This is a genomic window from Mesobacillus sp. MER 48 (genome assembly GCF_023714225.1).
Classification (GTDB): Bacteria; Bacillota; Bacilli; order Bacillales; family Cytobacillaceae; genus Mesobacillus; species Mesobacillus oceanisediminis_A.
Genome location: NZ_JAMAUR010000002.1, coordinates 230,686 through 288,356, shown reverse-complemented (window position 1 = coordinate 288,356; position 57,671 = coordinate 230,686). Strand labels below are relative to the sequence as shown.

The following is a 57,671-nucleotide window of genomic DNA, read 5'->3' as shown; positions in this document are numbered from 1 at the left end:
CTTCCCTCCCATCGTTTTTCGTTCTGTCTTAACATTCCCCATCTTGTAGAAATCTTTTCCTTACAACTTTAATGAATTATTTGGTACAATAAATTTTGTTTCTGGAAAGGGGTTTATCGAGAATGAAGAAATGGATGGCGGATCCCAGACTGATGCTGGGCATTTTAATCGCGCATCTTCTTATGTTTTTTACCTTCGAGGATCAAAACGTTTTCTGGTATATTTTCACAGCTTCAATGCTTGTTCTTATAAGCTTTTCTATCATCCATGAAGAAATCGAGGACAATGCATCCACACTCTCTTATTTAACATTAGGAATTGTTTCAGGAGCAGGTTTATTTGGTCTCTTTTGGTTCGGAAGTTTATTGATCGAATTGCTGAACCTGCCTTTTTCAGGTCAAATCACCCGCCTGTACAGTAGATTTTCTCCTGAATTATTCTGGCATTATATTGTACTTGTCTTGATTATTGCTCCTGGAGAGGAAATTTTTTGGCGCGGATTCATTCAAAAACGACTTAGTCAATACTTTGGAATGAAAATGACGATTGGTTTATCTGTACTTCTATATTCTTCTGTCCATTTCTATTCCGGTCAGTTCATTCTGATACTGGCTGCAGTGATCGCCGGCCTTGCATGGAGCATTTTATATGCGTGGAAACGGAGCATGCCGCTCGTGATTGTATCCCATATTGTTTTTGATTTATTATTATTTGTTTTTCTTCCTCTCAGGTAGCAATGAAAATAATGAATAATGAAAATGACCCACGCTGGCTCGTGGGTCATTTTCATTATTGTCGGAAGAGACATGTCCATGTTATTTTGATAAGGGATTGTAACATTCTTTCTTTTTTTTCGTCTAAAATTGTAGAAAACATCAAATGAAATAACAGGGGGCAATTCGACATGAACAAATTAGTAAAACCAATCGCACTCATTGGCTTGTCGGCATTTATCATTTCAGGCTGCGGATCCGCAGAAGAGTCTGAAAAAGCAGTGAAAAAGACACCTGAATCACAGCAGGCATCTGCACCGGAAGCTGCGAATGAAGAGCAGCAAGCGGCGGAACAGGAAAAGACCAATGAAGAAGGCCTGATCCGAATCATGGAACAGAATCTAGATTATACATTGAATGGAGAACAGAAGCAGCAAACCGGTTTTCTAAAGTATAACGATAATCAAAATTATTCAATGTATGTCTTGCCTGATTATGAATTGACAGCAGAAGAACCAAACAAAGATGTTCTGATGTTGACCGAGGATGACAGTATCTTCATGAGGATAGAACTGCTTCCAGCAGATGCAGAATGGGAAATGGTTGAAGAAAACGCAAAGGCGCAGCTGGCCGCAGTCGGGCCTGAGGTAAATGAAACTGAAATTCCTGAGGATCCATTTTTCAGCAATGCCTGGGGTATGGAAACAAAAAACGGAGCAGACAATGTTACCACCTACCTTATTAAAAATGAAGAACAGCCTTTGAAGCTTACTCTATTCACAAAAGAAGGTTCTGATCATCGTGATGCCTTCATCCAAATGGCGAAGACAATCATGAAAGAAGAGAAATAAATAAAAAAAGAAGGGCACCCCCCTTCTTTTTTTTAGGCTCTTTTCTCAAACTTTGTTGCTATTGACTACTAAATTGGATTGAATGACCTAGTTTTCTTTATAAAATTCAAGCTTATTATGAGAAAAGAGCTTGCACACTTAAAAACGAACTGCAAAATTGCTTATAGCACGTTAAAATCGGCTTTAAGATTTTAACAACAATCTTTACGAAAACAGCCTTTTTTTATGATCGATTTGTTAAATTGACAGGCTTCATCCACAGTAAGACTATGAATACTAAACTGATATAGCCGAATACCGGATACAGGAACGAAAGAAGTGTTCCATAATCAATCAAGCTGATGAAATAACAGATCAGGAAGAGAAAAGAGACAATCAGCATGCTTGGCACTTTGATATGTTTTTGTATCTGTCTTTCCAGACCATAGATATTGCCGATTACAGATGTGAAAATTTCACCATAAACAATTAAGACAAATATCCAATAAAGGCTGGCTGCCAGCTGTTTCATGATAACCGCCATCGGAATCTCGAATGTATCGAATCCTGGGAGCATAATCAAAGTCAAGTGACTTGAGAGCAAAATCAATGTCAGTGCAATTCCCCCAAGAATCCCCCCCCACTTAACTGTCTGATCGTCCTTTATCTCTGCCGCGACAGGTACAAGCACCGCCTGGGCAAGAGACAGGTTCAGTGCCGTATAGGAAAACGGACCGATTACGGCTTTCCAGCCATCCTCGGCATATGGAATAAACACAACCTGTTCAAAAAAACCAGGCAATTTGACTGACAGGGAAAATAGAATCAGGCTGAATAAGATCATCATCGGAACCACAAAAGTATTAACTGCAAAAACGCCCTTTAGGCCGACTACCATTACTGCAAGTGACAAAGCAATCGTAACAATGATTCCAAGTGATTTCGATAATCCAAGCTGTTCCTCAAATACAGCCCCGGCTCCGGAAAGCATAACAGCACAAACGCCAAGAAGCATGAACAGCATCAATATATTAATGATCCTTCCAAAAAACCGCCCGAATAAATGCACATTCATTTCCTCGTATGAACGGGCACCGATGGCCGCAGCAATACGCATTAATTTAGCACCCATATATGTAAGAATGTATCCAGCCATGAACACTCCAATCAGTCCAAATATGCCAAAACGGGAAAAGAATTCAACGATTTCCCTTCCGGTCGCAAAACCAGCCCCCACCACAGTTCCGACATAAACAGCTGCAATTTGAAAGGCAGCACCCCAATTTGTTTTCAAAGCGTTCCCCTCCCTCTTCTCAATATATGTATGGAAAGACAAACCATGACGAGCTTTTTATTAAGCTCATTTCATGAACTCCGTTGCTTTCACATCATCAGTAAAAACAGCCTGCTCGGTTTTCGAATATTCCTTTCCATCCATCTCGGTGCACAGTCGAAAAGAGCCTCGAAGCCATATAGGGAGTTGAAAATGGAATTAGCCCGGAAAGCAATACTTTAGGCGAAAATAGCGTTTTATCATGAGGAGAGTATGCCCGCAATGTTATATTGAATTACCAATAATTTCTACAGACAAATATCTTGAAAGTCAAAGTTGGTCAAAGTATAATCAAGTTAAATTGATCAAAGATAGTCAAAGTCAAAGACTTTTTTGATTAAATATAGGAAAAATTTGAAGGAGGAATTTAAATGCTCTGCCAAAATTGCCAGGAAAAACAGGCGAATATTCAATTGAAGGTAAGCTTAAATGGTAACCAGAAGCATTTAATGCTCTGTGAAGACTGCTACCAAAAAGAGAGAGAAAAATTAGGTGCTTCACTCGGCAGCCCAATGTCCGGTTTTAACGGATTCGGAGGTTCGCCGTTTAATGATATGTTCAAACAATTCTCTGGGAATATGAATGATGAACCCCAGAATTCAAAACCTGCTTCTGTAACTAAAACAGCCGGCGGTGGGAATGGCTTTATTGACCAATATGGAAGAAACCTGACTCAAATTGCCAAGACAGGTTTGATTGACCCTGTTATTGGCCGGGACGAAGAAGTTAAACGTGTGATTGAAATATTAAATAGAAGAAATAAAAATAACCCTGTACTGATCGGTGAACCTGGTGTAGGTAAAACAGCTATTGCAGAAGGCCTTGCCTTAAAGATTGTCGAAGGTGATGTGCCAGAGAAGCTGAAGAATAAAGAAGTCTACCTTTTAGACGTCGCTTCAATGGTATCGAACACCGGAATCCGTGGTCAATTCGAAGAAAGAATGAAGCAATTGATTTCTGAATTACAGGCACGCAAAAACATCATTCTTTTCATTGACGAAATCCACCAGCTTGTAGGTGCAGGTTCTGCTGAAGGTTCCATGGATGCAGGCAATATCCTGAAGCCAGCACTTGCCCGTGGTGAACTTCAGGTAGTAGGTGCGACAACCCTGAAGGAATACCGCAAAATTGAAAAAGATGCAGCTTTAGAAAGACGATTCCAGCCCGTCCATGTACTGGAACCAACTGTGGACGAGGCCATCGAAATCCTGGCAGGAATTCAGTCCAAGTATGAGGATTTCCATCAGGTGACTTTTGCGGATGAGGCCATCAAGGCATGTGTCCAGCTTTCTCAACGCTATATCCAGGATCGTTTCCTTCCAGACAAAGCGATTGATCTAATGGACGAAGCAGGATCCAAGCTAAACCTGGTTTCTGACTATACAAATAAAAATGATGCTGAAAGCCGCCTTGCTGAAATTGCGAAGGAAAAGGAAGAAGCATTGAAGCAGGAAGACTATGAAACTGCTGCCAGGCTCCGTGATGAAGAAGCGAAGCTTGAGAAAGCAATAAACGAAAATGGCAATGCTGAACGACCTGTTGTAACAGTCAAGCATATCCAGGAAATCATCGAGAAGAAAACTGGCATTCCCGTCGGCAAGCTTCAGGAAGATGAACAGGAAAAGATGAAAAATCTTGTTGCCAACCTGAATGGCAAAGTCATTGGACAGGAAGATGCCGTGCAGAAAGTAGCCAAAGCGATCCGCCGCAGCCGTGCGGGTCTGAAATCAAAGAACCGTCCAATCGGCTCGTTCCTGTTCGTCGGCCCTACTGGTGTCGGTAAGACAGAGCTGACCAAGACTTTGGCTGAGGAACTCTTTGGTTCAAAGGAGGCAATGGTCCGTCTCGACATGAGTGAGTATATGGAGAAGCACAGTGTTTCCAAGCTGATTGGTTCTCCTCCAGGCTATGTAGGCCATGATGAAGCTGGCCAGTTGACGGAAAAAGTCCGCCGCAACCCATACAGCATCATTTTACTGGACGAGATTGAAAAAGCTCATCCAGATGTACAGCATATGTTCTTGCAGATTCTCGAAGACGGCCGCCTGACTGACAGCCAAGGCCGTACAGTAAGCTTTAAGGACACAGTCATCATTATGACAAGCAACGCAGGTGTTGGACATAAAACCATCAAGGTAGGATTTGACCAGAATACTGCTGTCAATGAATCAAGCATTCTCGATTCACTCGGAGGATTCTTCAAGCCAGAATTCCTGAACCGTTTCGACAGTATCATAGAGTTCAAGTCTCTTGAGAAGGAACACCTTCTTCAGATTGTGGATTTGATGCTTGCAGAGTTGAAAGAAACACTTGCAGAGCAGAATATCAGCCTTGAAGTGACAGTGGAAGTGAAGGCAAAACTGGCTGAGCTTGGATACCATCCAGCATTCGGTGCACGCCCGCTGCGTCGTTCCATCCAGGAACAACTGGAGGATTCCATTGCCGATTTCATTCTTGAAGCTCCGGAAGCAAACCAGTTGGAAGCGGTCATTGAAACTGACCAGATTATCATCAAGCAGAAATAATATTTATTTGATGCCCGAAGTTTTGAAACTTCGGGTTATTTTTATTTTTTACAGTTTAAAAATGAAAACTACATAGAAGGCATATAGAATAGAGTCATAGCTTTTTTATAGAAAAGAGGTATTCTAATGGGATTTTTGACAAGATTCAGTCTTAAAAATGCATTCGCTGTATTCATCATTTCATTTTTACTGATACTTGGCGGCCTGTACTCATTCACCAGGCTAAAGGTTGATTTGCTGCCAAATATCGAATTTCCCCAGCTCTCTGTGGAAGTCATATACCCGGGGGCTTCTCCGCAGGATATCAATGAACAAGTAACCGAGAAGCTTGAAACAAAATTCAAAGGGATCGATGGCATCAAGAAAATGCAAAGTTCTTCATTTGAGAGCATCGCCATCATCAATCTGGAATTCCCGTTTGATACTAAGCTTGATGATGCTGAGCAACAGGTCAACACCTTCATCAAGGAAGCTGGACTGCCTGAGAACGTGCAGACGAATATAAACAGATTCTCTTTTGGTACATTCCCGATTTTCAATATCTCCCTGTTTGCAAAAGGTGATGAAGATCTAGAGACTCTTGTAAACGAAGAAATCCTTCCGGAACTGAATAAAATCCAGGGAATAAACAGTGTTTCTGTTGGCGGCATGACCGATGACATCCTCCAGATCACCGTGGACCAGGAAAGAGCAGCACAGTTGGGGCTCAGTTTGAATGATATTAAAGAAACAATTGATTCCAGAAAATTAAGCTTCCCGGCAGGCAACCTGAACGAAAACGAAATCCAGGTTCCGGTACGGGTGCAGGAAAAAATAGAAAAAATTGAAGAGCTTGAAAACCTGGTGATTCAATCTAAATTTGTGCCTGATGCTCCCCAGGTAAAGTTAAGCGAGCTTGCCTCAATCAAAGTAGTAACTGAAAAACCGGAAATCACGCGATATAACGAAAAAGAATCATTGTCAATGGCCATCACGAAAAAGCAGGACGCGAATACAGTCGAAGTTGCTGAAAAGGTTTTAGCTGTCATCAATAGTTATGACGACCGCCTGGAATACGCAATTGGATTCGATTCAGCTGAAGGAATTGAAAAATCGGTCAACACTCTCGTCAAGGAAGGGTTGCTCGGTGCCCTGTTTGCTTCTATTGCGGTATTGATTTTCCTGAGGAATTTCAGGGCAACGATTATCGCGATTGTCTCCATTCCGCTGTCACTATTGATTTCGTCGATCTTTTTAAACCAGCTTGATATTTCATTGAATATCATGACCCTCGGCGGGATGGCAGTGGCAGTAGGACGTGTCGTCGATGACAGCATTGTCGTCATCGAGAATATCTTCCGGAGGGTCCGGAAAACCAATCAGGGAATGACGGATGATCTGATTCAGGATTCAACTAAGGAAATCCTGAAAGCCATCACCTCATCAACGATTACGACAGTTGTAGTCTTCTTGCCGCTTGGCCTTGTCGGTGGAATTACTGGAGAATTCTTTTTGCCTTTCGCACTGACAATCGTCTTTTCACTGCTTGCATCCTTGATTGTTGCCGTCACGATCGTACCAATCCTGGCAAAGTTCTCTTTCAAGAGAGTGCCAAAGGAAGAAAAAGAAGGTGCAATGCAAAGAGCATATGCCTCTTCCATTAGATGGTCACTGAACCATAAGGCTCTAGTGATCTTCCTGTCGATTGTCCTGCTTGCAGGTTCGGGCTTCCTGGTTAAAGGACTTGGTTTCACATTTATACCAAACGAGGAGCAAAAGCTGCTTGTTGCTACATTCCAGCTGCCCTCTTCTACTTCACTGGAAAAAACAAATGAAGTTTCACTGAAAGTCGAGAATATGTTCGCAGAACAAAAAGAAATCAATGATGTAACCGTCGGAATCGGAAGCCGTGATTTTCAGACTGGTTTAAAACGCCAGAACCAGGCAAACTATTTTATCAGCCTTGGAGAAGGAGCGAGTGTTTCTGAGTTCATTCCGAAACTCGAGAAAGAAATGGAAGATACCGTCCTTTCCCTCGAGCCGGATGCGAAAATCGGCATCCAGGAGCAGTCAACAGGTGGACCTCCTTCCAATAACAATGTCAATATCGACTTATATTCTACTGACCTAGCCGCCTTACAGGATGCAGCAGCAAAAGTCGAAGATTACATGAATAAGCAGAATGACTTAAAATATGTTTCTAACAACTTTTCTGAAAAACAAAAACAGGTACTGGTCGATATCGACCCAGAAAAAACAGCGCAGCTTGGTCTTTCGGGCTTCCAGATCCTCGGCACCATCACGGATAAAACAAAACCAGTCGATGCCGGTACCATGCAGCTCGATGGCGATGATCGAAAAGTTTTGATTATCTATGATGAGCAGTCCGAGACAATCGAAGATTTAAAAAATACCATGATTTTCACCCAGCAAGGACCTATTCCAATTACAGAAATCGCGAGAATAACCGAGACAGAAGCATTTACCTCCATACAGAAACTGGATGGCAAAATTTTCGCCCGGGTTTCTGCGCAGATCGATTCCAATGATATCAGGGCCGTTTCGACTGCTGTCATTGAAGGGGTCAAAAATGATATCGACCTTCCAGATGGAGTTTCACTTGAAGGCGGCGGCGGAAGCGATGAAACGGTTGAAACCTTCACTCAACTGGGAATCGCAATGGTTGTGGCCATCGGGCTGGTCTACTTGACGATGTTGATTACCTTCGGGCAGGCAAGGATTCCGTTCATTATCCTATCCTCCCTGATATTTGTCCCAATCGGTTCCCTCCTGGGATTGTGGATTGCCGATGAACCCATGTCAGTCAGTGTCATGATAGGCTTGCTGATGCTAATTGGAATCGTTACGACCAATGCCATTGTCATGGTAGACCGTATTGGCCAGAATCGAACCGAAAAAGGAATGCCTGTACGTGAAGCTTTAATTGAGGCAGGAATTACAAGGCTCCGTCCCATCCTGATGACCGCTTTTGCAACAATCGCTGCATTGATTCCATTGGCACTCACCACCTCATCAGGCACCCTGATCTCAAAAGGGCTGGCAGTAACCGTAATCGGCGGACTTACCTCCTCCACCCTGTTGACATTAATCCTGATCCCAGTGATTTATGAAGTCTTCTTCTTCAAACAAGTGAAAAAAGAACGCAGTATGTAAGACTGAAGCCCGCATTTAGGTGCGGGCTTTTCCTATTGAATCAGCAATGGGGAAAGTGTAATCACCGAATAAGAAGGAGTTGTTATCTCAATGCCTTGAAGCCTCTAAACTCAATCATTCATCAGAAGTGGCATTGGTGACCTGTTTTCTTCAGATTCCTAAAAAACGGACACCAATAATGGCTATTGGTGAACTGATTTCTTACGATTCATAAAAAGCGGGCACCAAAAGCGGTTAAATGCCACTAATAATACCAACAAATTCAGCTATTATCCATTTCCAGGTATACACTCTGCAGTGACTATCAACGAAAATCTATTCAATCCCAGATAACGCTTAGATGTCGGGAACCATAAATTGCATAACAGAAACAAAAAACTGCAGACAAACTGGATTTCCATCAAGTTCGTCTGCAGTCTATAGTGTTGCCCGCAGGCTCCACTTTTCTTTTTACAATTTACTGTCTTCGACTGATTCCAGCCAGCTGTCGATTTCGCCTATCACTGACTCGACACAGCCTTCTTCAAATGGTGATATCAGGTTTGCTTCCTTCACAAGTTCGGTGAATGCCATGCTTCCGCCGAGTTTGCAGAGGTTAGCATAGTCATTCCAGGCTTCTTCCTTGTTTTCCCTTGAACGCTTCCAGAATTGGAATGCACAAATTTGTGCAAGCGTGTAATCAATATAATAGAATGGCGAGTTGTAAATATGGCCCTGACGCTGCCAGAATCCGCCTTCTTCCAGATAGGTGTTGCCATCATAATCTTTGTGCGGCAGATATTTTTTTTCGATTTCACGCCATTGCTGTTTTCTCTCTGCAGGTGTTGCCTCGGGATTCTCATATACCCAGTGCTGGAATTCATCAACAGAGACTCCATATGGCAGGAACAGCAGGCCGCTGCTCAGGTGAGAGAATTTGTACTTATCGGTATCTTCTTTGAAAAATAGATCCATCCATGGCCATGTGAAAAATTCCATGCTCATGGAGTGTATTTCACATGCCTCATATGTTGGCCAGTTATACTCTGGAATCTCAAAATGGCGGCTTGAGTATACCTGGAAGGCATGCCCTGCTTCATGTGTCAGGACATCTATATCCCCTGAAGTTCCGTTGAAATTCGAGAATATGAACGGCGATTTATAGTTTTCAATATATGTGCAGTAACCCCCACCGGCTTTCCCTTTCTTGGCAACCAAATCCATCAGGTTGTTATCGTTCATATATTTGAAGAACTCACCTGTTTCAGCCGAGAGTTCATCATACATCTTCTGGCCGTTTTCAATGATCCACTCCGGACTTCCCTTCGGTGCAGCATTACCCGTCTTGAAATCGAATGGTTCATCATAATATTTCAACTCATTGACACCAATTCGATTTTTCTGGCGTTCCTTCAACTTCGTCGCTACAGGTACGATGTATTTATGCACCTGGTCACGGAATGCCGCTACCATGCTGCTGTCATAATCCGTTCGGGACATACGGTAATAAGCCAGCTCGACAAAGTTGCTGTAGCCGAGTTTATGTGCCATTTCCGTCCTTACTTTTACCAGTTCATCATAAATGCGGTCAAACTCTTCTCCATGCTCTGAGAAAAATGCGAATTTCGCTTCACTGGCTTTTTTCCTCGTTTCACGGTCCTTTGACTCTGTAAATGGATCAAGCTGAGCAAGCGTCCTTTCTTCTCCTTCGAACATAATTTTTGCTGATGCTACAAGCTTTGTATATTGGGTAGAAAGTTTATTTTCCTTTTGCATCAAAGGAACAATTTCCGGAGAAAATTGCTTCAATTGTGCATCAGCAAGTGCGAACAGCTGCTTTCCCCATTTCGCTTCAAGCTCGGCACGGAATGGAGATGACATAAGTGCTTCATAATATTTTGTCACTAGACCTTCTACCTCTGGTGCCAGTTCATCAAGAAAATCTTGCTCTTGCTTATAAAATTCATCTTCAGTATCAATCGAATGACGGATATAGCAAAGATTGAACATGGTTCCGACATCATTTCGCAGGCCATTGATTCCATCCATAGCAACACTTTGTTCCTCAACCGTTCCGGCATTCTTGAATTGTTCAAGAAGCTGATCGAATTTAGCCGTCACTTCGTCCAAATTCGGCCGTGTATATGTATATTCCTCAAACCTCATCGTATTGCCCCCTTTATCTATATAAGGGTGAAAATTCACCCCATCTCCATCCTATTCTACGGATGGTCCCTTTTTTCCTGTTTAATGCCTTGTCTTTTCGAAAAATTTTATTGCCAGGATAACAAAAAAAACGGCAATCGCCGTTTTTAATATTTGCTTACAGATAGACCCAGCTTTTTTAACAGCTCGATCGCCGTACCTTTTTCATCATCTGACAGGCTGTCCATCAATTCGTGAATTAAGGCGCTGTGTTCTGGAAAAATTTCTTCTATTAATTTTTTTCCGTCTTCTGAAATTTTTGCGTATGTCACTCTTCGGTCTTTTGGACATGCCACCCGATTTAAGTAGCCCTTTTCTTCAAGCTTGTCCACTACATAGGTGATACTGCCGCTTGCAAGCAGGATCTTCCCGCCGATTTGCTGGAGTGGCTGCTCCCCTTTATGGTAGAGAAGCTCAAGCACGGCAAACTCCGTTGGGTTTAGTCCATTCTTTTGGATAACCTTATTCACTTTTTCATTAACTGCCCGATAGGCACGGGACAATACAATAAATAATTTTAAAGATTTTTCTGTCTCATTGTTCATGCGTATTCATTCCTTTACCTTTAACGACTAATCCATAACTAGAGTATATCTGAATTTGTTGTTTTTATCAGTATTTCCCTTAATTTTATCATGAAAAACTATTTCGATTCATTATCCAGGTGAACATCGGGAAAGATTAACCCATGCAAAAAGTTTAAAAACATGTCTAATGAGGGAAAAATACGGTCATCTGCAGAAACATCAAGGCTTTCGTTTAACCATTTTAGCGAAAGCCTTCAACAAAGAATTGGGAGTGTCTTGGATGAAAAAAGGTTTAGGAATTGTTATTGGTTTATTGGTGATACTGGGAATTTTCATCATGATGGGTGTTGGCAGCTACAATAAATTTGTCGCTGAAGAAGAGAATGTCGACCAGGCTTATGCCCAGATAGAGAACCAGCTGCAAAGAAGGCTGGACCTGATTCCTAATCTGGTGAATTCAGTAAAAGGATATGCCTCACATGAAAAAGAAGTGATCCAATCGATTTCAGATGCCCGCGCAAGGCTGGCTGGCGCAAATACACCAGAAGAGCAGGCAAACGCAAATGCTGAATTGTCAGGTGCATTAAGCAGATTGTTAGTGGTGGTCGAGAATTACCCAAACCTGAAAGCGGATAAGCAATTCACACAATTGATGGACGAGCTTGCCGGCACAGAAAACAGACTGGCTGTGGCCAGGAAGGATTACAATGACCAGGTGTCCATATACAACAAAATGGTTAAACAGTTTCCAGGTGCCCTTATCGCAAACATAACAGGATTTGATGAGAAGGAATATTTCAAAGCAGACCCTCGGGCACAGGAAGCTCCTGAGGTTGACTTTGGAGGCTGATGATGACTCCAAAAAGATTCCCCGGATTGGCAGCACTGCTTGGCATCCTGCTCTTGCTGCTTCCATCCGGTGCAATCGCGGCACCAAGTGAGATACCGGCACCTGTTGGAGATATCTATGTCCAGGATTTCGCGGACGTTTTAAGTGAAAATGAAGAAATCCAATTACGAACCATCGGCCGGTCGATTGATGGCCAGACAACCTCACAGATTGCTGTTCTGACCGTAGATTCGATCGGGGAGAGAAGCATCGAGGAATATTCCGTTGAGGCATACCGCAAATTTGGCCTGGGAACCAAAGAAAATGATAATGGTGTATTGCTTGTTATTGCCATGCAGGAAAAGAAAATCAGGATTGAGGTCGGTTATGGACTTGAGGGCGTCATTCCTGATGGCAAGGCAGGGAGAATCCTTGACGAATACGCTATTCCCCACTTGAAAAATGGCCAGTCAGACCTGGCAGTAATGAATACGTACCAGGCACTAGCTAATGAGGTGTCAGGTACGAAAGAATATGGGAGCGCCCCGAATGATGTTCAGCAGCAGCAGGATTTCCCCATCCCTTCCTGGCTGCTTATCATTATCGTAGTCGGTGTGATCATCCTCGATTTCATGTTCTTTGGCGGTACCCTCACCTATATGCTTCTATCGATCATTTCAAGAGGCGGCGGAGGGGGTGGAGGGCCCCGGGGAGGAGGAGGCGGTTCCTCGGGTGGCGGCGGATCAAGCCGCGGCTGGTAAGTGGCGCTAATTTCTCTCTTTCAAGTGCCATCTCACATTTGGCATAGGGATCCAATTAACAACAGAAAACACCAGCAGCGGTTGCTCTGGTGTTTTTTTGTGTAGACATCTTCATCAGCCGATTTTCACAATTGGAACTTTACATTTAATTCTTTCGGCGATCTCATCCATCATAGCCAGCAATTTATCATCTCTGTCTTCGGGAGCGATTTTCTTATGCAAGACCGCATACAGGACAACATCCCTAAGCATCAGGAACAATGGAACATGTTCTTTCCATCCTTCGGGGAGTTGATTCCCTTTCTGGTACCCATTGATGAATGAGTCCAGAAACAATTGCCCAAAGCGCTGGCGTTCCTCTTTTTCACTGGCTGGAATTCGATAAAGCAAGGAATAATACAAAGGAATTGCGATATCCGATGCAAACCAGTGGTAACTGGCATCATCAAAATCAAAAACATGGACCTCTTCCCCATCATAAAAGAAATTGCCAGAATGAATATCCGTGTGGATGATTCCAAAATTATCGATTTTTTTCGGGAGAGATGAAATAACCGATATCACTTCTTTTGCATTCTCGACCAGCTCCTGCTCTTCAGCAGGATAATACTTTTCAATCTGGAGGAGGTCATCTTCATCCCAGCTGCTGCGTTTTTTGATGCCTTCGGATGGCTGGTAGTTCTTTGTTGCTCTGTGCATCCTTCCAGTTACCTCTCCCCACTTTTCAAATAGTTTATCACTGAATTGCTCTGATCGGACAGAGACAGCCTTTCCTCTTGCTTTTGCGAATAAGCATCCGTAAAAAATGCTGCCATCCTCCGCTGCTGCTTCTTCAACCAGACTTCCGCCTAACGAAGGAAAAACTTCTGGAACAGACAGGCCTTCACAGTATAAATGTTTCATCCAGTCGAGCTCGGATAAAATCTCATCCTTACAGCGATGGGTACTATGAGTGATTCGCATGATATATGGATGGCCAGCCCTATACGTTTCAAATACATAATTCTCGAAATCCCCAAGCTTCTTTACTTCAGGCTCTAAACCAAAACGCTCCAGAAAATCATTCAACACTTCCCCTGTCATCTGTAAATTCACTGTCTGTTCCATGAATCGGTCTCTCCTTTGAATAATCTGTATTTTCTCAAATTATATTAGACCATATTTTTTAATAGAAAAGCTATTCTTATCTGGTGACTTTTTTTGTAAAATGATATGTAGGAAACCGAAATAAATTTTAAAGGAGAAAAACATGAGCCAAACAGCAGCTGCTGTCAGAGCAAAAACGCAAGATCAAAATGTGACAGCCTATAAAATACTCTTTATCATCGGATTAGTACATTTATTGAACGATTCTATCCAGTCCGTCATTCCGGCGATGTTCCCTATACTCGAAAAATCGATGGGCCTTTCTTTTACCCAGCTAGGGATGATCGCCTTTTCCTTGAATATCGTTTCTTCCATTCTTCAGCCTTTGATTGGGATGGCAACCGATAAAAAGCCGATGCCGTTTGCCCTTCCGCTCGGCCTTACCTCTACAATGTTCGGTGTTCTCGGCCTGGCTTTCGCATCAAGTTTCGAGTTAGTCATTCTCTCTGTTTTATTCATCGGACTTGGTTCAGCTGTCTTCCATCCTGAAGGCTCGAGGGTTGCCTATATGGCAGCAGGACCGCGCAGGGGGCTGGCACAGTCCATTTATCAGGTTGGCGGAAATTCCGGGCAGGCACTAGCTCCGCTAATAACTGCACTGATACTAGTTCCGCTAGGCCAGGTTGGAGCTGTTTGGTTTACGCTTGTCGCTGCCATAGCCGTAGGTTTGCTTATCTATATTGCGACATGGTACAACCGTAAATTGAACTTTGAAAAGATTGCAGCCAAAACCAGACAAGCCACCACTAAAATCAATAAAGGCATTTCTAGAAATATCAAGATGGCTCTAGTCCTGATTTTATTTTTAATCTTTGCAAGGTCCTGGTATATTTCTGGCATGACGAATTTCTATGCTTTTTATGCGATTGACAAATATGGACTTTCGATTAAGGAGGCACAACTATTCCTGTTCGCTTTTCTGGTTGCAGGTGCGTTTGGAACATTCTTTGGCGGCCCGCTCGCTGATCGTTTTGGAAAGAAGAAAATCATTTTCCTTTCCATGATCGCGACTGCTCCTATGTCGGCAATCATCCCATATATGCCACTTTCTGTTGCAGTCATCCTCTTGACCATCAGCGGCTTTATCCTGATGTCGAGCTTTTCCGTTACGGTCGTATATGCCCAGGAACTGGTTCCTGGCAAAATTGGTACGATGGCCGGACTGACAGTAGGATTGGCATTCGGTATGGGTGCTATTGGGTCTGTCGGCCTTGGATATCTCGCTGACATGATCGGGCTTCCAATGATGATTATCTGCGTCGGCTTCCTTCCCCTGCTGGGAATCCTGACGATGTTCCTTCCGACAGATCAACAATTGGCAGAATGGAACCAGTAAATCGCCACACCGGTCTGATCGGCAATTAAAATTTTCCAACTGCATTTTTTACGTTTAGGCATGCCCCTGTTAAGGAAAAAAAGGTAGTAAGGATATATTGAAGGGAGATTATCATGTCTAAGTTTAAGATTAATTATTTTTTTGAAAAAGATTTTGCCGTTTCACGACCAATCGAAGTGGAAAACATTTCTGAAGCCATCCAGGATGCCAAAGACCAGGAAGGCATGATTGAATACACCGGTGAAGATGATGTTTTTTATAAATTCGATACAAAAGACATTAAGCTGGTGACAATCACAAAGGCTTAATTGTAAAGGTAAAGGGTGAAGCAATCGCAGCTTCACCCTTTTTATTTTTATTTGATTAACTTAATGCGCTGAGCCAATTCTTGCTTTTCTTCTTCGCTGAACATATTTTCTGCCATAGGGAACAGGATGCTCTCTTCCTTTGAGAAATGGCTCACCAAAGTGTAGTTTGCATTTTTGATCAGTTGCGCATTGTCGATCATCTGCTCTGCTGTTAGTCCCATTCCATCCTTTGTGTTATGAAGGAAAGTTCCGATAAACCGTTTTGCCTGATCATGTTCATATTCCATCACCGCTATTGGTCCCATTTCCCTGCCGATATAAGCAGCCATCATCTCAAACAAAACGCCCTCTTCCCGCTCTGAATGAGGCTCCAGTTCAGCGAGGAATTCGACGACCAGCTCCTTCAGCTTTAAAAAGTTCTCCTCTATTTCCATACCTTCCTCAACTTTTCGTGAAAGATCCAAAAGGTCCGCAAGCTTTTCCAATAATGGCGGGTGTTCACTTTTTAACTGTTGAAGACCTTCACTTAATGTAAAACTAGAATCCTGGTTTAAACCGCTCATACAGCCAGTCATGTTAACCTGCCTCCTATACATTTTATACCTTCATTATAAAAACCAGTGATCTCACAAGTTGTGATAGGAATCACAATTAGCATTATACGAGTGTAAATGTGAAGGAAATATGACACTTCGTTAAAATTTCTAAAAATTTTAACAATTAGCCTTCAAATATCTAGATACCTTACATATAATGAAGTTATAGCTAATGTAAAAGGAGTGAATGTAGATTGCAGAACTCTTTATATCGCGATTTTTATGGTAAATCACTTGTCCCCGCGGGGCTTAGTGACCAGAAATCCTTCCTTGGCATCCAGCCTGACCTGTTTCATACACATTTAATGATCGGATTGCAGGGTCATCAGGAAGAAGAAAAAGATTTTTTCCATTGGAGTGTTGCCATTTATAAATCAGACTCTTCCGGAATCTATGATGCCAGCAAACCCGTATATGCTTCGGAAAAGTTTGATCGGTTTGATGATGCCATGTTTGAAGCGCGGAAATTAGAAAAAGAAATCCGCAACGATGAACTTCACTTGATGCGTCATCAAGAAAAAATCAGCTGATCTCCCCTCTAAATCTTTACCTCCTTTAGCTTCACTCTTTTTTGTACCCACTTGTGAATTAACTTACATATGATGAATATAGAACATTTCTATAAGATTAATTTTGTAAACTGGTATCCCTCCCCCTATTGAATGACAATACCAATACTTTGATTACCAATATTCCTTTCTCTTCTTCAAAGTTCCCTAAGTACCCAAGCCAAATAAAAAAGCAAAAAGCTGGCGACCATGAAAGTTCAATCGCCAGCTTTTACTTATTCTATATCACGCGAGCCTGAATACGATTCCGTGGCCGCCTTTTGGATATTCCCATTTGATGTTCTGGTACGGGCAGCCGATCCGGCAGCTGCCGCATTCATGGCAGCCTTCATAGCCTACCTGCATCCTTTTTCCTTCCCATTTATAAACCTCAGCCGGGCAGAATACGGTGCAAAGTTTATCAGGGCACTGTGTCATGCAGACGTCATGGTCAAGTACGGTAAGATGCGATTTCGTGTCACACTTAAACCTTAAAAGAAATTGTTTTTCCTCGATGTTTGTTGTTGACATTATTTCACCGCCTTCCAGGCACGATAGATATCTTGCATTACCTTAAAGGTTCCTTTTTCGGCCGTTACACTTCGCATGATTTCTTTTTGCTTCTCTCTCTTTGGTGTCCCATCCACTGTAAAGAATTTGCTCATCGCTTTGTTCATCATTGGCAGATATTCCTTGAAATATTGCGGGTATGTCTCGAAGGTATGTGCCGCATCCTTATACTTTTCAAGGTCTTTAATGATGAAACTTCCAAATAATGCTTCCTTATAGCGATTCAGGCTGCGCTCACTGAAGTCGCCATCTTTCTTGGCCTCAACGATCGCTTCTGCAGCCATTTGTCCCGAAGCCATCGCCATATTGGAACCCTCACGGTGAATTGCATTGACAAGCTGGGCAGCATCCCCTACGACAAGCACCCCGTTTCCGGCAACTCTCGGAACAGAATGGAATCCACCCTCAGGAATCAAGTGGGCGAGATATTCCGCCGATTCTCCTCCCTCCAGATATGGACGGACCATTGGATGCTTTTTCAGATAATCCAGCAGCTCATATGGCTTAAGCTTTGCTTTGATCATACTTGAAAGTGTCGTTCCTACCCCGATATTCAAGCTTTCTTTGTTCGTATAAAGGAAGGCAGTGCCCAGATTGCCTTGTGTAGAATCCCCGAAAATCTCAATAGTCGTTCCATGATTTCCTTCAAGATTGAAGCGTTCATTGATTTTGTCCTTCGGAAGATTGATGACTTCCATCACCGTCAGGGCCACCTCGTCAGGCCGGAATTCCCTATGGAAGCCCAGCTGCTTGGAAAGCAGGGAATTAACCCCGTCTGCCAGCACGACAACATCTGCAAACACTTCTCCATCTGGACGATCGGTCCTTACGCCTATCACTTTACCGTTTTCAACGATACATTCCGTAACAACTGTTTCATTTATCAATAATACCCCTTGTTCGACAGCTTTCTGTGCGAACCATTGGTCAAAATGTGCCCGCAGTACTGTAAAGTTATTATATGGTTCGACCGCCCATTCGAGACCTTTGTAACCAAACTGGACAACTGATTCTTTATCCATCATCCAGAACCGCTGTTCAACGACTGGTCTTTCCAGCGGTGCTTCCTTCCAGAACTCGGGAATGATGTCTTCCATCTGTTTACGGTAAAGAACTCCTCCCATAACGTTCTTTGAGCCTGGATATTCCCCACGTTCAATCAACAATGTTTTCAATCCGTTTTTTGCACAGTTGTAGGCACATGATGTTCCAGCAGGGCCGGCTCCTACGACGATTACATCAAATTTTTCAGACATAGCTCATTTCCCCGCCCTTCTCTTTGCTGAGCTCTTTGAACTGTTTGATCAGCTTTGGAATAATTTCCAATGCATCACCCACTATGCCGTATGTGGCGACATCGAAAATCGGTGCATTCGGGTCTTTGTTGATTGCGATGATCAATTCGGAGTTTTTCATGCCCTCCACATGCTGGATCGCTCCAGATATCCCGATTGCAAAGTAAATTTTTGGTGTGACGGTCTCTCCCGTCTGCCCGACCTGCTGTTCATGCTTAAGCCAGCCTGCTTCAACAACATCCCTTGTTCCTCCGACGCTTGCGCCGATGACTTCGGCCAGTTCATGAATCAGCTGGAATCCCTGGATATCGCCCATTCCTTTTCCACCTGCCACGATGACATGAGCTTCCGCCAGGCTTGCCTTTTTTGTTACGTCCTTCACAATTTTAAGCACTTTTGTGCGCATATCCTCTTCCCTAAGCTCCAGCTCTTCCTCAATGATGACTCCCTTTCGGCCTGTATCAGCTTCCAGGGCCTTCATGACTTTCGGTCTTACGGTCGCCATTTGCGGCCGGTGTTTTTTGCAAAGGATCGTGGCCATGATATTTCCGCCAAATGCCGGACGGCTTGCCTCGAGCAGCCTTTTCTCCACATCAACGTCAAGCATTGTCGTATCTGCAGTCAACCCTGTGCTTAAATCAGTTGCAACTGCACTGGCCAGGTCCTTTCCATTTGGTGTCGCACCATAAAGGAAAATCTCGGGTTTATATTTTTCTGCGAGTATACAAACACCTTTCATAAACGACTCAGTCCGGTAATCTTTCAGGACTGGATGATCGACCACATATACCTGGTCTGCCCCAGCATAAATCACTTCGTTTGCCAAAGGCATAACACCCTCGCCGAGCATCACACCAGCAAGCGGAACCTCCAGCTTGTCTGCAAGCTTTCTGCCGGCACCCAGTAATTCCAGCGAAACACCTTCGATTTTTCCGTCATTTACTTCAATGAATACCCAGACTCCCTGGTTTTCTTGCATCCTTTTATTCCCCCTTCAAATTCGGAATCAAGAGTTGGCTGTATTTAATTTCAATAAATCTTTTCGTTCCAGCAAGACTCCCATCAGCTGTTCTACTTGAGAATCCGGGTTTCCTTCCAGTCTTTTTCCGCCTTCCAGTTTAGGAGGGCTGAACATCTTGCCTACGATGGTTGGAGATCCCTTTAAGCCAAGCTGTGTTTTATCCACATCCTCGAGGTCATTCACTGACCATATTACAGGTTCATAGCGTGCAGCCTTGATCATGTTAGGCATCGGTGCATATTCGATGTCATTAATCTCTTTTTCAACTGTCAGCAAACAAGGAAGCTGCGATTGAAGTACCTCATAACCATCGATTTGCTTCCGTTTGATATGAACATATTTTTCATCCTTATTAACCTCTGAAACTTCTATAACATTTGTGATTGGCGGTATATCAAGACGACGGGCGATACCCGGTCCTACTTGTCCTGTGTCGCCATCAATTGCGTGCTTTCCGCAGATGACAAGGTCAATCGGGTTATTCTTTGAAATTTTTTCGAGCGCTTTGGAAAGAGCATAGCTTGTAGCAAGTGTATCCGCACCCGCGAACGCTCTGTCAGAGATCAAGTAACCCTGGTCCGCGCCAATTTCAACGCTTTTCTTGATGACGGCAACTGCCTGTGGCGGTCCCATGGACAAAACAGAAATCGTTCCACCTGTTTTATCCCTGATTTTGACCGCTTCCTGTACAGCATGGGCATCATAAGGATTCAATATCGCAGGTGCACTCCTTCTGTCCAGAGTATTCGTCTTGGGATTGATTTTAATGATCTTAGTATCGGGCACTTGCTTGACACATACGACAATGTGCATACTCTCTTTTCCCCTCCTTGGATTGAAAAACTATTAAATTGTAAGCGGTTACTTTTAGCTGTTTTCCTATATAGGCCGTTCTTCTTGAAAGAGAGGGACAATATTAGGTCCTTCACTCTTCTGTATCGTCAATCGTGATTAGAAAGAACGAGTACTTCAGAAAACAACTATTTATAAAACGGCCATGTTGACAGATTTCTTCTCTCTATGAGGAAACATCCTTTCAAGGCCTTATAAAAATAAAATGCTTTGTAGTACGATATATGAATCGCATTACAAGCATAGTACCAACAATTAAAAAAGTGAAAAACAAAGATGATATTGATAGTAAAATTTGAGGTTGAAAAAACTTGGATGAGCATCGATCATTGAACCAAATCGATAAAATGGTAATCCGCTGAAATCAACATGATGTTGGGGTAAATTGAATTTGATGATATAAACCTTTCTATGTTAAAAATATATAAAATAAGCTTATAAAAATATGATAAAAATCACACAAAGTCATATTATCGTGAAATTTTGAGCAAATTGTTACATATTTTTGGTTCTGTCAATGTTATTAGTGGATTTCCTTGAACGGAGATATACTTAGATGCTTATAAGGGGGGGAATTGCCTAAATATAATAGCCACCGCCATGGGCCAGCAGTGGCTTTTAATCTGAACATTTAAGCATGTGACAAAATATATTGTTTCTTGGTAAGCAAGATTATCTGTCTGAAGAGGATTTTTGTTTTTTGCCGTTGCACTTCTGTCTCCTTGCACAATGCCTGATATTCATAAATCAAGGTGTCAAGTTCCTGGCTGTGTCGCACTGTTTCATTACTTGTATATCCAGTTTCCAGTGCAGCAGTGATCATCAATTCCCGGACGCGATCAATTTCTTTCAATAAAGCATTTTGCGTTTGATACACTTCTAAAATCTCCTCTACTACTTTAATTGCTTAATAAAATAAATAGATTACTTGAAGAATTATTGCAAATGCTTTGATGAATGTAAATAGAATCGCAAAATAAGACAATTTTCATTCCCGAAATTTTTTTCTTCGACAAAGTTTGCGACTTCTTATTGTGACTGGCTTACTTTATCATTTTCGTAAATCGGCACCCAGCCCTCAGTGGTAACGAAAATCCTGACTGCTACCACCTGGCGGTCTTCCTGAAGCGTAAAGTAGTGGCGGATATTTTCAGGAACAGAGATTAAATCCCCCGGATTCAGGAATACTTCAAAGAATTCACCGTCTTTTCCCTGTATAACGAATACACCATGCCCGCTGACAATGAACCTTACTTCATCATCTGTATGGTGGTGCTCCTGCTTGAAATTCGCAAGCAGCTGGTCAAGATTTGGTGTATGATCTGACAGCGAAATGACATCCTGTGCTTTATAACCGCGACGCGCTGAAATATCATCGATTTCAGCCTTGAATACATCAAGGATCTGCTGCTTTTGTTCATCAGATAACAGGAATTTTTCCTGAAGGCTAGCTGGCAGCTTATTGATCTCCCATTTTTCATAAATGACTTCCTGTGAATTCAGGAATGCTTCTACCTGTTGTTCCTCAATGATTCTTTCCTGTGTGTTCTGCTTAACAATGTATGCCATCTGAATCTCTCCTTTATTTAAGTCGCTTTGTAAATAATTTTAATAATTCATTTAAACTACTTTGAACAGCTGGAATGGTTTATGCTCGAGCAGTCTCAATTGATAACGGAACAAAAACTCCGTCGCTTCGAGGATTTTCTTGGCTTCGAAGGCACTTCTGCCCCAGACGGTAACACCATGATTGCGAATCAGAACGGCTCCAGTATCCCCTTTTACGTGTTCGGAAAATGCCTTAGCAAGCGTTGGGATATGAGCATAATTTGGAATAATGGGAATTTTGAGAACAGCATCTTCCTCCCAAAGATCAAATGCCTTAATCAATTCTTGTCCTTTGAATTGAACCTCCCCCCTGTCACCATACACCTCGGAAATCACATTATTGTCAATGGTATGGACATGCAGGCTGCAGCCTGCATTGGTCTTCTTATAGACCTCCACATGAAGGAGGGTTTCAGCAGAAGGCTTTAAGTGTGTTTCCTCTGCCGGCCGACCATATTGGTCAACAAGTAAGAAGTCCTCATCCGTCCGCTTCCGCTTATCTTTCCCGCTTGCTGTCACAAGGAATTGCACCGGGTCGCTCTCCACTTTAATCGCCAGGTTCCCGCTTGTTCCCATGAACCAATCCCGCTCTGCTAATTCGGCTTTCACATCAGCCAGCTCTTCCCATTTTGATTCTAAAATGCTCATCCTCTCACCCCTGTCTGAATTTTAAGAGCTTCAATACAATCATGGAATGTCTCAAAAGGTGTATATGGAATCTTCCATTCTTCGCATTTATCTTTTAAATAATCTCTCGCAAACACATAATCTGCCTGTTTGGCTGCTTCGAGGTCGGTCACGGAATCACCGATGACGATTTTATAGATTCCGTCCTGATCCAGATTCCTCATGATGGTTGGCTTGCAACAACCGCAATCATTTGAACATTGATCATCACAGCTGTTTGGCCATTCAATTTTTATTGATTCACCTGAGAAATCTGAGCCATTGCAAAAAATGCCTTCAATCGGCCCGAATGATTTGATGATCGGTTCAATGAAAAAGTCAATCCCGCCGCTGACAATATAGACAGGAATCCCCTCCTCTCTCGCAAAATCAAGGAAATCCTGGAACCCGGGACGAATTCTCGCATTTTTCAAGGCAAACTCTATTATTTCCTCCTTCAGGCTGACTGGAAGGAGGGAGAACATTTTCCCGACTCCTTCCCTGATGGAAATCGTACGATTCAGCACTCCTTCCTTCAGTTCTTCCCACCCATCTGGAGCAAACCGGTTCATGATGGCTATAATGTTATCCTTTTCGGTCACTGTACCATCAAAGTCACAGAAAATGACTGGGTGGCTCATTTTGCCACCGCCTTAGCCAAACCCCAAAGTTCGATTGCTGCCCTCAACTCATTGAATTCATGAGCACCTTCCTCGAGCGTTTTACCTTTAAGCACTGTGTCGATCGCCTGCCTGAAAGCTTTTCCGCCTCCCTGTGCTCCCCCGGGATGTCCATGAACACCGCCGCCAGCATTGATGATCGAATCCAGTCCGAAATCCTCGATAAGAAGGGGAACCATTCCCGGATGGATACCAGCGGATGGGACAGGGAATGTTCTCTTGAATTGGTCCTCGGCAGTCAATGCCTCAGCGATCGAAAGAGCCTGCTGTTTTTCAAGGGCGACACTGCCATAAGGAGATGGAAACAGGGAGAAATCTGCACCAGCATAGCGTAGAAGCTTCCCGAGCAGCAAAGAATGGGAAAAACCATATTCATCCGCTGCTGTAAACGCACCGCTTACCGCGGGATGCGCCATGATCGGAATGCCAATCTCATCATCTTCCCTTAGCTCCTGCAGTACATCAAGTCCGTAGGCAAAAACATTGAACAGCAATGCGTCCGCTCCCAACTCAGCTGCTTTTCTCGCCTTGTCTTTCAGCTGGGTCGTTCTGCCCGTCAGATTGGCAGCATAAAGCGTTCTGTGACCGGTAGTTTGATAGACTTCTTCAAGGACCTGTTTTCCTGACATGATTCGTTTTTCAAAAGGAGCAAGCTCATTTTCAAACAAGATTTCGTCATCCTTGATCAGGTCGACTCCGCCAAGACTTTGTTCTTTCAATTGTTTTAACAGGAATGGAAGGTCGCGGCCGATCACTCCTTTGAAGATACTCATAAGCAATGGCCTGTCATAAACACCCAGCTTATTGCGGATTCCTTCAATCCCGAATCGGGGACCTGGAAAAGTTTTTTTCAATTGATCTCCGAATTCGAGATCGACCAGCTTTATTTTTCCGTCGAGCGATAGCTTGCCAAAAACCGTTGTAAGAATTGCCGGCAAGTCTGGAGAAAAATTGATAGCCGGATAAGCGATCTTAATGGTCGCCACGGTATCAGAATTTGCGTCCAGGCCACTGCCTTCGACCGAAACCACTCTTCCCTTATGCTTTTTTAATTGTTTTTGGTCCAATTCCGGCAAATCTGTCCAGGATCCTACTGTCAAACCAAGTGCTATTCCCTCTGCTTTTTTCTCTGGGTTATGCTTAGCGTCATGGACTATGTAAGTTGCTGTAATTTCACTCATGAAAATCAATTCCTTTCAGTTAGAAAATCGATAGCGCCTTATCCAGCTCCGACAAGCGCTGGAGGGCCAGGCAGTGAAGCCGTTCTTTGAATTCATTGCCCAGTATCGAAATCGAAAAGTATAGCTGACTGCCCAGAAACGCAGAAACTGGAGACTCCGATAAAGAAGCGCTTTTTGCTTCTGCCGGCGGAGTTGAAGTTTCGGAGTTTCCAGGAGGCGACACTAGATAATTCGAAAAGCGAAGGCGACTGCCCAACTCCGACAAGCGTTGGAGGGCCTGACAGTGAAGTCGTTCTTTGACTTCATTGGCAGGACCGAAACGTCTCGAGGAGTTAGGAGCCGCAGCTAGCCAAGCGTCTCGAGGGCTGGGCACTGGAGCCAATCAAATTGTAAAAAGCATTAAAAAAACCTCTTCACAAAGAAGAGGTTAGGACGTTCACTAAACTCTTCTTATCTTTCAGCTTTCGCTGCAAGAATTAGCACCGTGCCCAGCATTATGCTGGATCGGTTGCCGGGCTTCATCGGGCTCGTCCCTCCGCCTGCTCTTGATAAGAAAATAATTTAATTAAGTTATTTAATTGGTTAAAGTGAATTTATTAATTAGGATTATGTCAGGTTCACAAATCATTGTCAATATCTTTTTTGAAAATTCCTAAGCTTTCGATTCTGCTGACTGCTTCCTTCAATCTCTTTTCAGAAGTGAGCAAGCCTACCCGAACATAGCCTTCACCATACTCGCCAAACCCAATTCCAGGTGCAACGGCAATATGGGCTTTTTCCAGAAGAAAGTCAGCAAAATCAACGGATGAGGTGAATCCTTCGGGTATCTTAAGCCAGGCAAAAAAAGACCCTTTGGGTGCAGTGACCTTCCAGCCAATACCTGTCAAACCGTCAATGAGTATGTTTCTTCTTGATTCATACAAGTCATTCAATTCTGCTACACATTCCTGTGATCCAAGCAACGCTTCGGCAGCAGCCTCCTGGATCGCACCAAACAAACTGACGTACATATGGTCCTGGAGTAAATTAATTGCAGCAATCACACTCTTGTTGCCAGCTGCAAAACCCACTCGCCATCCGGCCATATTATACGTCTTCGATAAAGTATAAATCTCGATGCCTATATCCTTGGAACCCTTTGACTGCAGAAAGCTATATGGGCGTTTTCCGTCAAAGCCAACCGCCCCATAAGCAAAATCGTGGACAACACATATATTATGTTTTTGTGCAAGATCGATTGTCTGGTCAAAGAATGCTTGATCCGCAATCGCTCCAGTGGGATTATTAGGATAATTCAAGAACATCAATTTCGCCTGGGCGAGTTCTTCGGAGCCTAACTCGGTGTAGTCAGGAAGGAAGCCATTTTCTTCTCTCAGCGGCATTTTTATCATTTCTGCCCTTGCCAGCTCGACTCCTGACCAGTAGTCAGGATAGCCAGGATCTGGAACAAGGATCGAGTCTCCAGGGTTCAACAAGCATTGAGGAATTTCGACCAGTCCAGCCTTGCCGCCAAACAAGATGGCAATTTCCTCTTCAGGATCAAGATCGACGCCATATTCCCTTTTATAAAACTCAGCTGCCGCTTCTTTTAAATACCGAAATCCACGGAATGGTGAATACTTATGGTTCAGAGGATTTTCGGCAGCTGTTTTTAATGTGTCCACAATATGTTCCGGGGTAGGCTGGTCAGGATTCCCCTGTCCGAGATTGATGACATCAGCCCCTTTTTCGGTATATGTGCCCACCTTTTGCACGAGCGAAGCAAAAAATTGTCTGGGCAGGCTTTTCAATAACTCAGATTGTTCGAACTCCATTCTCTCACCTGCTTAATTATTTATTAATTTTAAATTTTTTAATTTGAAATTCTAGTCACAAATGATATAACGTAAATAGTAACTTGTAAAGATATAATTTTCAGAAACTATGGCGGTGACTTTATATGAAATTCAAGATTGCATGCTTGCAGATGGATATAGCATTCGGAAACCCTGAAAAAAACTACGCTGCTGCATCCCTTATGATTGACCGGGCAAGTTCTCATAATCCAGATATCATGGTCCTTCCTGAACTATGGACAACCGGATACGATCTGGCCAATTTGGATGGCACAGCCGAAGAAGAAGCACAGAAGGCCAGAGTTTTTTTCCATGAAGCAGCTGTGAAGCACCAAACCCATTTTATTGGCGGTTCCGTTGCCAACAAAACAGAAGCTGGCATTGAAAATACAATGCTCATTTATAACAAGAATGGTAATTTTGCCGGAAAATACAGTAAGCTTCACCTGTTCCAGCTTATGGATGAGCACTTATACCTCGCTGCTGGGAAAGAAAAAGGCTTGTTCTCTTTGGACGGACATAGTTTCGCCGGGCTGATTTGCTATGACATCCGCTTCCCGGAATGGGTGCGTGCCCATGCCCTTCAAGATGTTGAAGCACTCTTCATTGTCGCAGAATGGCCTATCCAGCGGCTTGAACACTGGCGCGCTTTGCTTATTGCCCGTGCCATTGAAAACCAATGTTTTGTCATTGCCTGCAACCGCGCCGGAGCGGATCCTAACAATACATTTGCGGGCCATTCAATGATCATCGGTCCCTGGGGTGACGTGATCGCTGAAGGCGGGGAAGGCGAGGAGATCCTGTTCGCAGAAATCGATCTTGATCAGGTTAAAGAGGCGAGGAGCAAAATCCCTATTTTTGCAGACAGGCGGCCTGAACTGTATTAATGCATATATCCAGCAAAAAAACCGCCTGGGAAAAGCCCTAAACCGTTCCGTTTTAGGGTGCATATATTTTAAATGACAATGAAAATGGCGTGTAAACTGACATCAGTTTTGACACGCCTTTTTTCTGATTAATTGTATTTTCACAGCCGAAAAATTAACATTCTTATTCAACAATTCAACCTTTTTGTTTAAGGGTGTCTTTTCAAAAAAATGGTTGAATTGTTGCTTGTATTTATAACCAATCAATATAGAGATGTAAAATAAAGCTAACAATCACAATAATTGATACAACATTTACCCAAATAGGTTCTTTTTTTTCGTCCATTTTTTTGCTAACTTCCCTATGGTAATCCTTTTGGATTTTTTTCTTTTTGTAATCTAAATTCAAAAAGGATCGACCCCTTTCTTACTCAAATGAGTCCAAAAAGTTTGTTTATACTAAACCGTTCGTTCATAAAGAAATTATGAAAATGTAACGTCTATTACTTAGCACACTTCAACCCTTCTTTAATTATATTTTTCGGTTAGCATCTTCAATCTTGTTCACAAGTGATTTAATCAAAATCAAGAAAAATACTGATATTAACAGCGGACCAAAGAAGGTCCAGGGTGCAGTCAAGAATTCATCCTTTCCTTGACCTATCATGCCTGCCCATTCACCTGATTCAGACAAATACTTTGGAACTACTTCTTCTGCTGCTGCAATGTTTCCTGGCTTGGATCCACCGATAAAGTATTGAAAAACCCCTAATTGAATAAGCAACAACAAGTTGATAGATAATTGCTGAAGAAATGTAACGATAAGCCTGTCTTTTAAAACCGGGATAATGTGCTTAGTATAAATACGCCAACTGCTTGCCCCTAATTGATTGGAAGCTTCAATGTATTCATTTTTCAATACATTACGAGATTCTTTTGTCAGTACAGCAGAGAGTATTGGGATCCCAATGAAAACAAACAGGAAAAACTGATACAGGATGACTTTCCAGAAACCCATTTGAACAATTGCTTCTTTTAAATCAGGAGATAAGAGCAGCACTAAGATAAGGCCAGGTATATATTTAAAAGGAATGAAGACCGTTTCAACCCATTCACTTATTCTTTTAAATGGAAAAACGAGAAAATAAGCTATTATCAAGCTGACTAAAATTCTTAAGAATGAAACTCCGGTAATAAAAAGGATTGTATATTTGGCACCTTCTATCATTCTAACAGCAAGGTCGTTTCCAACTTTATCAGTTCCTAATGGATGAGTTAAAGAAGGTGGGAATGGAGCCTTCCCAATAACCTCACCGCTTTCGTTATAACGGATACGTTCGGGTTCGGCATCCGTTTTAAAAATAGATGAATATACAACGCTAACAAACAACACCAATAGCAATAGTCCTATGATTAACAACAATGGTTTTTTAAAATTATTCATGCTGTGGTACCCCGATTTTTCTTCTTATGAGTTTAATTAACAGCATTATTAAGCCATAAGGAAGTAGAATCAAACCGACGGCAAGGATAAAGATTTCAGGTGAAACAAACCTATAAAGCAATAATGTGAAGCCATCAATCAAAAATAGGTATTCTACTAAAATTAAGCTCGTAATCATCATCCAGTATATGAGCGATAAATATTGTGAAAAAGAATATATAATATTTCTAATTACATGTTTTGTGAATACTTCCAGCTGACTAAGCCCCTTAGCCCTTGCAAAGTTTACATACAGTTTTTCGTATTCTTCTTCGAACAAAGTAATCATGATTCTGATCAGCATAAAAAGAGGTACCAGCATGAGACAAATAATGGGCATGATGTACACTTCCGTGTTCAAACTATATATTTGTAAAAATTTAAGCCCCGTCTTTTTATACAAATAAATTACTCCGAACTGAAAGCTCATGATAATAAATACATCCGGCAAAGTTTCGAGGATAGAAATAATCTTTCTAACTAACCTTTTAGCTTTCAAAGGGAGCCAAAGGTACATATAAACAAAAGTAAATGCTAAAATAACACCAAGTAATAATGCGCTAAACAACACTGTCATGGAGTAGCTATACGCCTTTGGTAAATAATCATAAATGGAAATTGTTTTAACCATGTGAGGGATTAGTATCAACCCATCTTTTAATGAGCGTAAATTTCCGAAAGTAGTTTTAACTGTATTCAAAAATTCGAGTGGGTAAAACCCCAAAATGTTTTGGTTGTAAATTAGAGAATTCATAGAAGCTAACATAAGTACGGTAAGAAAAAGTAATAACACTTTCAAGAAGAGTTTAATTCCTTTTGACAATATGTACAAATTAAGAAACTGTAAGTAATTCTTCATTTAGTCTCCTTTCTCATAAAATTCCACTAATATTCAATACGAATAATACGTAATAAAGTTCCAAAATCAGTAAAAATTTGTACGAGTAACATTTTTTAATTAATAATATAGAACAATATTTCGAAATCTTTCCATAATTTTACCATGAATAACTTTATTTTATCTAGGAAGGATATTTATTTAAAACCTGGTCTAATGGAATAAAGCACCTTATCTGAGTTAGATAGATAAGATGCTTTGAATTTATCTGAAGTAAATTATGTCTGTCCAATCATAAACTTTATCAACGATTCCAATTCTTTGGGCAGGTGTTTGTAATGAATCCTGTTTAAAAGCTTTATAAGGCTTACAGAAATTGTAGTATGTTCTCAAAATAGTTGTTGCATATTGAGCATATTTAGGATTGAAATTAGAGTAAATATAACTCTTTCCATCTCCTCTGGAACTCACTAAAGGCCTTTCTAATATTGTAATTCCTCTTCGGATTTGATTGATAAAAGTATCTGTGGCTTTGTTGTTGACCTTTTGAATTAATCTTGCAAGCTCTTCTGGCTCCAATGAACTGACATCAGTTGTGACATCCACAGTAGCATACCCAGTATCCTTATAAGGGAGTGGATGTATTATTGGGTTTTGGGCCCATTTTCGCGTTATTGTACTATCTTTTTTGACTTCTTCGAAAAAAAGATGCCTCTTTAAGTCTTGTTCAAGCTTTAATCTAGCTATTTGATATGTGCTTTTATTATCAATACCTATTTCCAAAGCCCATTTTCTTAATTCGGAATGTGCCTCTCTATGATCCTTCATATTGTCAGACAAAGACTTACTCTTATCCACTATTTTATAAATGAAATGATGTAAATCACTCAACCTTACCTCTTTAGAAAATGCTCTCATTAATGCAGATATTATGGAGGTATCATGGTCTGTAACAAAACGCCATTCTTTTGCATTCAAAAGCTGTTTCATATGCCAAAAGTGGGCAAGGGTCGTATAGGTGGAATTAACATGCAAACCGTCTATGTAATCAGCTCTTTTAATAAAACCTGTATATTCCATAGCGTATTCATTTTCCGACTGTGAATCGAACATAGATGGCGGCTGTGGCGCAAATGAATATTTTAAATGTCCATATTTCCGTGCGAACCGATGAAGGTGGTCATCTTTAAGCCTTTGGGTTTGTTCGGCTATATCCTCTAATGTTACATTCCAATCATAAGCTACATCAGCCCTAAATACATATCTATTTAAAACATCACTACTGACAACGATATGAGTTGGAAAGGTCTTTTCTTCTTCGTTACTAAAGTATTTAGCTCCAGTGTTTTTCTTCTTAACATTATTGAGAAAATAAACCATCTTATCGGTATTGATAAATAACTCATCAAATTGAACAGAACTTAGTTTTGTTTCGTGTCTTTCCAAAAACTCGAGACATCTTCGATATAACCATTCCAACTTATGATAATAAGTCTGGGAGCCGATACCTAAAATTTTTATTACTCTCTTAACGGGTACATGATTGATTATTAAATCCGCGAAGAGGGGAAGAATATCATTTCTTTTCTGGTGATAGGTTGTGCTTTCTCGAGTAGTTGGGAGTACATTTGTTATTTTAGAGCAAAATTTACACTGATATTTTTGGGAATTGCTTGTACTTACACCTCGGCTTCTAAAAGCTTCCCTCTTGTTAAAAGGAGTTAGTTCCTGGTGCTTACAATCCTCTTTATGAAATTGATATTTAGTTTCCATAGGTACGACAGAATTTATTTCTTCTATCCGTTTGATTTCTTCTGCTACGGCCCAATTCGAGACGGTTACATTGACACAACCCAAAATATTCGTAACCTTTGATTCTGTTGGAGCAGGATTGCAATATAACCTTGACTGCCGGCTATCAGAATCCAATTTATATCTTTGAGGTTTTCCTTTAACGTTATATTTCATTTGAGGTAAGCCTAAGTTTGAACAGTAGGGATTTATGCAACTATTCATTTGAATAACGAAAACTTTCCCTTTTAAACGGACATTAACTGGTCGAAAAAGTGTATCTCTAAATTTTGTGGCAAAACGGTTAGGTGGTAACTTTTCATATAGCTCTTTACGTTCAAGCAATTCATCCTCAGTTACAGGCACTTCAATCTCCACAAAATGATCCGTTCTATTGACTAACCTCTTTATTTTAGCCATTGTTCTCTTCCTCTTTAATCAATAATTGTTGAATCATTCTCCTGTTTCGACGTTTTCGGTGGATCCAATCGAGAAAATTCTCGTCCTCTAAAATATTTTTTAAAAAACGATCAACAATTTCATCTTCATTTAAACGGGTGTATTCCGCATAGTATTTCACAATTGCTCTTGTGTGGTCTGATAATTTCCAATCAACTTTTTTCCCTAGTTCTTCTTTTGGTTCAATGAATTTCATTATATTGACCTCCAAAATGACAATAGAATTGACAGTCAAATTGACAAACATATTTACTAGTACAACAAGTATTGTCATTAGTAGACAATACTAAACATATGGGTGTCAATTGTAAGGGATAAATTCATAAGAAAGCTGGCACATTAATAAAATGGCGTGGACAGTTTCCACGCCATTTCCTATGTCATTTTCTATGTCATTTTGGTCCTATGCACCTCAAAACGGAACGGTTTAGAAAAGCCCTGTGGCGGTTTTTTTGAATGAGATAATAGAACCATCACTCTGGTTGTGCCCACATCTCTTCCGGATTCAGTTCGTAAATCCCATTTTCGCGATACATATAGTGATTGATGATGAATTCACGCCTGATTGTAGCATAGTCCTCGTAAAACTTTTTAATATATTCGTTCAACTCTTTTTCCGGGTATTTTTTACCCGCTTTTAAACCACGGATCATGTATTCAAAAATCATCAGCCTTTTCTTCCGCTGGGCCGGAATATTTTTTAATTTACCGTCTTTTGTCATGAAATTCTCAATGACCTTCTGCCTTTCGATATTCTGATCGAGCAATGCTTCCACCTCCTCTTCCTTTTTCATGATTAACTTGCCAAGCGACTTGGTCTGCTGCTTGATGACCGACTCGTTCAAATGGAAATAGATTGTGTTCTTATCCCGGCGCTCAATGATGACATTGACATCACGCAGTTTTTTTATATGATGTGTGATTGTGGGCGGCGTGAGGCCTAATTTGCCAGCGATCGCCTGGCCATGAAGCGGCCCGCGGGCCAGCAGCGCAACAATTCTTATCCTTGTAGGGTCGCCCATTGCTTTATGAAAAGCGACAATTCTATCCAGCTGAATGATAATCCCTCCATTATTTCATGATCATCTAATTAGGTATACATCTAATATATAGCATCTTCCGTTATTTGAAAAGCTCTTTTCATTTTCACTTATTTCACATTGCTCATTATGGTTTAAACAGAGTGATTTTCTTCCAAAACTGGCGAAGCCCTATCTTGATAAAATTCTGAGAGACTGTCGCTCAACAAGATCAAAAAAACGCCTGATTATCATTCAATCAGGCGTTCCTTCAGTGATTGGCAAATACAGATGGAAAGTAGTTCCGTGTCCCAGTTCGCTTTCTACTTCAATCGTTCCTCCATGTTCTTCAATAATTTTGAAACTAACCATTAGTCCCAGGCCAGTTCCTCTTTCTTTTGTTGTGTAAAATGGTTCCCCAAGCTTCTCAATTTTATCAGCAGGGATTCCCTCTCCCTCATCCTTGATTGAAATATGTATCTTGTTCCCTGGTGCCTTGCTGATTTCAATATATACGAATCCGCCTTTTGGCATGACTTCAATGGCATTTTTTATGATATTGATAAATACTTTTTTCAACTGATTCGGTTCACAAAAGAGATTGGGTAAACTGTCGTCATAAATCGTCCTGAATTGAACGTCATGGAGGACTGCCTGTGCTGTCAGAAGGTCAACGGTCTCCTTCATTATTTTCGAAATATCTTCTTTGACATACTTAATGGCCTGCGGCTTGGCAAGGATGAGGAACTCATTTATGATCGAGTCTATCCTCTGGAGTTCTGATTTGATCACCTGGAAATAAAGGGAATACTTATCACCCGAGCTGTTCTCAAGAAGCTGGATGAATCCTTTGAGCGCAGTCATTGGATTCCGGATTTCATGAGCTATCCCAGCTGCCAGCTCCCCTAATATATTCAAAGTGTCGGATTTTCGGAGCTGTGCTTCCATTTCGACTTTTTCAGTGATATTCCTGAAGATAATCAAATTCAGGGTGTCGACCAGATGCCGTTTGACCGTGTATTCAAAATGCTTCAACCTGCCATCTTCATATGGGATGGTAATCCTTCCATCCAGCCTTCCTTTTCGCATCAGTTCTTCAATCTTGTCATCAATCAGGGCTTCGGATAATCCAAGGCTAAGGAAAAGCTTCCTGAAATTTTCTTCTTCCAGGTCTTCTGGCTTCAATCCAAGCTTCGCCATGCCGGAAGGGTTGATTTCATAGTGTTTGCAATTTTCATCCCAGAGAATCATGCCCTCGATTGACCCCTCAAAGATTTTCCTGAACCTCTCTTCGCTCTTGCGTATTTCCTGTTCCATTCGGAATCGATCACTTGCATCCCGCACAATCGTCATATGGTACCCGTCACCAGCATTTAGCTTGACGGTAAATTCAAGAAGCCGTTTCTCCCCGCTTGGCAGCAAGAAGAACGCTTCCTCACGCAGCGCGCCTTTTTCTTTGATGATTTTTTTCATTTCGCTATATTTCTCATCTTTTTGATAAATAAAATCCGAGATTTTATGTTTCACTAATTCATCCAGAGTAAGGCCAAAAATTTTGCAGGTCGCTTGATTTGCTGCAATGATCTGTCCAGATGTCCCCCAAAACACAATGCCGTCAAGCGCTTCGCGGAATAAGCTTTTTAATAAGCCTCCGTCATCGAGAAATCTTTCATCTAAATTTGTTTGGCTGGCATCTGGTTCCACATCGAATGAACAATCAGCGGCTGCTTGCTGGTCTTTTACCATCTCTTTTAAAAAGGAATTTTCTTTTTCTAAAGCGGCTATTTTTCCCTTCAGTGCCTTAATATCATCCCGTCCATTAGCACTACTCACCAGAAAGCCTCCTTGTCGGATTCCCATTTTTCTAGTAAATTCTACATTGATGTTGAAAATCCCTTTAATTTCGTGATTATTTCCTGCTTATTTACAAGACTTTTTGGCAGACACTGTTGAAAAAAAAAGCCGGGAATCCCCGGCTTCTTAAATTCTTATAAATATTCGTTTTCGTGCTTTGCCTTAAGGCGCTGCCATCTTTTTTCAACTTCTTCTTCGAATTCAACAAGCATGTCTTTGTTTTCTTCTTTTAACAAATGCTTTGTTTTTCCCATATATTTTAGCCAGTCTGACAGATGGATTTTCTTGTTTTTCGCTTCAGGGTCATATGTTATATTCGTGATTCCCTGCTCCACTTCATAAAGCGGGAAGAAGTTGGAATTGACTGCTGCTTCAACGATCGTCTGTCCATAGCGATCTTCGGACTTCCAGTTAAGCGGACAAGTGATCAGAAGCTTGCCATACACAGTTCCAACATTCTGGGCATACCATTGTGCCTTCGCTGCCTTTTTCAAAAGATCCTGAGGGAATGCCTCTGTACCCGTGAAGACATAAGGTATATTGGTTGAAGCCATGATTTGTGCAGTATCCTTATGGTGGAACGCCTTTCCTTTTTGGGCCTTTCCTACATTCGATGTGCTGGTCATATGGCCAAATGGAGTGGAATATGAAAGCTGCGAACCTGTATTCATATATCCCTCGTTATCATATTCAAGCATGATCAGTTTATGGCCGCGCAGCGCTGTTCCGATTGCCGATCCCATACCGATGTCCATGCCGCCATCTCCGGTTACCATAACAAATGTGGCATCTGCTGACACTTCGATTTCACCGCGGCGCTTCAATTCAAGGAATGCCTCCAGTGTCCCTGACAGTGTTGCTGCCCCGTTCTGGAACAGATTATGGATCGTCGTCTGTTTATGGGATGTGTGAGGATATGCTGTTGTAACAACATACGCACAGCCCGTCTGGAACAGGATGACAAGATCTCCTTCTATGCCTTTGAAGAACATTTCAAGTCCGCCAAAAATACCGCAGCCAGGACATGCACCATGGCCTGAGGCAATCCGTTTTGGCTTTGAAGTCAGCGCCCTTAATGGCGGAATTTTAACATTCAGTTTGTTTTTCTCTTCATCCCTAGTTACCTGGATGAGTCCTGATTTATACACATCACCATGCTGAGGTTCAATGACAGTCTTCAATGTTTTATCGGGTTCGCCAGGAATATGTCCGTAGTAGTCGAAAGGTTTTTCGGCGTAGCCTTTTTCCATAGCATCCATCGCCAGAGCAAAAAATGCTTCAGCATCATCTGCATAAAAGTCCTTGCCGCCCAAGCCGAACACCCTGCTCTGGACGATGGTTCCATTGTTCCTGTCTTCCTGAAGCGCGGACTTGATTTCGTGCGTCAGGTTCGGGCCATGTCCGCCGTAAGAATCTGCTCTTTCCCCAACAAGAAGGGATTTCACATTCTTTAAAGCTTCCCTGATTTCCTGAGCAGGGAATGGACGGATAATGTTAGGGCTAATGACGCCTGCCTTGATTCCTTGCTCCCTCAGTCTGTCTACAACATCCTTGGCAGATTCTGCAGCTGAGTTCAAAAGAAACAGCGCTACTTCCGCATCCTCCATTTTATAGAGATCGAGAATGTCATAATTGCGGCCTGACAGTTTTGCATACTCTGCAGCCACTTCCTTATAAACATCTTTCGCTCTGTATATTGCTTCTGATTGCTGGAAGTGGTTGTTGATCAAGTCGTCGCCATTCATGTGCGCACCAATCGTCAACGGCTTCTTAGGATCTCGCGCGAAATTGTATTCAGTCGGTGCCTCTCCAACAAATTTTTGGACGACTGCACGATCCTTGAAATAATTCACTTTCCGCTTTTGATGTGATGTGAAGAAGCCATCATAGGCAACCATCACCGGCAGGCGGACATCGGAATGCTCAGCTATTTTCAGCGCCATGATATTCATATCATAAACCGCCTGAGGCGTTCTCGCTGTCAGGATCACCCACCCGGTATTCAAGGCAAAATACAAATCTGAATGGTCGCCGCGAATATCAAGCGGACCGCTGATTGAGCGTGTGACCAGGTTCAGTACCATCGGATACCGTGTGCCGGATTGGACCGGAAGCTGTTCAAGCATGTACATCAATCCATTCGCGCTTGTTGCGTTGAACACGCGCGCTCCCGTTGCAGCAGCTCCATAGCAGATTCCCGCGGAACCATGCTCGCCATCAGCAGGGATCAACTTGATATCATGCTCTCCCCTTGCTTTCATCATGTCCAGATACTGGGCGACTTCTGTTGAAGGGGTGATTGGAAAATAGCCCATGATATGATAATTGATCTGAGCTGCAGCCATTGCCGCCATTTCATTTCCCGATTCAAAAGTGGCCACCTGCTCTGCTGTGCTCATTGCTTTTATATTCTCTTCAAGAATGGACATTAAGAAACCCCTCCAGTCACATAAGGATAGTTTTGTTTTACTTGATTTTCCTCAGCATAGCCGATCATTTCCCTCAGTTCGCTTAATGCTGATGTAGGACATGCCTCGACACATTTCAGGCATCCTTTGCAATATTGGTAGTCGATTCCCTTCAGGAACATTTGCTTTCTTCCGCGCTTATCTTCGCCTTCTTCCCAGACAAAGCAATAATCAGGACATGCAGTGTCACATGCCGCGCAGTTGATACAGTCTGCCTGGTTGAATTGCGGCACGAATCCCTGTCTGGAACCGCTTAAATCTTTGAGAATGCTGTTTGCCTGGGCAGTAATGACTCCGCCAAGACCCTGTGTTTCATAGCCTAGCAGCGGTATTGGACGCTTGAAATCTTTGCCCTGTGCTCCTTCTTCAAGTTCGTATGTCTTGAATTGGACCTCATTATAGCCCCTTTCGAATGTTCGAATGTTTGGTTCTACCAAATGAGGATATTTCTTTTCGAAAGTTTTACGGATTACATGTTTCATTGCTTCAGGATCAAGAAAGTCAATAATGCGGTACAAAGCTCCAAGCATCGCAGTATTCACCTTCGTTTTTTCCTCGACGGCAATCGAAAGTGCATCGACAATCGCGAGTGTTCCATATTCGAGCTGAAGGTCTTGTTTGATATCATCAAAATCCCTTGTTGAGTTAACGAGCAGGATTCCATCCGGGCGCAAGCCGCTGACAACGTCAACCGTTTTGTAAAGCGCTTCATGGAAGACACCAACAACATGCGGCTCTTCTATCGGACTATGGACCCTGATTTCAGTATCTGGATCACAGAACCGGACAAAACTTTTTACCGGCGAGCCTTTTTTCTCGGAACCATATGAAGAAAAGTTGGAACCATTCAGCCCAAGACCAAGAACTCCTGCTTCGGCAAGCATCTTTCCGGCAAGGTTGGCGCCAAGCCCCCCAATCGATTCAAGCCTTATCTCATAAAACCCTAATTCATTCTTCTTCGGTAAGATAGACATAATCTCCCTCCCCAATTTTGTTGTTAAGGTAATTGAATGTGAACATTCCCCACTTTTAATTTTATAGATAACAAGATCATTAAGCTGTGACATATATCAAACATTTGAATTTTTTTATTAGAACACACCCAAAAATTATTCACTTAATCCGTATGCTATAATGGATTCCTTTTATATAACAGAGATGAAATTGTATTAATACAGCACTTAACCCTGATTCAGGAAACGATTCCTGAACCAGGAACCAGTTCCTTAATTTTGAGCAAATAGCCTGGTTTGTCTTTGTCCTGAAAAGGGTAAATATAGGTGAGTATTTTTTGGGGGTCTCTAATTAAGGGAGGAAATATGAAGAAGCGAGATTACTACTTTGACAATGCCAAGTTCATCTTGATTTTTTTCGTCGTATTTGGCCATCTTTTGCGCTCGTTCATTGAAGACAATGAAATGATCTACAATATTTATAAAGTCATATATACATTCCATATGCCAGCCTTCATCCTGGTTTCAGGCTTTTTTGCAAGAGGCTTCAACAAAAAGGGTTATGTAATGAAAATAGCCAAGAAATTGATTCTGCCATATTTCATTTTCCAGCTCATCTATTCAATTTTTTACTATTTTCTATACAGCAAATCGACCTTTACGATCGATCCGCTGAATCCGCACTGGTCATTATGGTTCTTGATCAGCCTGTTCTGCTGGAACCTTATGTTGATTGGTTTTGCAAAGCTTAGCGCACCTACAGGTCTTTTGATTGCTTTTGGCTTGGGGCTCGGTGTAGGCTATGTTGACTGGATATCCAATTATTTGAGTCTATCCAGGACATTCGTATACTTTCCATTGTTCCTGCTGGGATACCATTTAACGAAGGACCATATTAAAACATTGACAAGGCCTTCGTTTAAAATTGGCGCGCTCATTTCATTCACAGTCGTTTTTTTAGGATTCTACTTCAATCCGGATATTGACTATAAATGGCTTCTTGGATCAAAGCCCTATTCTATGATGGAAGCTGCAACGATTTCAAGCATGTTTACTCGCTTAAGCTTTTACCTGTTAAGTCTGCTGATGGTATTTAGCTTCTTGACAATCGTGCCTAAAAAGCAATATTTCTTTACTGATCTTGGGAAAAATACACTTTATGTGTATTTACTGCATGGTTTTTTTGTCCGAGTTTTCCGCGAAAGTGAGGTCCAGGACTTTTTCCACAGTCCCGAACGTTTTATCCTGCTCGCATTCATCGCCCTGGTGCTGACTCTCTTGCTGTCAAGCAAATATGCGGCCGCATTCGCCCAGCCGCTAATCGAGTTCAAGACATCAAGAATCAACCGCCTTAAAACCAGGATTGGAGCCATCGTCCGCTTTTATCGCAGAAAAATGTTGAGCCAGTAGATATGACTAGAAAAAGAGCCATTCATCGAGAATGGCTCTTTCCTTTTCTTCAACAGGATTCAGCCTGTCTTTTTTGTCTAAACTGAGCTATAATTGGAAGTTGACTTGTTGTGGATTTTTATAAAGGAGATTTTAAAATGAATATCGTCTTAACAACGCTAAACGCGAAGTATATACACACGAACCTTGCCATCAGATATCTTAAAGCATATGCTCAGCCGGAATATGATGCGACCATTGCTGAATATACAATAAAGGATCCCGTAATCAATATAGTGTCAGATCTGATCCAAAAGAAACCTGATGTAATTGGTTTCAGCTGCTATATTTGGAACATCGAAGAAACCATTAAAGTCATTAAAATGATCAAGAAAATCAATCCGGACATCCTAATTGTCGTGGGAGGCCCGGAGGTTACCTATGATGTCCTGGAATGGATGGAAAAAGTGCCTGATTTTGACGTGATTGTCATAGGTGAGGGTGAACAGACATTAAAGCAGCTTCTGGCAGGTTTTTCAAACGGACGTGACTTTTCAGAAGTACATGGCATCGCCTACCGGAATGAAGGAGGCATCCAGCTGAACCCTCAGCGCAATAAGCTTGACTTAAAAGACCTCCCCTCTCCCTATCGCTTCGAAGAGGATGCTGACCATCTTTCAAAAAGGGTAACTTATGTTGAAACAAGCCGCGGCTGTCCATTCAGCTGCCAATTTTGCCTCTCATCCATTGAAGTCGGTGTCCGTTACTTTGATAGGGAGAAGATTAAGGATGATATCCGCTATTTAATGGCAAATGGTGCGAAGACCATTAAGTTCGTGGACAGGACTTTCAATATTAGCCGGAGTTACGCAATGGAAATGTTCCGTTTCCTCATTGACGAGCATCTCCCTGGTACGGTGTTCCAATTCGAAATCACTGCCGACATCATGCGGCCCGAGGTGATCGCTTTCCTGAACGAGGAGGCACCTGCCGGCTTGTTCCGCTTTGAGATTGGGGTCCAGTCAACGAATGATTATACAAATGAACTGGTCATGAGAAAACAAAATTTCGATAAACTGAAACGGACTGTCACCATGGTCAAGGAAGGCGGCAAGATCGACCAGCACCTTGATTTGATTGCAGGTTTACCTGAAGAGGATTATCATTCCTTCAAAAAAACCTTCAATGATGTATTTGCGATGAGACCGGAAGAATTGCAGCTTGGATTCCTGAAGATGCTCAGAGGGACTGGATTAAGGCTGAGAGCCGCAGACCATGATTATGTCTATATGGACCATTCGCCATATGAAATCCTCGGGAATAATGTACTTGATTTTAATGACATCATTAAGATCAAACAGGTTGAGGATGTGCTTGAGAAGTATTGGAATGACCACAGGATGGATAATACAGTCGAATTCCTGGTTACAAAGGTTTTTCCATCCCCATTCGATTTCTTCCAGGAATTCGGCTCATACTGGGAAACAAAAGGATGGTCGAGGATTGGCCACCAGCTTGAGGACTTATTTAAAAGACTTTACCAGTTCCTGCAGGAAAAAGGTGTGGAGCACCTTGAGCAAATTGTCAGTTTGATGAAATACGACTATCTCGCCAGCATGAAATACAAGCCCCGAAAGCCATGGTGGGAGCTGTCATCTGATAAGAAGCAGCGATCTGATTTATATAGAGAAATCATTAAGAATCCTGGGGCCCTTGGCCAGGAGTTCATGAATTTGAAGCTTAATGAAAAGGATCTGTACAAACATACCCTGCTAGAAGATATCACAATCAATCTGGATTTACTGATCAAAGATGGAACAATAGAGGATTCACCGTCACATATCCTTGTCTATTTTGATTCCAAGTCAGAAAAACCTCAATTTTTTTCCATTAAAAAGGAAGATCTTAAGCCGGCTTGATTCAGCCGGCTTTCTTTATTTGCAGTCCTTTTCAGCTTTATGTTTCGCCTTTTTACCAGCAAACGGCTGTTCATAAAACTTTCCCGCATTAATATCGCCAAATTCCATGCCGAACTCAACGTTCAAAGGCTTCTGGTGACGCGCCTCATGCTTTTTCATCATGCTCTTCCTTTCCTGCCCTGCTTTGAATTCCTGTTCGCAAATTTCCCCGGATCTTCACCATGAGCAAATTCAGCAGAAAATTCACTTTCCTGAAGATTTTTCTTAGGCGTGTTTGTATATTTAGCCACTGCATTTCTTTCTGCCTTCCGTTTAGCCATTCTGAACACCTCCATCCTTTATTTTTTTCAATCGGTGATTTGCTATGTACAGTTTTGATTACCTTATTTTACAAACGGAACTGTCTTATAAAAAGCGGCATACAACAAAAGATAAACTCAAAAAGGAGGAGCAGAAATGGCGAAAAAAGATCCTGAGCTGAAACCAATGGATATTGAGGAAACATTGCCCCATCAAATCAACGCTCCAAGCTTCAAGGATACCGGGATAGAAATGAAAGCACCATTTAAGAATGAGCACGGTGTCATTATCGGAGACAGTCTTTACGCTTCTGAGGATTCACCGCTGGAAAATTGGTCGGATGAGACGGATCCGGCCGTCATGGCTGGCGACGAATGGGTCCATCCTACCAATGACATTGGCTGGAACACAGCAGAAAACAGGGAGCTTCTCGAGGAAAAGAGAAAACCACAGGGCTATCCATTCATGCATCCAACAAAAGATGTTAGCAAGGGACAAGATTAAAAAAATCCGGGAATTCTCCCGGATTTTTACATTTATCCAATAATCACACGTTCCTTAGGATAACCGATGCTTTCCTTGGTCGTTTTGCCGCCGATAATCAGCAGGAAGGAAATGACTCCTACTCTTCCGATGAACATCAGGATGATCAGAATCAATTTGCCGATATTTGAGAGATCAGGTGTGATTCCCATCGATAATCCTGTGGTCCCAAATGCTGATGCTACTTCAAAGATAATCGCCAGCAATTCATGGTCCTCTGTCACCATCATGATAATGACAGCAAGAAAACAAATCATGACTGCCATAATTGAAACAACCAGGGATTTGATAATATCATCCTGGTGCAGTTCCCTGTTGAAGATCTTGATTGCTCTTCTTCCTCGGGCAAAATGATAAAGGAACAAGAGGTTCAGTGCAAAAGTAGTCGTACGGATTCCACCGCCAACAGAGCTTGGTGAAGCACCTATAAACATCAGGGCTGCCATCAGGAATAGTGTCGGGTCTGTAAAATCATTGACATCCATAGTCGCCATACCGCCACTTCTTGTTGTCGCCGATTGAAAAAATGCATAAAAGAACGAATCAAGCCAAGACTTATCTGAGAAGAAATGGTTGAATTCCAGACCCCAAATAGCGATTGTTCCGAAAATCAAGAGAATGAGAAACGTCAGTGTAGTGATCTTCAGGAAAAGTGAAAAATGAAATGGTGTACTCTTTTTTCTCCTGAAAAGAAAACTTTTCAATTCTATCAGCACAGGGAAACCAATTGCCCCTAGTGTAATCAAGAGAATATTGATTATCACCACAAAATAATCCTGGGCGTACGGAATCAAAGAGGCTCCTGTAATATCGAAACCTGCATTGGTTGTAGCACTTACGGATGCAAACAAACCGTGGAGAAAAGCTTCCTGCCATGTTGGGAAGTATTGAAGAAAATACAACCCTAACAATAATGCACCGACTAACTCGATAATGACAATAATGACCAGAATATCCTTCAGCATTTTTACTAGTCCGGACATACTGGTCTGGTTCTGATCCATCATAATCAGCCTGCGTTCTTTCAAGCCAATTTTCTTCCTGATGATCAGCCAGAAAAAGGTGCCAAGCGCCATGACGCCTATACCGCCAAACTGTAGCACAAACATAAGGATAAAGATTCCTGTAACAGTGAAGGTGTCGTGAAGTATGACAACCGAAAGCCCTGTGACACTGACAGCACTTGCTGCAGTGAACAAAGCGTCCATAAAAGTCCATTTTGCACCGGGCTGTATGGCAACTGGCAAGCTCAATAGAATCATTGAGACAATTACCGCAATTAAATAATACGCCACAATGATTTGTGCCGGAGCTAATTTGTCTAATCTTCTTCTAATATTAGTCCACATGATTGAATCCTTTCTGGCCTAATTCATTATTATCTATGATAAAGAAAACCAATTGATTAATAAAGTGTTTTCTGCAGTTACCTTGATATTGTACATTTCCGGAAAACTTTATCCAAAATATTAAAAGTTACCATTCATGTTCTCACCAGGATTGACAAAACTATCGTTACAGAGAAATGATCTCTGTAATCGACTCAAAGGAGATGACGGCATGGCTCGAAATTCAAATAAATTGCTTGTGCCTGGTGTGGAACAATTTATGGACCAGGTTAAATATGAGATTGCACAGGAATTCGGTGTAAGCCTCGGTTCTGATACTGTTTCAAGAGCGAATGGTTCAGTTGGAGGAGAAATCACCAAGCGTTTAGTTCAGCAGGCTCAGGCCCAGCTTTCTGGACAAAGACAAGAATAAATCAATCAATTCCTCAGCAATATCATCTTGGCTAAAACTGAATATTGACATGGAAAAAGTCCGGAATCATGTTCCGGACTTTTAAAATTCTCTATTTTTTGCCTGAGTTGTCTTTTGTGGTGTTCCCTGCGTTTCCTCTTCGGCCATTATTGTGGTTTTGATTCTTGTTCGTTTTTTTTTCTTGTTTGTAAGTTTGTCCGCTTTGATCAGGCTTAGTTCTCCCATTATTAGCATGATTGTTATTTGAGTGGCTATTGCTGTTCAATACGGCATTATTTTTCTCATTCTTTATATCAGGAGCTGGATTCCTTCGCGGTTCTGAATTTGAATTGCCTTTTGGAGGCTCCGGCTTTTCTTTCTTTACCTGGCCGGGTGCTTCCTTCTTTTTTTGCTCCGGCTCCGGTTCCTGCCTTACAGGCTGTTGGACTGGCTCCTTCTTCTCTTTCTTCGGCTCGGCTTTCTTTTCTTTTTCAACCGGCTTTGCAGCAGGATTCGGTGCAGCAGATTTTTGCTTCTCTTTATACACACCAGTTGTAACACCCTGCTTAACAGCCTTCTCCCTGTCTTCATTTGTTGCTTCCATTAACTTAAGGTTCAGGTCTTCATCAGTTGTTGTCTTCTTAATTTCAGCAATTTTTTGTTCCAATTTCTGGTCCACTGATTTTCTTGCCTTTGTATTATGGACAGTAGCAATGACGACTTCATTCTTATTGTTGAAATATCCCTGGGCTTCGATTTTATCAAGGATCATCTCTGCAACAAGGGCGGCATCTTTCTTCTTCCAGCCCTCAATTTCTGTGATAATTTCTTTCCCCTCAGGATTGTACCCTTTCATTTGAAGAACCTTCAAATCATCATTGACCGCCAATTCAATGCTCGGGTTCACATCTATGGACATATATGCGTATACCTGTCCGTCCTGGTATACCGGCAGGATCGCGGCCATAACGAGCATAAGCGCTGCAGCCAGCATAATTGACCTTGCCTTAAGACTAGTTAAAACTGAAACGTCGAACTTTTTTCTCTTTACTGTTTCCGATTCTGGAAAAAAGTGAATTTCTTCTCCAACCTGATAGTCTTGCTGAAGCTTTCGGGCGCGCAAAAACTCGCCTTCGGGGGTCAACAATGTTAGGTATAGCTCATTGATTTCAAGGATTACTCCTTTTCTCATGTCTCCAACACCCCTTTAATATAATCCTTTAAAAACACATAATCCCCAATTAAAATAAGTGCAATTGCAATAATATATTTTCTGTTTCTCTCTATAGTTTTTCTGCTGACTTTGACCATTTCTTCCAGTTGCTTGATTGGCAATCGTTTTTTCTCAAGCAGCAAGCCCTTCAATTCTTCATTTTCTACCATCGCCTTCGCGACGAGCATGGCATTTTTCCGGGCATCAGCATGCTTTGGTGATTGCTCCAGTAAGTCCTGGAATGACAAATCAAATTCAGATAATATCGTTTGGAATTGGATGATTTCTTCTCTTCTCAGTTCCTGTTCTGTCTTTTTACGGAACTCATCAAGTGAAAGTTCATCTTCAAGTGTTGACCGATGCTGCTCTTCCTCATTTGGGTCATTAGCGATATTAAAGCTCAGGTTTTGATTCCTGCTCTGCTGGCGGATATAATCAATTACCCTACGCTTGATCATTACTTCTGCAAAACTTAACAAGGAATTCCCTTTTTCGGATGAATATTTCTGGATTGCCTCATTAAAGGCGATGAGGCCAATGCTAAATTCATCGTCAGACTCATGTATGTACCTCTTGCAGACAGACGAAACAGTCTTGGCAATAAAAGGTTTGTAAGAATCAATTAATTCTTCTCTAAGTGCAGCATCCCCCTGGTGGATTTTCTCAACGGTTTCTTCCAGCGGCCTGCGCTTTTTCTTTGCCATGAACAATAAACTTAGCAATAGCCTCACCTCTTTTCCTCCACACATTATATCATATCTGTCAATTTCTCTATTGTGGTTAGGCAGGGAAAAGATAGCCGTTACTGGCTATCTTTTCGAGTCTATTGTTCAAAACGATATTAATTTTTGTCGTTCCCTTTTCCGTGGCCATTGCCGTGTTGTGCTTTGTTTTGTGGTTTCTTTTCTTCTTTCTTCCCTTGTTTAGCCTGGTGCTTTTCTTCTTTCTTAACTTGCTTTGCCTGACGCTTTTCTTCTTTCACCTGCTGCTTCGCTTCTTTACGCTCTTGTTTCACAGCAGCCTTTTCAGCTTTACGCTCTTGCTTGGCTTTTTCTTTTTCCGCCTTTACAGGAGCAGCGACTACTGAATCATCATCCACAGGCATTGTCTCTTCAGAATTTGCCGCTTCATCTTCAATCTCAGGTGTTTCATCTGCAGGCAGGAGGTCTGGCTCAACCACTGGTTCTAATTCAACAGGTTCAGCAGTTTCTTCTTCCTCTGCTGGTTTCTCACCATACTTTTCTTCTATTTTAGCCAATTTCTTTGCCATCTTGGCGTATGTCTTATCAATATTCTTTTGAAGCTGTGCTTTTGCATTTTCATTGCCGACATGTTCCATAGCCGCTTTTAATGCAATGATATTCTGCCTTAGCATTCCTTCGATTTCCTCAAAAGGATCTACACTTACAGCTTCTTCGCCTTCATTTTCAACCGCTTCTTCTTCAGTGGCTTCGTCTGTCTCTTCTTCAGTTTGCTCAACAGCATCCGAATCGTCAGCTGGTTCCCCTTCTTCAGCAGACTCAGCTTCTGTACCTTCACCATCTTCTTCAGAAACTTTGCCGTCTTCAGCAGCTATTTCTTCTTCTGTTGAGGTTTCCTCGTCAACGATGTCCTGAGAGGTTTCCATATATTGAACTGCCGCTTCAATCACTTTAAGCGCTTCTTCTTCTTTTCCTTCTGCGAACAATGCACTAGCCTCAGCTAGGCGTTCAGATGCATATGTAGCGAGCAATTCTGCTTCTTCAGCCTGATCAAATGTAAAAGCAAGCCTGATTTTCTCCAAGACTATTTTGGTAAAGTAGAAGAAGTCCCCAGGAATCAACGTTGGATTGATTTCTTCTAATTCTTCTACCTGAGATTTTGCATCTTCAATTTCTTCCGGGCTGATATTTTGCAGTTCTACTGTCTCAAGCTCAGAATGGTTTTCTTCTGCCATTGCAATTGGAGAAAAAGTGAACGTTCCAGCAAGCACTAAAGCTAGAGTACTCTTTGCGATTTTCTTCATCTCTTGGTTAGATAGTTTTTTCATTCTCTGTTCACCTCATGTGTTTTTAAGAGCGGCCGCTTTAATCACTAAATGGTTACGTTTGCACTTGGGGGGTTATGGGGGTTTTATAAAAAAAATAAAAAATTCCAGCCTGTAATCGACCGGAATTATCCCTTCATTGTTTTATCATTGATTTTTTAAAAACCGGGCAGGATTAGTATGTAGATGGTTTATTCGCTATAGAACCTTAAAATCAGTTTCCTGATCATTAAACCGACCAGTACACCAGGAATGACGAACATCATCGGCAAAAACACAGGACCGGGAAAGATACCAAGAATGTTGATCTTGGGTGAGATCATCAAACCAACAGTCACAAAGTAGGCCGAAAAAACGAAAGGCAAAAACGTGATTTTTTCATCTTCCGGCATCACGCTCCTGTATGCATCCCACATGGCGAACATATATAGACAGGGGTAAAACATCAGCCACTGATAATCCATAACCTGCATGGCCATTCCCGTTTCACCAAGAAAGCTGTACATTATTCCTTTGTTAAAATTACTTTGCACGTTAACAAGGAACTCTAGTAAGACAAATAATATGCCCTTCACAAGATTGCCCGTCAGCAATTGGGCAAATCCAGGCAGTGCGATGCTCCACATTACCGCTTCTAGTTTGGTTAATTTCTTTTTTATCGCCACGACAGGTTTCATCCTTTAAACAATTTATTGGACTTTCAATATATGATTGCCCAAATTCCTTCAATTTCGAATTGGGTCTTTTTTATCCTTTTCGTTCTTCTACTTGTTTTAGATTGTCCAAATTGTGCCTTGAATTATCATTTTTCCAGATAATTGTTAAGAAATAATCTTAAATACCCGTTAATCCATATAAAATCTCCACTATAGCAAACAAAAATAAAAACCGTCCCTGGATAAGGAACGGCTAAACATTTATTTATTGCTTCTTAATAGTGAGAGATAGTTCTTTGCAAAGTTGACCCAATCTCTTTTTTCGGAAAAATAGCTCTTGAACAAGTTTAGGAATAAAGGATACTTTCCTTTATAAGGATACCATTGAATCTCTGATTTCATGAGTCCCTGGTCTTCCATGATCGCTTTTTCATGGCAAAAGATCCTCAACCCTGCTTCAGAATGGTATCGCCCAATGCCACTTTCCTTTGCACCTCCGAACGGGAGACCATGATTGGCTACGGTGATAATGACGTCATTGATGACGACAGCGCCGGACACCAGCCGGGACGCAACACGGCGCGCTTTTTCCTTATCCTTTGTCCATACACTCGCATTTAACCCAAAAGCAGTGCCATTAGCATAGGCAATCGCCTCTCCTTCCGTATCGAACGGGACCACAGGAAGCAAGGGGCCGAATGTCTCCTCCTGAATGATCTTCATATCCTGTTCAACATCCGTCACGACAGTTGGCGGCAGGAACATGCCTTCCTTCCAATCTTCCGGTTTAAGTCCAGTAGCCAATTTAGCTCCGCGCAGAAGTGCTTCATCCAGCTGCTCCTTCACCACGTTCTTCTGGGCTGGAAAAGTCATGGAACCTACATCATCATCGATGCCATCACCCTGTCTCAGTGAATGGACTTCACCTTTCAATTTCTCAAGAAATTCCCCATAAACTGTCCGTTCAACATATAGACGCTCAGCGCTCATACAAACCTGGCCGCTATTAGTAAAAGCACCCCAGACAGCAGCCTTCGCTGCCCGATCCAGGTTGGCATCCCCGAATACAACCATCGGGTCTTTCCCCCCAAGTTCCAGGGTAGTCGGAATTAAATCCTTAGCTGCCTGCTGCTGAATGATCTTTCCGGTGCGTACAGAGCCCGTGAAAAAGATATAATCCGGCTTGCCAGCAGTGAAAGCGGCGCCCACTTCTTTTCCTCCGTGGGCAACCTGTATTGTGCCATCAGGGAATCCCGAACGCTTGAACAGGTCTTCGATACATTTTCCGACTAGCGGGGTTACCTCTGAGGGTTTCAAAATAACAGAGTTCCCTCCTGCCAGCGCGCTTATCATAGGAACCATCGCCAGCTGAAGAGGATAATTCCATGGAGAGATTACGAGAACCACCCCACGAGGCATATACTCGATGAACGATTTCTTGCCGAATAGCAATAATGGTGTCTTTGCTTTTTGCCTGCCCAGGACCTTTTCAGCATGCCTGATGATGTGGTCGATCGCATCGAGTGTTGGCATAATGTCAGCCACAATAGCTTCGGTGAGCACCTTCCCTGTGTCATCAGAAATGACCCGCGCAATTTCGTCCATCTCATCTACCATCAATTGTTTTAGCTTTCTTAAAAAACCGATCCGCTGGGCGATTGGCAAAGTACTCCAACTGGCGACGGCCTTCCTTCCCCGTTCGTAAAAGTACGGCATTTCATGGACAGGCGTCTCTTCCATTTCAGCGATTATTTTTCCTGTAGCCGGTGCGGCAACCGGCATTCTCCGCACATCTTCAACTGAATGCATACTCATTCACCTGCCTATACTAATCAAGTATTTATATTATGTTTATCTGATAATGCGGCTTATGCTTATTCTCCCGGTAAAAGGCTGCCATTGCAGCAATCCCATCCCTGAAATCCGGACATACGATCCCTGAGTCTTTCAAGTCGTCCTGGGCCTGGGAAGAGTCAAATCGGCCCTTCCATGTAAAATAATCGAGCGCCTCCTTTTCAACACCAAGATACCTTCTCAAGCCCCTGAAATGAAGCCCTGCTTTAGCCAGGGACAAAGGCACCGAACCCACTGGCTGCTTCTTCAGCAATTCAAACATCATCATTTCATACAGCTCTGATACTTTGTAAGGTTTCGGATCAGTGAGATGATACGTTTTGCCTGACCCGATTTCTGCAAATGTTAAATAGGTGGTCGCTTCAATAATATAATCCACAGGAACCAGATTGACAACTGTTTCGCCCGTGCCAAGCTTAGGCAAGAAAGGCATGAAGCCAAGCCGGTCGATAAAATTCATGATGAAATATGGTCCATCAAATTTTATGGTTTCCCCTGTTTTTGAATGACCTTTAACGATTCCCGGCCTGATAATGGTGACCGGAATCTCTGACTTAAGCGAGTCTACCAGAACTTCAGCTTCATATTTAGTCTCCTCATAGAAGTTTTTGAATCCTGGTGGCTTTATTAATTCATCTTCATAAAGGATTCCCTCTCGTTTACCGGCAACATATGCTGTGCTGAAATACGTGTAGCGCTGGATATTTTTTAATTTTTCCACCCATTCATTCACATTCCTGGTCCCCTCAACATTCACCCGGTAAGCGATATCCTTAGGAACTGCCAGATCATATATAGCTGCAAGGTGGAAGACATGGGTGACGGTATTCTCAAGTTGATCAGCCTTTTCCGGAACTATGTCCAGACCTGAAACCGTTATGTCACCTGTTATAATCTCAAATTGACTTTCATCAAGGTTAAGATCCCCAACAATTGAAGCCCTTTCAGCCTCTGCCTTATCAGCCATAGAAGGCAATACCAGGACATAAACTGTCCCTTTCCCTTCATTTCTCCGTAATACTTCCCTAATCAATTGATTGCTGATGAATCCTGGAAAGCCAGTGAAAAAATATCCGTATTCCATGAACGTCCTCCTAAACACAGTAATTAGCTATATTTTATCGATAAGCGCTTACATCCGCAATCACTTTGCTGACTATTCTGAAAAATACGATGAATAACGGGTATGATTTTTGATTGAAGTCCCTTTTTTATCGTGAAGTTCACACGCCACTAAAAAATGCCTGGCTGATTTCTGCCAGGCATCACGTTTTATCTTCTTCTTCTAAAATCTTGAGTTGAATCTTCTTCTTTGATCTGTTGGAGAAGTTCCTCCAGCATACCTGTCATCTCTTCCTTCGAGTATTTCCCTTTTAGGAAGGATTCTGTCCGCTGCTCCACTCCTGTTTCATATTCAGGATCTATATGCTCTTTCAGCAGATAAGCTGGTACAAGATGGCCATCTGGTGTTGCATACATTTTATTTCTTCTGCGATAATCCCTGTCAAAAAAGCTGTAGACAACCGGTATCACGAACAGTGTCAGGAACGTACTGCTGATCAAACCGCCAATAACAGTGATCCCCATTGGCTGATTGATTTCGGTACCTTCGCCAATTCCAAGTGCGAGCGGAATCAAACCAAGAATCGTAGTTAAAGCCGTCATCAGGATTGGACGTGCGCGGTCTTTTACCGACAGAACAATCGCCTCATGCGGATTCAAACCGCGCTCCTTCTTCTGATTGATGTAATCGACAATCACAATCGCGTTGTTCACTACAATCCCTGCAAGGACAATAATACCGATAATTACGGTTAAGCTGACTGGAGTTTGCGTTGCGGTCAATGCAATGGCAACTCCAATTACCATCAACGGCACAGTGAACATGATGACAAATGGATACTTCAATGATTCGAACTGCGCAGCCATGACAAGATAAATCAGGATGATTGCAAGAACGAAAGCTAGAAGCAAGTCATCAATTGAAGATTCGAGGAGTTCTCTGTCCCCACTGAATACAATCTCGGTTTCATCAGGCAAATCAAGCTCTTCTATCTTTTTATCCACTTGTTTGGACATATCTCCAAGATTCGTTGAAGACTTGTATTTCATTGTGAATTCAACTGCACCCTGCTGATTGATTCTCTGGATTTTAACAGGTCCGCTGCCCGTTTCAATATTGGCAATCTGGCCAAGTGAAACATAGTTGCCATCAGGCTTCTTGATCAGCAGTTTCTTTAGATTATCGATATTCTGGGTTACATTGCGGTCATATTCCACAAAAACACCGAGAATCTCTTCATCCTCTCCAGGCATTTGGGTCGCCATATCCCCTCTTGTCACATTGTTGACCACCATCGCAACTTGCGCTGGTGCAAGACCCTGTGCGAGAGCCTTTTCCCTGTCAACAGTGATCTGGACTTCTTCGACAGTGTCATTTTGGCTCGTCGTCAATTCATTGACATCGTCCAAATCCTTCAGGGAATCATATATTTTTCCAACCGATTCATCCAGCCTTTTTTCACTGGAATCACGAACATTGAATGTAAGTGTATTAGGAGCAGAACCTGATGTGGACTGGAGATTGAAACTCAGCTCGGCACTGCTGTTTGCCTCAGCTGCAGCTTGCTCAAGTTCTTTTTTTACATCATCGACAAACTGGAAGGTGCTGATTTCTCTTTCCTCCAGCTCATCCATTTTTACATACAATTCCCCGATATTCGTGTTTGTAGTACCTCTGAAGGAGGCCTCCTGGGTTGTTCCGACCAGACTTACGTATACATCTACATCTTCTTCATCTTTCAACTTATCTTCCAACGCTGACAAAACCTTTTCGGTCTCTGTCAAAGCTGATCCATTTTCAAGATTAACCCTGATGCTGAAGAAGCCCTCATCTGTAGGCGGGATGAACTGCGTACCGACCGTCGTCACTCCATAAGCGCCTCCGGCAAGCATCAGCAGTGTGATCAGAATGACGGCAAAACGATGACGCAGAGCCCACCTGACTGATTTCTCAAGTCCTCTCATCGAGCTGGAGCGCTGCCTTCTCGCTTCAATATTTTTCTTAGGCGCCTTCAGCAGCCTGCTTGCCAGCATCGGGACAACTGTCAAAGCGACAACCAATGATGCAAACAAACTGAATGAAATCGTCAATGCAAACTCTGTGAACAGTTCCCCTATGATTCCGGATATGAATACAACCGGCAAGAACACGGCAACTGTCGTCAAAGTCGAAGCAGTAATTGCAGCACCAACTTCCCTGGAACCATCCCTGGCAGCGGTTTTCGAATCCTTGCCCATTGACAGATGCCGGTAAATATTTTCAATGACGACAATGGCATTATCCACGAGCATCCCGATTCCGAGAGCCAGGCCGCCAAGCGTCATGATATTCAATGTAAAGTCAGCGAAAAACATCAATACGAACGTAAAAATAACAGAATAAGGAATAGCAATCCCGATGATGAGCGGACTCTTCACATTTCTCAGGAAGAAGAACAGCACCAGCATCGCCAATAGGCCTCCGACAATAAGCGAGTTTGAAATATTGCCGATCGCCAGTTTTATATAATCGCCCTGGTCAAAGAGTACATCAGACTTGATTCCAGCGTATTTATCTCTCTCAAGCAAGGTTTCAAGCTCATCAAGGAACGCTTTTGATACTGCTGCCGTATTCGCATCAGACTGCTGAAGGACACTCAGCAGCACTGACGGAGTCTGATTCGTCCTTGTGATCGTCCGGTCATCCTGTTTTTGCAGTTCGACGTTTCCGACATCATCCAGGGTCACCTTTTGTTTGGTCACCGGATTGGTGAACACCGTCAGATTCTTCAATGTATCCAGCGAATCCAGAGTACTGATGACCCTCGTGGTCAGTTCTTTGCCGTCGGTCAAAATCGTATCTCCTGGCATCGAGACATCATTCGCTCTGATTAGATCGACAATGTCCGACTGACTCAGCTTATAATCCCTCAACTTTTCCTGGTCCAGTTTCACCCTCACTTCACGTACGGATGTGCCCGATAAATTGATGCTTGCAACCCCCTCAACCTTGGTGAGTTCCAATTCGAGCTCTTCCGCAAGTTCTCTTAACGCCGATTCATCCTTTCCAGAGCTTAGTGATAGCTGGATGATAGGGAATTGAGACGGGTCAAACTTCATGAACCTTGGCTTGTTCGCATCGTCCGGAATAGGCGTCATATCCAGCCTTTGGATGACCTCATCCTGTATATCATCAATATTGGTGGTCCATGAAAACTGCATCAGGATCAGGTTTGCACCCTCCTGGGAAGTCGATGTCATCGTTTTGATTCCCGGCAGTGTAGCCAGATTCGCCTCCAGCGGCTTCGTCACCTTCTCCATAACCTCTTCAGGACTTGCTCCCTGATAATTCGTCACCACCACACCAACAGGCGGATTTATATCCGGAATGAGCTTCAAAGGAATCCTCATCAATGAAACCACCCCGAGAATCAAGACCAAAAACATCGTAACCAATGTAAAAACAGGTCTCCTGATCGAAAAATTGCTGACTTTCATACGCTAACTCCTTTCGGCGGTAAAACCTTATGACTGACCGGACATTTTTTTAAAGATACCATACTTAATATAGTGAAGCATCAAGGATAATTCAACTATCCAATATGCAATGTTTAGAACAATTTTCAACATACCCTCCATTTTAAATGAAGCAACGGATTAATCAAACTCAAATCCCCTAACTGACACCAGATTTCTCATTAGGGCGGGTGCCCCAACTTGATAGTTATTTGGATTAAGGGTACATATTCAGGGTTTATGTTACCCAAATCCTCTGTTCTCACGGGTTTCGAGCACATACTCGGGGTTTATGTTACCCAAATCCTTTGTTCTCCCGGGTTTCGGGCATATACTCGGGGTTTATTTTACCCAAATCCTGTGTTCTCCAGGGTTTCGGGCACATATTCGGGGTTTATTTTACCCAAATCCTGTGTTCCCCCTGGCTTCGGGCACATATTTGGGGCTTATGTTACCCAAATCCTTTGTTCTTCCTAGTTTCGGGCACATATTTGGGGCTTATGTTACCCAAATCCTGTGTTCTCTTGGATTTCGGGCACATATTCGGGGTTTATTTTACCCAAATCCTGTGTTCTCTTGGATTTCGGGCACATACTCGGGGTTTATGTTACCCAAATCCTTTGTTCTTCCTAGTTTCGGGCACATACTCGGGGTTTATGTTACCCAAATCCTTTGTTCTATCGGGTTTCGGGCACATACTCAGCATAAAAAACGCGGGAGCCTAAGCTACCGCGTTTTTCCTAGTCTTTGATAAAGTTATACCGGTGAAACCTGCTGCAAGGGTCAATACAGGTGACAGCAGGCAAAAGAATGCAAAGGGAACATACTCCATTGTGCTGACTCCCAGGACACTGCTGAGGAAAACACCGCAAACGCTCCAGGGAACAAGCGGATTGGTTACCGTGCCTGCATCTTCGAGGACACGGGACAGGTTTTTCGCGTGCAGCCCGGCTCTTTCAAAATGGTCTGCGAAGGTATTCCCTGTCAAAAGGATCGAAAGGTATTGCTCACCGATCAGCAAGTTGATTCCGAGAGCAGACAATGCGGCTGAACCAATCAGCACAGGTCCTTTTTCAAGCCTGCCGGCAAGACCTTGTAATAACGAGGGCAGTACCCCGAGTTTGAATAACAATCCGCCCATGCTCAAGGCAAGAAGAACCAGTGATATGGAGAAAAACATGCTTTCAATTCCGCCCCTTGACAACAGTGAATCCAACTGGGCATTTCCGCTTTCGGAAACATAGCCAGAATATAAAATTTCCGGCAGCGTTTTCCACTCTTGCTTTGGGACAATGAACATACTGATTGCCATCGCTGTGAGAGTCCCTGCTGCAAGGGTCATAATTGATGATACTTTTTTTATAGCCAGAACCAAGATGACCGCCAGCGGAATCAAAGAGTACCAGTGTACAAGGTTCATCTTCATAAGGGTGTTCTGCAAATTCGCTAGTTGGGTGAAATCCGCTGAATGGAGCTCTGGCGATAGAAACCCAAATAAAATAAGTGAAATGAAGAAAGCAGGGATCGTTGTCCAGGACATATTTTTAATATGTTCAAACAGGTCCACCTTAACAGTGGATGAAGCGAGCACCGTCGTATCAGATAGCGGCGACATTTTATCCCCCAGAAAGGCACCAGAAATCACCGCTCCGGCTGTGATAGCCAGGGAGAAACCCAGTGCTTCACTGACTGCAATGAAAGCTACCCCAATCACTGCCGATGTGGTCAACGAACTTCCTATGCTCAATCCAACTATAGATGTGATGATAAAGACAATTGCATAGAACCATTTGCCAGTCACCAGATCGAATGCAAAAAATATCAGAGTCGGAATGGTACCAGCAGCAATCCAGCTGCTGACAAGCATGCCGATGAAGAAAAATATCATTACTGCGCCAAGGCCGGCCTTTGCACCTTCAACCATACTTTTTTCAAGATCGGCCATCTTAATTTTTTTCAATAATCCATAAATCATCAGCGCCATGATTCCCATAATGACAGGAATATGGGGCATTAATTCCAACTTGATCATGCCATAGCTTATACCTGCCAAAAGCAGCACTATAACCGCTGCGGCCTCGGAAGTTTTTAAAGTGATGGATTCATTTTGATGTATCATGCTGATTCCTCCAATTAGTTGTAAAATGCAAAAAACTCCTCAACGTATAGGGACGAAGGAGCTCCGCGGTACCACCCTAATTGGCAAACAATTTGTCTACCCACTTCGTTAACAGTGCCTTTTTGAGACAGGTGTATTTCGAATCTGCCACTGCCTGGATTTTCATCTGCCATCCAGTTTCTATTTGCTGCTCATGGCGATTCTACTAGTTTCTGTCAGCACTATATTTCTTTTTCACTTAAACGCTTTTATGCATAAAAGCATTATAGAATACTAATACTATATTATGAAAGTAATAGAACGTCAAGAAAAAACTGTCGTATAGTTTGGAGGGGGAGTTCTGACATGCAATTGAGCAGAAGCGATCGAAGCATCCTTCTAGCAGGATTTCGAGCATGGTGTGGAACAACCTCCGACCATATGCATGGCCACTTCTTGGTATCGGGCGGAGAACGAAGCAAGCTCCCACCGTATTCTTGGACCCTTCCTTATTTCGGGCGCAGAACGAAGCAAGCTCCTACCGTTTTCTTGGACCCTTCCTTATTTCGGGCGCAGAACGAAGCAAGCTCCTACCGTTTTCTTGGACCCTTCCTTATTTCGGGCGCAGAACGAAGCAAGCTCCTACCGTATTCTTGGACCCTTCCTTATTTCGGGCGCAGAACGAAGCAAGCTCCTACCGTATTCTTGGACCCTTCCTTATTTCGGGTGGAGAACGCAGCAAGCTCCTACCATATTCTTGGACCCTTCCTGGTTTCGGGCGCAGAACAATGCAAGCTCCTACCATATTCTTGGACCCTTCCTTATTTCGGGCGCAGAATAATGCAAGCACCGACCGTATTCTTGGACCCTTCTTTATTTCGGGCGCAGAACGAAGCAAGCTCCTACCGTATTCTTGGACCCCTCCTGGTTTCGGGCGCAGAACAATGCAAGCTCCTACCGTATTCTTGCACCCTTCCTGGTTTCGGGCGCAGAACAATGCAAGCTCCTACCGTATTCTTGGACCCTTCCTGGTTTCGGGCGGAGAACGCAGCAAGCTCGGACCATATTCTATGACCCTTCCTGATTTCGGGCGCAAATCAGAGAAAACTCTGATAAAAAATTGCCGTCATAGCAGGCTTTCGGGCAGA

General features: G+C 42.5%; 49 protein-coding genes and 1 riboswitch. Of the genes, 14 read left to right on the top strand and 35 right to left on the bottom strand.

All coding sequences use genetic code 11. The features are described from left to right. The first annotated feature begins 122 nt into the window (after nucleotides 1-122). A complete protein-coding gene (locus M3593_RS07640; RefSeq protein ID WP_251542234.1) occupies nucleotides 123-734 on the top strand; it encodes a CPBP family intramembrane glutamic endopeptidase in 612 nt (203 codons plus the stop codon). A 170-nt stretch (nucleotides 735-904) separates the two neighbouring features. Further along, nucleotides 905-1,564: a hypothetical protein gene (locus M3593_RS07635; RefSeq protein ID WP_251542236.1), complete on the top strand. Its 660-nt coding sequence runs from the start codon at nucleotides 905-907 to the stop codon at nucleotides 1,562-1,564. 223 nt (nucleotides 1,565-1,787) lie between these two features. On the opposite strand, the gene M3593_RS07630 is transcribed toward M3593_RS07635, so the two are convergent. Next, nucleotides 1,788-2,837 carry a YkvI family membrane protein gene (locus M3593_RS07630; protein WP_144474687.1) on the bottom strand — a complete coding sequence of 350 codons (1,050 nt, stop codon included), beginning with the start codon at nucleotides 2,835-2,837 and terminating at the stop codon, nucleotides 1,788-1,790. A 410-nt stretch (nucleotides 2,838-3,247) separates the two neighbouring features. Here M3593_RS07630 and M3593_RS07625 point away from each other — a divergent pair, with 410 nt between their 5' ends. Then, nucleotides 3,248-5,401, top strand: a complete 2,154-nt coding sequence (locus M3593_RS07625) for an ATP-dependent Clp protease ATP-binding subunit (RefSeq protein WP_144474686.1) — start codon at nucleotides 3,248-3,250, stop codon at nucleotides 5,399-5,401. Between the two features lie 126 nt (nucleotides 5,402-5,527). Continuing rightward, entirely contained in the window at nucleotides 5,528-8,554 is a 3,027-nt protein-coding gene (locus M3593_RS07620) for an efflux RND transporter permease subunit (RefSeq protein WP_251542240.1), read from the top strand. Between the two features lie 450 nt (nucleotides 8,555-9,004). Here the strand turns inward: M3593_RS07620 and M3593_RS07615 are convergent, their stop codons facing one another. Beyond that, entirely contained in the window at nucleotides 9,005-10,699 is a 1,695-nt protein-coding gene (locus M3593_RS07615; protein ID WP_144474684.1) for a M3 family oligoendopeptidase, read from the bottom strand. A gap of 146 nt (nucleotides 10,700-10,845) precedes the next feature. Beyond that, nucleotides 10,846-11,283, bottom strand: a complete 438-nt coding sequence (locus M3593_RS07610) for a MarR family winged helix-turn-helix transcriptional regulator (protein WP_079508228.1) — start codon at nucleotides 11,281-11,283, stop codon at nucleotides 10,846-10,848. A gap of 262 nt (nucleotides 11,284-11,545) precedes the next feature. Between M3593_RS07610 and M3593_RS07605 the strand changes: the two genes are divergently transcribed. Both M3593_RS07605 and M3593_RS07600 read left to right on the top strand, forming a co-directional pair. Continuing rightward, the gene (locus tag M3593_RS07605) at nucleotides 11,546-12,115 is read left to right on the top strand and encodes a LemA family protein (RefSeq protein ID WP_251542243.1); all 570 of its coding nucleotides are present in this window, start codon (nucleotides 11,546-11,548) and stop codon (nucleotides 12,113-12,115) included. Then, nucleotides 12,115-12,855 carry a TPM domain-containing protein gene (locus tag M3593_RS07600; RefSeq protein ID WP_251542245.1) on the top strand — a complete coding sequence of 247 codons (741 nt, stop codon included), beginning with the start codon at nucleotides 12,115-12,117 and terminating at the stop codon, nucleotides 12,853-12,855. The genes M3593_RS07605 and M3593_RS07600 overlap by 1 nt, the downstream gene beginning before the upstream one ends. Nucleotides 12,856-12,969: 114 nt before the next feature. Here the strand turns inward: M3593_RS07600 and M3593_RS07595 are convergent, their stop codons facing one another. Next, nucleotides 12,970-13,962 carry a phosphotransferase enzyme family protein gene (locus tag M3593_RS07595; RefSeq protein WP_251542251.1) on the bottom strand — a complete coding sequence of 331 codons (993 nt, stop codon included), beginning with the start codon at nucleotides 13,960-13,962 and terminating at the stop codon, nucleotides 12,970-12,972. Between the two features lie 142 nt (nucleotides 13,963-14,104). On the opposite strand from M3593_RS07595, the gene M3593_RS07590 reads away from it, so the two are divergent. Next, nucleotides 14,105-15,337 (top strand): MFS transporter, encoded by a 1,233-nt coding sequence (locus tag M3593_RS07590; protein ID WP_144474680.1) that lies wholly within the window; start codon nucleotides 14,105-14,107, stop codon nucleotides 15,335-15,337. Between the two features lie 113 nt (nucleotides 15,338-15,450). Continuing rightward, entirely contained in the window at nucleotides 15,451-15,645 is a 195-nt protein-coding gene (locus tag M3593_RS07585) for a hypothetical protein (protein WP_144474679.1), read from the top strand. Nucleotides 15,646-15,692: 47 nt separating this feature from the next. On the opposite strand, the gene M3593_RS07580 is transcribed toward M3593_RS07585, so the two are convergent. Next, nucleotides 15,693-16,220, bottom strand: a complete 528-nt coding sequence (locus tag M3593_RS07580; RefSeq protein WP_251542258.1) for a hemerythrin domain-containing protein — start codon at nucleotides 16,218-16,220, stop codon at nucleotides 15,693-15,695. A gap of 215 nt (nucleotides 16,221-16,435) precedes the next feature. Between M3593_RS07580 and M3593_RS07575 the strand changes: the two genes are divergently transcribed. Next, nucleotides 16,436-16,771, top strand: coding sequence for a hypothetical protein (locus M3593_RS07575; protein ID WP_144474677.1), 336 nt, complete (start codon nucleotides 16,436-16,438; stop codon nucleotides 16,769-16,771). Between the two features lie 264 nt (nucleotides 16,772-17,035). Here the strand turns inward: M3593_RS07575 and M3593_RS07570 are convergent, their stop codons facing one another. From M3593_RS07570 to M3593_RS07525, 10 genes are all read right to left on the bottom strand, one after another. After that, complete coding sequence (locus tag M3593_RS07570) at nucleotides 17,036-17,320, bottom strand: ferredoxin family protein (protein ID WP_023615122.1); 285 nt, start codon at nucleotides 17,318-17,320, stop codon at nucleotides 17,036-17,038. After that, entirely contained in the window at nucleotides 17,320-18,615 is a 1,296-nt protein-coding gene (locus M3593_RS07565; protein ID WP_144474676.1) for an FAD-dependent oxidoreductase, read from the bottom strand. The genes M3593_RS07570 and M3593_RS07565 overlap by 1 nt, the downstream gene beginning before the upstream one ends. Continuing rightward, nucleotides 18,608-19,633, bottom strand: coding sequence for an electron transfer flavoprotein subunit alpha/FixB family protein (locus M3593_RS07560; RefSeq protein WP_144474675.1), 1,026 nt, complete (start codon nucleotides 19,631-19,633; stop codon nucleotides 18,608-18,610). Before M3593_RS07560 ends, M3593_RS07565 begins: the two co-directional genes overlap by 8 nt. Before the next feature lie 27 nt (nucleotides 19,634-19,660). After that, entirely contained in the window at nucleotides 19,661-20,488 is an 828-nt protein-coding gene (locus M3593_RS07555) for an electron transfer flavoprotein subunit beta/FixA family protein (protein WP_251542260.1), read from the bottom strand. Between the two features lie 670 nt (nucleotides 20,489-21,158). After that, nucleotides 21,159-21,404 (bottom strand): aspartyl-phosphate phosphatase Spo0E family protein, encoded by a 246-nt coding sequence (locus M3593_RS07550; RefSeq protein ID WP_251542262.1) that lies wholly within the window; start codon nucleotides 21,402-21,404, stop codon nucleotides 21,159-21,161. 152 nt (nucleotides 21,405-21,556) lie between these two features. Beyond that, nucleotides 21,557-22,096: a 1,2-dihydroxy-3-keto-5-methylthiopentene dioxygenase gene (locus M3593_RS07545; RefSeq protein ID WP_251542263.1), complete on the bottom strand. Its 540-nt coding sequence runs from the start codon at nucleotides 22,094-22,096 to the stop codon at nucleotides 21,557-21,559. A gap of 51 nt (nucleotides 22,097-22,147) precedes the next feature. Then, complete coding sequence (locus M3593_RS07540; RefSeq protein WP_144474672.1) at nucleotides 22,148-22,783, bottom strand: methylthioribulose 1-phosphate dehydratase; 636 nt, start codon at nucleotides 22,781-22,783, stop codon at nucleotides 22,148-22,150. Next, nucleotides 22,780-23,442 (bottom strand): 2-hydroxy-3-keto-5-methylthiopentenyl-1-phosphate phosphatase, encoded by a 663-nt coding sequence (locus M3593_RS07535; RefSeq protein ID WP_144474671.1) that lies wholly within the window; start codon nucleotides 23,440-23,442, stop codon nucleotides 22,780-22,782. The genes M3593_RS07540 and M3593_RS07535 overlap by 4 nt, the downstream gene beginning before the upstream one ends. After that, nucleotides 23,439-24,662 carry a 2,3-diketo-5-methylthiopentyl-1-phosphate enolase gene (gene mtnW, locus M3593_RS07530; protein ID WP_251542267.1) on the bottom strand — a complete coding sequence of 408 codons (1,224 nt, stop codon included), beginning with the start codon at nucleotides 24,660-24,662 and terminating at the stop codon, nucleotides 23,439-23,441. The genes M3593_RS07535 and mtnW overlap by 4 nt, the downstream gene beginning before the upstream one ends. Before the next feature lie 447 nt (nucleotides 24,663-25,109). Then, nucleotides 25,110-25,217, bottom strand: a riboswitch (SAM riboswitch). Between the two features lie 62 nt (nucleotides 25,218-25,279). After that, entirely contained in the window at nucleotides 25,280-26,476 is a 1,197-nt protein-coding gene (locus tag M3593_RS07525; RefSeq protein ID WP_251542268.1) for a pyridoxal phosphate-dependent aminotransferase, read from the bottom strand. A gap of 125 nt (nucleotides 26,477-26,601) precedes the next feature. Here M3593_RS07525 and M3593_RS07520 point away from each other — a divergent pair, with 125 nt between their 5' ends. After that, on the top strand, nucleotides 26,602-27,384 hold the full coding sequence (locus M3593_RS07520; RefSeq protein WP_251542269.1) for a carbon-nitrogen family hydrolase: 783 nt from the start codon (nucleotides 26,602-26,604) through the stop codon (nucleotides 27,382-27,384). Nucleotides 27,385-27,616: 232 nt separating this feature from the next. On the opposite strand, the gene M3593_RS07515 is transcribed toward M3593_RS07520, so the two are convergent. From M3593_RS07515 to M3593_RS07475, 9 genes are all read right to left on the bottom strand, one after another. Next, complete coding sequence (locus tag M3593_RS07515) at nucleotides 27,617-27,772, bottom strand: hypothetical protein (RefSeq protein ID WP_251542270.1); 156 nt, start codon at nucleotides 27,770-27,772, stop codon at nucleotides 27,617-27,619. A 123-nt stretch (nucleotides 27,773-27,895) separates the two neighbouring features. After that, complete coding sequence (locus M3593_RS07510; RefSeq protein WP_251542271.1) at nucleotides 27,896-28,807, bottom strand: ABC transporter permease subunit; 912 nt, start codon at nucleotides 28,805-28,807, stop codon at nucleotides 27,896-27,898. Next, nucleotides 28,800-29,705, bottom strand: coding sequence for an ABC transporter permease subunit (locus M3593_RS07505; RefSeq protein WP_251542272.1), 906 nt, complete (start codon nucleotides 29,703-29,705; stop codon nucleotides 28,800-28,802). The genes M3593_RS07510 and M3593_RS07505 overlap by 8 nt, the downstream gene beginning before the upstream one ends. A 243-nt stretch (nucleotides 29,706-29,948) precedes the next feature. Then, on the bottom strand, nucleotides 29,949-31,895 hold the full coding sequence (locus M3593_RS07500) for an insertion element protein (protein ID WP_251542273.1): 1,947 nt from the start codon (nucleotides 31,893-31,895) through the stop codon (nucleotides 29,949-29,951). Continuing rightward, nucleotides 31,888-32,130, bottom strand: a complete 243-nt coding sequence (locus tag M3593_RS07495) for a hypothetical protein (RefSeq protein WP_251542274.1) — start codon at nucleotides 32,128-32,130, stop codon at nucleotides 31,888-31,890. The genes M3593_RS07500 and M3593_RS07495 overlap by 8 nt, the downstream gene beginning before the upstream one ends. A 277-nt stretch (nucleotides 32,131-32,407) precedes the next feature. Beyond that, the gene (locus tag M3593_RS07490; protein ID WP_251542399.1) at nucleotides 32,408-32,992 is read right to left on the bottom strand and encodes a DUF2087 domain-containing protein; all 585 of its coding nucleotides are present in this window, start codon (nucleotides 32,990-32,992) and stop codon (nucleotides 32,408-32,410) included. Between the two features lie 216 nt (nucleotides 32,993-33,208). Next, on the bottom strand, nucleotides 33,209-34,786 hold the full coding sequence (locus M3593_RS07485; RefSeq protein WP_251542275.1) for a PAS domain-containing sensor histidine kinase: 1,578 nt from the start codon (nucleotides 34,784-34,786) through the stop codon (nucleotides 33,209-33,211). 155 nt (nucleotides 34,787-34,941) lie between these two features. Then, nucleotides 34,942-37,236, bottom strand: coding sequence for a thiamine pyrophosphate-dependent enzyme (locus M3593_RS07480; RefSeq protein ID WP_144474665.1), 2,295 nt, complete (start codon nucleotides 37,234-37,236; stop codon nucleotides 34,942-34,944). Continuing rightward, nucleotides 37,236-38,249, bottom strand: coding sequence for a 2-oxoacid:acceptor oxidoreductase family protein (locus tag M3593_RS07475; RefSeq protein WP_144474664.1), 1,014 nt, complete (start codon nucleotides 38,247-38,249; stop codon nucleotides 37,236-37,238). Before M3593_RS07475 ends, M3593_RS07480 begins: the two co-directional genes overlap by 1 nt. Before the next feature lie 345 nt (nucleotides 38,250-38,594). Here M3593_RS07475 and M3593_RS07470 point away from each other — a divergent pair, with 345 nt between their 5' ends. Beyond that, nucleotides 38,595-39,638, top strand: a complete 1,044-nt coding sequence (locus M3593_RS07470; protein ID WP_251542276.1) for an acyltransferase family protein — start codon at nucleotides 38,595-38,597, stop codon at nucleotides 39,636-39,638. A 137-nt stretch (nucleotides 39,639-39,775) separates the two neighbouring features. After that, nucleotides 39,776-41,536 carry a B12-binding domain-containing radical SAM protein gene (locus M3593_RS07465; protein WP_251542277.1) on the top strand — a complete coding sequence of 587 codons (1,761 nt, stop codon included), beginning with the start codon at nucleotides 39,776-39,778 and terminating at the stop codon, nucleotides 41,534-41,536. Between the two features lie 15 nt (nucleotides 41,537-41,551). Here the strand turns inward: M3593_RS07465 and M3593_RS07460 are convergent, their stop codons facing one another. Further along, nucleotides 41,552-41,698, bottom strand: a complete 147-nt coding sequence (locus M3593_RS07460) for a hypothetical protein (RefSeq protein WP_222125049.1) — start codon at nucleotides 41,696-41,698, stop codon at nucleotides 41,552-41,554. Beyond that, on the bottom strand, nucleotides 41,695-41,856 hold the full coding sequence (locus tag M3593_RS07455) for a hypothetical protein (protein WP_186326636.1): 162 nt from the start codon (nucleotides 41,854-41,856) through the stop codon (nucleotides 41,695-41,697). Before M3593_RS07455 ends, M3593_RS07460 begins: the two co-directional genes overlap by 4 nt. A gap of 136 nt (nucleotides 41,857-41,992) precedes the next feature. Between M3593_RS07455 and M3593_RS07450 the strand changes: the two genes are divergently transcribed. Further along, nucleotides 41,993-42,340 (top strand): DUF3905 domain-containing protein, encoded by a 348-nt coding sequence (locus tag M3593_RS07450; RefSeq protein WP_144474661.1) that lies wholly within the window; start codon nucleotides 41,993-41,995, stop codon nucleotides 42,338-42,340. A 32-nt stretch (nucleotides 42,341-42,372) separates the two neighbouring features. Here the strand turns inward: M3593_RS07450 and M3593_RS07445 are convergent, their stop codons facing one another. Continuing rightward, nucleotides 42,373-43,728: a TrkH family potassium uptake protein gene (locus tag M3593_RS07445; protein ID WP_144474660.1), complete on the bottom strand. Its 1,356-nt coding sequence runs from the start codon at nucleotides 43,726-43,728 to the stop codon at nucleotides 42,373-42,375. Nucleotides 43,729-43,939: 211 nt separating this feature from the next. On the opposite strand from M3593_RS07445, the gene M3593_RS07440 reads away from it, so the two are divergent. Further along, on the top strand, nucleotides 43,940-44,140 hold the full coding sequence (locus tag M3593_RS07440) for an alpha/beta-type small acid-soluble spore protein (protein WP_144474659.1): 201 nt from the start codon (nucleotides 43,940-43,942) through the stop codon (nucleotides 44,138-44,140). 91 nt (nucleotides 44,141-44,231) lie between these two features. Here the strand turns inward: M3593_RS07440 and M3593_RS07435 are convergent, their stop codons facing one another. The 8 genes from M3593_RS07435 to nhaC all read right to left on the bottom strand — a co-directional run bounded on the left by M3593_RS07435 (nucleotide 44,232) and on the right by nhaC (nucleotide 56,544). Then, nucleotides 44,232-45,311, bottom strand: coding sequence for an anti-sigma factor domain-containing protein (locus tag M3593_RS07435; RefSeq protein WP_144474658.1), 1,080 nt, complete (start codon nucleotides 45,309-45,311; stop codon nucleotides 44,232-44,234). Next, a complete protein-coding gene (sigI, locus tag M3593_RS07430) occupies nucleotides 45,308-46,054 on the bottom strand; it encodes an RNA polymerase sigma factor SigI (protein ID WP_144474988.1) in 747 nt (248 codons plus the stop codon). Before sigI ends, M3593_RS07435 begins: the two co-directional genes overlap by 4 nt. A 119-nt stretch (nucleotides 46,055-46,173) precedes the next feature. Beyond that, nucleotides 46,174-47,361, bottom strand: coding sequence for a DUF5667 domain-containing protein (locus tag M3593_RS07425; RefSeq protein ID WP_251542278.1), 1,188 nt, complete (start codon nucleotides 47,359-47,361; stop codon nucleotides 46,174-46,176). 188 nt (nucleotides 47,362-47,549) lie between these two features. Beyond that, nucleotides 47,550-47,984: a hypothetical protein gene (locus M3593_RS07420; protein ID WP_251542401.1), complete on the bottom strand. Its 435-nt coding sequence runs from the start codon at nucleotides 47,982-47,984 to the stop codon at nucleotides 47,550-47,552. A 291-nt stretch (nucleotides 47,985-48,275) separates the two neighbouring features. Then, nucleotides 48,276-49,823: an aldehyde dehydrogenase family protein gene (locus M3593_RS07415; protein WP_251542279.1), complete on the bottom strand. Its 1,548-nt coding sequence runs from the start codon at nucleotides 49,821-49,823 to the stop codon at nucleotides 48,276-48,278. A gap of 31 nt (nucleotides 49,824-49,854) precedes the next feature. Beyond that, the gene (locus M3593_RS07410) at nucleotides 49,855-50,952 is read right to left on the bottom strand and encodes an SDR family oxidoreductase (RefSeq protein ID WP_251542280.1); all 1,098 of its coding nucleotides are present in this window, start codon (nucleotides 50,950-50,952) and stop codon (nucleotides 49,855-49,857) included. Nucleotides 50,953-51,140: 188 nt separating this feature from the next. Further along, complete coding sequence (locus tag M3593_RS07405) at nucleotides 51,141-54,407, bottom strand: efflux RND transporter permease subunit (protein ID WP_251542281.1); 3,267 nt, start codon at nucleotides 54,405-54,407, stop codon at nucleotides 51,141-51,143. Between the two features lie 739 nt (nucleotides 54,408-55,146). Continuing rightward, nucleotides 55,147-56,544, bottom strand: a complete 1,398-nt coding sequence (nhaC, locus tag M3593_RS07400; RefSeq protein ID WP_251542282.1) for a Na+/H+ antiporter NhaC — start codon at nucleotides 56,542-56,544, stop codon at nucleotides 55,147-55,149. Nucleotides 56,545-57,671: the final 1,127 nt, after the last annotated feature.

What these genes read in the sequence shown, in the direction of transcription:
- M3593_RS07640 (WP_251542234.1), top strand. Translation starts at nt 123, where the DNA reads ATGAAGAAATGGATGGCGGATCCCAGACTGATGCTGGGCATTTTAATC.
- M3593_RS07635 (WP_251542236.1), top strand. Translation starts at nt 905, where the DNA reads ATGAACAAATTAGTAAAACCAATCGCACTCATTGGCTTGTCGGCATTT.
- M3593_RS07625 (WP_144474686.1), top strand. Translation starts at nt 3,248, where the DNA reads ATGCTCTGCCAAAATTGCCAGGAAAAACAGGCGAATATTCAATTGAAG.
- M3593_RS07620 (WP_251542240.1), top strand. Translation starts at nt 5,528, where the DNA reads ATGGGATTTTTGACAAGATTCAGTCTTAAAAATGCATTCGCTGTATTC.
- M3593_RS07615 (WP_144474684.1), bottom strand. Translation starts at nt 10,699, where the DNA reads ATGAGGTTTGAGGAATATACATATACACGGCCGAATTTGGACGAAGTG.
- M3593_RS07610 (WP_079508228.1), bottom strand. Translation starts at nt 11,283, where the DNA reads ATGAACAATGAGACAGAAAAATCTTTAAAATTATTTATTGTATTGTCC.
- M3593_RS07605 (WP_251542243.1), top strand. Translation starts at nt 11,546, where the DNA reads ATGAAAAAAGGTTTAGGAATTGTTATTGGTTTATTGGTGATACTGGGA.
- M3593_RS07600 (WP_251542245.1), top strand. Translation starts at nt 12,115, where the DNA reads ATGATGACTCCAAAAAGATTCCCCGGATTGGCAGCACTGCTTGGCATC.
- M3593_RS07595 (WP_251542251.1), bottom strand. Translation starts at nt 13,962, where the DNA reads ATGGAACAGACAGTGAATTTACAGATGACAGGGGAAGTGTTGAATGAT.
- M3593_RS07590 (WP_144474680.1), top strand. Translation starts at nt 14,105, where the DNA reads ATGAGCCAAACAGCAGCTGCTGTCAGAGCAAAAACGCAAGATCAAAAT.
- M3593_RS07585 (WP_144474679.1), top strand. Translation starts at nt 15,451, where the DNA reads ATGTCTAAGTTTAAGATTAATTATTTTTTTGAAAAAGATTTTGCCGTT.
- M3593_RS07580 (WP_251542258.1), bottom strand. Translation starts at nt 16,220, where the DNA reads ATGACTGGCTGTATGAGCGGTTTAAACCAGGATTCTAGTTTTACATTA.
- M3593_RS07570 (WP_023615122.1), bottom strand. Translation starts at nt 17,320, where the DNA reads ATGTCAACAACAAACATCGAGGAAAAACAATTTCTTTTAAGGTTTAAG.
- M3593_RS07565 (WP_144474676.1), bottom strand. Translation starts at nt 18,615, where the DNA reads ATGTCTGAAAAATTTGATGTAATCGTCGTAGGAGCCGGCCCTGCTGGA.
- M3593_RS07560 (WP_144474675.1), bottom strand. Translation starts at nt 19,633, where the DNA reads ATGCAAGAAAACCAGGGAGTCTGGGTATTCATTGAAGTAAATGACGGA.
- M3593_RS07555 (WP_251542260.1), bottom strand. Translation starts at nt 20,488, where the DNA reads ATGCACATTGTCGTATGTGTCAAGCAAGTGCCCGATACTAAGATCATT.
- M3593_RS07545 (WP_251542263.1), bottom strand. Translation starts at nt 22,096, where the DNA reads ATGGCATACATTGTTAAGCAGAACACACAGGAAAGAATCATTGAGGAA.
- M3593_RS07540 (WP_144474672.1), bottom strand. Translation starts at nt 22,783, where the DNA reads ATGAGCATTTTAGAATCAAAATGGGAAGAGCTGGCTGATGTGAAAGCC.
- M3593_RS07535 (WP_144474671.1), bottom strand. Translation starts at nt 23,442, where the DNA reads ATGAGCCACCCAGTCATTTTCTGTGACTTTGATGGTACAGTGACCGAA.
- mtnW (WP_251542267.1), bottom strand. Translation starts at nt 24,662, where the DNA reads ATGAGTGAAATTACAGCAACTTACATAGTCCATGACGCTAAGCATAAC.
- M3593_RS07525 (WP_251542268.1), bottom strand. Translation starts at nt 26,476, where the DNA reads ATGGAGTTCGAACAATCTGAGTTATTGAAAAGCCTGCCCAGACAATTT.
- M3593_RS07520 (WP_251542269.1), top strand. Translation starts at nt 26,602, where the DNA reads ATGAAATTCAAGATTGCATGCTTGCAGATGGATATAGCATTCGGAAAC.
- M3593_RS07510 (WP_251542271.1), bottom strand. Translation starts at nt 28,807, where the DNA reads ATGAATAATTTTAAAAAACCATTGTTGTTAATCATAGGACTATTGCTA.
- M3593_RS07505 (WP_251542272.1), bottom strand. Translation starts at nt 29,705, where the DNA reads ATGAAGAATTACTTACAGTTTCTTAATTTGTACATATTGTCAAAAGGA.
- M3593_RS07500 (WP_251542273.1), bottom strand. Translation starts at nt 31,895, where the DNA reads ATGGCTAAAATAAAGAGGTTAGTCAATAGAACGGATCATTTTGTGGAG.
- M3593_RS07495 (WP_251542274.1), bottom strand. Translation starts at nt 32,130, where the DNA reads ATGAAATTCATTGAACCAAAAGAAGAACTAGGGAAAAAAGTTGATTGG.
- M3593_RS07480 (WP_144474665.1), bottom strand. Translation starts at nt 37,236, where the DNA reads ATGTCCATTCTTGAAGAGAATATAAAAGCAATGAGCACAGCAGAGCAG.
- M3593_RS07475 (WP_144474664.1), bottom strand. Translation starts at nt 38,249, where the DNA reads ATGTCTATCTTACCGAAGAAGAATGAATTAGGGTTTTATGAGATAAGG.
- M3593_RS07470 (WP_251542276.1), top strand. Translation starts at nt 38,595, where the DNA reads ATGAAGAAGCGAGATTACTACTTTGACAATGCCAAGTTCATCTTGATT.
- M3593_RS07465 (WP_251542277.1), top strand. Translation starts at nt 39,776, where the DNA reads ATGAATATCGTCTTAACAACGCTAAACGCGAAGTATATACACACGAAC.
- M3593_RS07460 (WP_222125049.1), bottom strand. Translation starts at nt 41,698, where the DNA reads ATGATGAAAAAGCATGAGGCGCGTCACCAGAAGCCTTTGAACGTTGAG.
- M3593_RS07455 (WP_186326636.1), bottom strand. Translation starts at nt 41,856, where the DNA reads ATGGCTAAACGGAAGGCAGAAAGAAATGCAGTGGCTAAATATACAAAC.
- M3593_RS07450 (WP_144474661.1), top strand. Translation starts at nt 41,993, where the DNA reads ATGGCGAAAAAAGATCCTGAGCTGAAACCAATGGATATTGAGGAAACA.
- M3593_RS07445 (WP_144474660.1), bottom strand. Translation starts at nt 43,728, where the DNA reads ATGTGGACTAATATTAGAAGAAGATTAGACAAATTAGCTCCGGCACAA.
- M3593_RS07440 (WP_144474659.1), top strand. Translation starts at nt 43,940, where the DNA reads ATGGCTCGAAATTCAAATAAATTGCTTGTGCCTGGTGTGGAACAATTT.
- M3593_RS07435 (WP_144474658.1), bottom strand. Translation starts at nt 45,311, where the DNA reads ATGAGAAAAGGAGTAATCCTTGAAATCAATGAGCTATACCTAACATTG.
- M3593_RS07425 (WP_251542278.1), bottom strand. Translation starts at nt 47,361, where the DNA reads ATGAAAAAACTATCTAACCAAGAGATGAAGAAAATCGCAAAGAGTACT.
- M3593_RS07420 (WP_251542401.1), bottom strand. Translation starts at nt 47,984, where the DNA reads ATGTGGAGCATCGCACTGCCTGGATTTGCCCAATTGCTGACGGGCAAT.
- M3593_RS07415 (WP_251542279.1), bottom strand. Translation starts at nt 49,823, where the DNA reads ATGCATTCAGTTGAAGATGTGCGGAGAATGCCGGTTGCCGCACCGGCT.
- M3593_RS07410 (WP_251542280.1), bottom strand. Translation starts at nt 50,952, where the DNA reads ATGGAATACGGATATTTTTTCACTGGCTTTCCAGGATTCATCAGCAAT.
- M3593_RS07405 (WP_251542281.1), bottom strand. Translation starts at nt 54,407, where the DNA reads ATGAAAGTCAGCAATTTTTCGATCAGGAGACCTGTTTTTACATTGGTT.
- nhaC (WP_251542282.1), bottom strand. Translation starts at nt 56,544, where the DNA reads ATGATACATCAAAATGAATCCATCACTTTAAAAACTTCCGAGGCCGCA.